Genomic DNA, 57,671 nt, shown 5'->3' on the forward strand with positions numbered 1-57,671 from the left:
ATATTCGGCTGCAATCGCTGTTGTTTAAAGTGTTTAACCGCAATTTTCCGAAGCGGGTTTTTGATACCGGACGTCCTTTTGGAGCGAAGCAGGCCTATATGGACAAGCTGGATGAGGCGGAGAAATTCATTGTGTATAAAGCGTCATATCGCGCCTTCAACATGATCAACAATACGCTGTATGCGCTCGTATTTGTCACCTTTGCCTACTCCGCGTTAAGCAGCTTTCAATTGTTTCCGTTCCTCATCCTGTTAGTTTTGTTTATCGTGAACAATTTGGCGTATTTCAAGGAGACGAAGAAGTACCAGTAGCAAGCTGGCGCTTAGTGGCTGAACGGGCTTTAACCAGTAAAATCACGCCTATTAACATTTGAATACAGCCAATAAGGACGAAAAACCAAGGAAACACATATCCGAGAATGTTAGCGGTAACGGGAACGACGGCTAATTTATAACCCATTTCATAGTAACCGCTTCGTTTGATCAGGGTGATATCCAGATAATTATCTGTATGCTTGTCTATATCAACCGAACTAGCGGTTACTTGCTGGTCGGGGGAGATATAGACAAGATGGAATGATTTTTTCTCAGGCATCGTTTGTACGATAGCTATTTGATCCTGCTTATGTCCACGCTCATCATTGTTATGAAGGCGAAACACATCAATCCAAGCTCCCTCATAAAATTTTCCATTCTCATGGACAGGAACGTTCATCGGCCCAATAAGAGGAGCATCGTTCAGCAGCACCTGCAGCTCGTATCGATTTCCGCGTGGCTTCGTTACAATTTCAACCTCGTTTCCATTCAACTGACCATGGTTTCCGATCATATCGAGCTGATCAATTGTATATTGCCTGGATATTGACTTGGCTATTCTGCCTTCTCTATTCAACAAATAAATCGGGTTCAGCGAGGCGACGGCGACCCAGAGGCCTAATAATAGGAAAAATATACCGAATATTTTTTTCATGGCGAAAGTTCACAACTCATTTCAGTAATGTAGGGTAATGCCTTAATATTTTTATTCCTAAGGAAAAGGAGACGGCTGTCCCCGTGAAAAAGGCATAGAGCAGAATAGCCATCTCAGAAATATAGTAGCCGGGCGTTAGAAAAATAAAGCCGAACCCGCCCATGAAAGGGACGAGCATGGAGGGGATGAACCCGAAAATGGTCAATAATAAGGCGTAAACCGCAGTAGACTGGATATTCACAGACTTTAGGATGAGAACGATTAAAAAATAAGCAGGAACGACACAGAAAATAAAAAATAAGTTGATTCCCGTATAGAGTAGATCATCTTCGCTACGTTCAGAAATTGAAAGCACAGTATAAGCTGCTTTATAAAAAAACACTCCACATAAATAACTGAAGATAACAACTAGAAAATATATACCTAAACGCTTCATAATTTTTATTCCACCTAATTATTCATTCATCTTCAAATGGCTTCTCTAGCGTAAATATAACCTTTATTTAAACATTCCCACAGTTCTAACTTTCGTAGTACTTATTTTTATGATCCATGTTGGTCCGTTCGCTGTCTCCAATTTGTCCGGTAGATGTCCGCTGAAAAAGCTCTAAAATTGTTATAATTATCCTAACAAATGAGATGATTATGGCGATAGAGGAGGCTTAAGCAGATGGATGAGGCGAGGACGGTTATTGATTTTTATAAAAAAGAACTCTACCGCATCGGCTGGCGCATCCAGTACCAGGCGAAAAAGCAGCGCAAGCATGAATGCTCGCTCACCTATGATCCCGTACGGCCATATAGCGGTTCCGACCAGATGGAGCAGAAAATACTTGTGAAGCAGCTGCTTGCTGCGCTCCCCTCACCGCTGGGCCGAACGGTTATTCGTGAGCTGTATTTGCAGGACAAGACGGAAGCGCAGGTAGCCAAGGCGCTGAACATGAGCCAGCAGGCGGTGAATAAATGGAAGCAAAAGACGCTAAAGCAGCTATGTCAGATGATGAGTTCCTGAGGCTGCTCGACTTGGTTCGGCAAAATGACGAGCAGGCCACGCTTGCGCTGATCCGATTTTTCGAGCCGGAAATGAAGCGGATCAGCCGTTTTATCCGCATGCCCCAAGAGGATGCTGTGCAGAGCATGACTGCGGAGCTGCTTGCTTTTTTCAAGGAAGGACAAGAAGCCCCCTAGCCCAAATCGGACAGGGGGTTATAGGCAGCTAGGCATGCGGATAATTGCTCTTTACCGCCTCATCCAAGTAAATGCATAAAGCACCACATAAAAAAATAAAGTGAAAGCAAAGATCAACGACGTGAAGGGGATAAGCAGCACCTCTGCCTTCGCATTCGTTACAATCTCATAAAGCTGGCCGAATATGACATGCGGTCTTGTCCATACATCCCAAGTGTTCCAGCGGACAAACCGGCCGATATAGATGCCGAAGCTGCTGAGCAGCAAAATGCCAACAGTGAACAGCCAGCCAGCAACAGCGCCAAAGGCTTGCCTGACAAGCTGATGCAGCGAATATAACGAGACGACGCTTAGCAGCACGCCAACCGAAGCCGCTGTCAGAAAAATAAAAAGATGCTTCCAAAATTCCATCGTCTGCACAAAATGCCCGCCCCCATCGGCCTGAACCCGCATAAAGGGATGCAGCATGTCCGTAATCAAATAAGCGGAATTTGGGTAGAAGAGCAGCCATACCAGTCCTAGAGGCAGTATGATTAGTGTCTTCAACGCTGTATGCTTCTTTTTCAAATAAAAAGCTGCCAGCTCAATGATTAAGGAGAGCGCCAGTGGAACCCACGCCAGAAACACATCCCAATCCAAAAATAAATAAATTTCGCGGCCTGTTACCGCCCTTAAGTGATCCGCCAAAGTGAGGCTTGCTATAGTAGCCGCCAATAAGACGGCAATAATAACGGCTTTACTGCGCAGCTGCGTATTTTCCCAAAAATTCAGTGTAAACCCTCCCTATTCGTTTGCCTATATATGTATAACGTTTGTTTTGAGATTTTGTTGCTAGGACGTGGATGCTAACGTAAGCGTAATCGTAAGCGTAAGTGAGCCAGATCCTGATCGATGCCCACGTCAACCGTAGTTCCTCTCCTGCTGGGAATGTCACCACTCATGGATGTGAATATTTGTGAATATGAACATACGTATATGTGAACGTACTTACTGAAAAGCAGCCAGCCTCCTGCGCTTTGCTTCATGGGTCTGCTCCTAGCGAAGAAAGCTAGGCTTGGCGGACACAGCAGCAGCTATTTCAACCGAATCAAGGGTTAAGGCATAGGTCGCGGACTCAGGAGCCGCTAATTCGCTGCAAATGGCCATTTTTCAGAGATAATGTGGGCAATAACGGATTTCCTGTCCGCTTACGGCCCGAAATCGATTCAAAAGCCAAAATAGCGGAATCTCAGTCCTTGAAAAGAAGTGGGCGTCCGAACTAAGTGCAAGCTGCTGAAGCCCAACTGCTGAAGCCCAACTGCTGAAGCCCAGCAATCGTGTTCCTTGCAGCATTTTTTGTTTAAGGCAGTTGACAGCGGCACAGCGATGCGTTAATATTGGTTTTATCAAATTAAATTTTATACAATTTATTAGCGATCCCATCTCATATCTACTTGCATTTCCAATTTATTGGGATAGCAATTAGCATTTTGGGTAATAAGAAAGTAGGGTGTCGCAGCACACAGCATGGAGGTAGGCACAGATGATTATTGTACAAGCATTTTTGAAGGTACAAGCAGATGCACGTGAGGCTTTTATCGAGCAGGCGAAGATTCTGATCGCCGCGACGCAGCAGGAGCCGGGCAATATAAGCTACAAGCTGTATGAGGATGCGGAGCAGCGGAGCCATTTTGTCATGCTGGAGGAATGGCGGGATCAGCAGGCGATTGACGAGCATAATGAATCGGCGCATTACACAGCATTTGCTGGCTTTGCCCGCGGCGTATTGGCGGCACCGCCAGAACTTAAGCTTTCTACACCAAAACAATAACGGAGGCTATTGATATGCAAAATTTATACACAGCAACAGTAACAGCAGTAGGCGGAAGAGACGGTCAGCTTAAATCCGAGGACGGCATTTTGGAATTAGCGATTCGCGCACCTAAGGAGCTGGGCGGCCCAGGCGGCGCAACGAATCCAGAGCAGCTTTTTGCTGGCGGCTATGCGGCTTGCTTTGAAAGTGCGTTGAACGTTGTAGCTAGAATGAAAAAGATCAAGGTTGAGAAGACGCAGGTTACAGCGCATGTCACGCTCGGCAAAGAAGACGATGGCGGCTACGGCCTGGAGGCGAAGCTGGACATTTCCGTAGTCGGCGTAGATGCGGATGTGGCGAAGGAGCTTGTTGAAGCAGCGCATCAGGTTTGCCCGTATTCGAGAGCAACAAGAGGCAACATTAGAGTGGAACTGAACATCGTTTAATCGCAAATCGAGCCATCCTTAGCGGGATGGCTTTTTTTCGTAAACAGGCATGTAGTATACTCATCGAACAGCCAGCAGCTAGCAGCCAACAGCAAGCGTTAGAGCAAAACCCTGTTCTCAATTATATTTTTCATACTAATATGGGATTTGGATGCTCCAAGCTGGGCCAGTGTGTCTTGAAATGCGGCAACCTCTCCGATAGAGGCGGTCTGTATTTTAATTAAATAATTATATTCCCCGCTAATTCGAAATAAATCCGTTACTTCGCCAGCGTTGTGGCAAAAATCGACCAGCTCTTGGCATTGCTCTGTTTTCACCAGAATAAAGGTGGTCATTCCGCGATCCAGCTCCTGCAAGCGAAACACGGTTGTGTACGAAGCGATAATATTTTTCTCTTCCAGCTTCATTATTCTTTCTTTAACCGAAGGAGAGGACATGGCGATTTGTTTGCTGATCTGTGAGATGGGCATTCTTGCATTTTGCTGAAGCAGCTGCATAATCTTTTTATCAATTTCATCAAGTTGATGATCCATTATAAGCACCTCCCAAGCTGTACTTTAAAAAATAAGTTCATTTTGCTTAATTAACTGCGATACATAAACCATTTTAACCGAAAATCCTCTTCTATCCTATGTATTTATCGCTATATTCCCCGTAAAATAAACGGCATATTCGAAACGGGAGCGATGGCAGATGACTATAAAAGGACTTGCCCATGTAGCGATTCAAGCTAAAAATTATCAAGAAACGATTGCTTTTTACACGCTCGCTTTAGGTTTTAAGGTGGGGCATCATTGGAGCTTGCCATCCTTTCAGATTGAAGAAGCTTCGATGCTGATCTCGCCTGATGGACGGACTTGTCTGGAAATTTTCGATAATGAGGCCGTCATTCCAGCACAAGGAAAAAAAGCAGCTTCTGACGAGGAAATAGCTCATGGGGCGCTGCTGCATCTGGCCTTTTATGTCGAGCAAGTCGATGTCATCTATGAGAAGTCGCTTGCCCACGGTGCCACGGCGTATATCGAGCCGAGTGAGCTTTCCCTTGGGGAACCGCCGCTGCTCGTACGAAATGCGCTCGTCTATAGTCCAAACGGCGAAGTTATTGAGTTTATTGAGGATGTGGATTTTGATCGTTCGGGCCTTTCGCATAATGAGCGGGCACTGAAAGAAATGAAGTAGGCATAGGCAATTGTAAATTGTAGCGTCTTTATATTTTCAGGGTGCTTATAAAATAACGAAGAAATGCGGCCCATGAGGCCGCATTTTTGATGTGCACGGAAAACAGATTGACAACTTTAGGTACTGGTATTAGTACTAGTAACTGCGTGTACGCTTGAGAAGTCCCAGCAGCTCCCCCAGCACCCAGCCATAAACGGCATGGCCAACGAGCCACCAAGTCCACGCGGCACCGCTTCCGATGGACGGTGTGCGATCCGCCAGAAGCGTAGTCGGAAAAAGCACCAATCCGATCAACAGGCTGATCGCAATTACCGCATAGGTTTGCCGAACCGCAGACCAGCGAACGCTCCTAAAGAAGAGAGCTAGTCCGATGCCGACGAGCGCAGATACGACCAAGTGCAAGGCGAATTCCCCTAGCTCGGATAGCGCCAGCTCGTTCAGCAGCGGAATATAATCGACATTGAGCAGCAGCGTATAGACAGTCTCTCCAGTCAACTGCTGAACCGCCTTCATATACAATCCAAGCAGCACGCCAGCCACAGCGCCGACGGCAGCAGCCAGGGCAAGTGTTCGAGCTAAGCCGCTTTTATCCGACCGGCGTTTATTTCGCAAACCATTGCTCCGCCATCTCGCTATGCGCGTCTGTCACATGCATGCTGATGCTGCGGTAAGCCGCCCAGAAAGCTGCTGCATCATCGGTGTAGCCGATGCCGAGCACGAAATCCGGGATCAAGTCAATCGGCATCAAAATATAAGCGAGCGCGCCAACGGCAATGACTTTAGCCGAAGTAGGCGTATTGGCGTCAATGGCGCAGTAGTACATGGCGACGGCATGCTTCGCAAATGGGATCTTTTTGGCATGCTTTTTAATTTTCCGCAGAAAGCCTTGCTTCACATACTTTTCTTGTTTGGTGGAATCGCCAATTTTGGACGTCCATTCATTGACATTCGGCGTATCCTCGGGTGCTGTCTGCTGCTCCTGTTCATCCTTAAAGCGGTAAGGCTGGCCTGTAATCAAGTTATCCATTATCATTTGCCCCTTTCATCGTTAAAATCCATCTATTGCTTAACAGCTTCATAGCCTCAACCATCCAGACTTTAATCCCGCAAATGCAGGCTGTAATGCTTATACGTAGTTATACCCAAGTTTGATTCGTTTTGAAAATAAATCAAAAAAACCGCCCCTCGCGAATCGGCGCGGGAGGCGGTTTAATGAAAATATAAGAAAGTATAAGATTCCCCCCTTATACTCCGCTTATATTTCTCGGACTGAAACGCGCCGAGCCGCCAAAGGACGGCGACAGCCGTTTCACCTTTAGCGCAGCTAAGCGCGCGGCTTGAAAATGCCGAACGGCTTGCCAATCGGCAGGAAGCTTCGGCCGAAATGAGCGTTCAGCACGGAAGCGCCGCAGCCGTAAAGCGATACGATGCCAATCGCGAGCTCGGAGTAGGCAGCCAGCGTATGAAAAATTTCAGGTGCAACGCCGAAAGCATCGAGCGTAAGTCCTAGGAACAATAGATCAATCAGGCAGAAAATGATCAGCAGCACACGATTCGTTTCCACCGCGCCAATCGTCATAAACAGCGTAAATACGAGATACCCGGCGAATGCGAAGCCGAGCTGCTTGCCATCGACATCGCCTGCGAGTGCGGTGCCGAAGACACCCATTTTAAACATCCAGCTTGTGGCGACTGCGAACCAGAAAAAGGCGTAAGCGCCGAAAGCGGTCGTACCAAATGTATTGTTCCGCTTGGAATCTTGAATGCAAGCGAATAACTGGGCGAATGCGCCCAGGAAGATGGCCCATGGGATGACGAAGCTGTAGCCCGTCGTAATTCCAAGCTTTTGAGATGATGCAACCAAGGTGACAATTGCTAGTCCGAATAAGCCTAGGGCACTCGGATCAGCATTCATAATTTTGACGTTCGATGATTCCTTTTGCATATAAGCCTCCAATAATCCTGCGATTTCCTTTGTTTCATGCGTATTCGCCGACTTCTAACGCACATTGAAACATTCTAACTGAATTCGAAACAAGAAGAAAGGGTATAATTCGTGTCCAAAAGTCGAACTTTGTTGAATTTAGGTGTTTCGGCATGTATTAAGTGGTTTAATAGGTATAGAGAACTAATACATATGATAAAGGGGAGCGCTTTCTTGTGAACATTCGAAAAAAGCTAATTACAGGTTTTGCAGCAGTATTATTGCTTACTTTGGCAGTCGGAATGATTAGCTGGTTTCAGTTTACGGCACTGGATAAGGCTTACCAGAATTTGCTGAGTGATCATGTGCAGAAAATATTGTGGGTCAACGAGCTCAAGCAGCATTCAACGGATCAATCCAATCGTGTAAGGGGTTATATCATTACTAGAAACTCCATGCAATTAGATAAATATGACGAAGATCGAGTGCTGTTTGCTGAAACGATGAAGTTATTGGAAGCCTCCATCGAAAATCCCGTCTCGATAGAGCTGGCAGCGAAGCTCAAGCAGCTGGAGGCGGAATACAAGACGGTATCAGAGGAAATGATTGCGGCCAAGGAACAGGATAATATGGATGAGGTCGTAACGCTGGTAGAGACGAAAGGCTCGCCCATTGCGGAGCAATTGATAGAGGCAGCGGATCAACTGGTGGATTTTCAACAGTCAGAGCTGAGTGAAGGCCAAGCAGCCTTAACGAAGGAAGTAGGGGAAGTGCAATCGATCATTATGACGACAATTGTCGTTGCCATGGTCCTTGGTATCGCCTTGGCGGTGCTCATTGGACAAATGATTGCCCGTCCTGTCCAGAAGGTAGCCCAGGCAGCGCGGCAAATCGCAGATGGCGACCTGACGGGAGCGGATATTGTGCTGCGCCAGAAGGATGAAATCGGGGCGATGGCTCTGGATTTTAATAAAATGAAGCATCATTTGCGGCAGCTGATGCTGACCATCAATCATAACGCGATGGAGGTTGAAGCGGCATCGAAGGAGCTGTCCGGCGGGGCGGAGCAGGCGGTAATGGCTTCCAACCATATAGCAGAGTCCGTGCAGCAGGTATCGGAAGCATCGGATCAGCAGTCAACCAGCATTAATGAGAATAAGCAGGCGATTGAAGAGAGCGCCATCAGCATTCAGCGTATTGCCGATTCGGCTGCGGTTACTTCGGAATCGTCCGAGCTTGCCTTGCAGCAGGCAGAACGCGGCAGTGCGCTGCTCGGCGAGACGATTGGCCAAATGAAGCAGCTCCACCTGACGATTGATCAATCCGCTGCTGTCATTTACGAGCTTGGCGAGCAATCGCGGGCGATCGAGGGAATTACACAGTTTATTCGCGAGATTGCCAATCAGACAAACCTGCTGTCGCTGAATGCTTCCATCGAGGCGGCACGGGCAGGGGAAGGCGGCAGAGGCTTTGCCGTCGTTGCAGGCGAGGTGAAAAAGCTGGCTGAGCAGACAGGCGAAGCATCCGATAAAATCGCGGTTTCTGTTCGTGCTATCGTGGACAAGGTGAACGGCGCAGTTGTTTCCATGCAGAAGGGATCTGGAGAGGTTGAGTCCAGCACTGCTTATATGAATCAGACCGGCGAAGCTTTTGAGCAGGTATATGCGGCTATTCGTACGGTAACCAACCAAGTGCAGGAAGTATCGGCATCGGCGGAGCAACTGGCCGCTTCGACAGAGCAGCAGCTTGCAACCGAGGAGCAACTGGTCGTGCTTGCGAATAACATATCGGACAACTCCCAAAGCGTGGCGGCCGTCTGCGAGGAGCAGCTGGCATCGATGGAGGAAATTTCAGCTTCGGCCGAAGCGCTGAGCCATATGGCGAATGTGCTGCGGGGCGAGATTCAGAAGTTTACTTTTGAGAAGGAGCAGGCTTAAGTTGTGTATCTGCTGAGCATGCTTAGATACGAAGGGGCCATTGTGATACAATGGCATTAGACAGCCCATGAGGAGATGATGACAGATGAGCGAGCAAGAAAATGACCAAATCGACGAGCAGCAGCTGATCGCCTACATAACGAGTAAAGCGAAGGCGTCCGAAGCGGATGTGAAGCTGGTGCTTAAGCATGAAATGACCTTCATTAACAACGCGCAGGAGAACGCTTCTGGCGAGGTCGAAGTTGACAGCGATGAGCTGGTCGATTATATCCTGAAGCAGCGTGATGTGAAGCTGGACGAGCTTGCGGTTGAGACGATTCTTGATCTGGAAATGGAATATTTGATGGATCAAGGCGTAGCCGGTTATGTTGATTAAGCAGTATAAGGAAATGAAGCTTTCGAAGCGCCATTTTGGCGACTTCGGAAGCTTTTTTTATATAAAGCAATGAAATCTCATTTAATATAAATATGCATTTTTTATGAATGAATAAACAAATGAATATCCCCAACCGATACATAATAATGTATTTAAAAGATGATAATGAGGGGATTATTGGAATTATGAAAAAGATAATGGTTTTATTTCTAGGTATTACGCTATTCACATTAACGGCCTGCGGAGTTTCTGTAACCACTGGGGGTAAAGGAAGTGCCGGGCAAGCAGCCGCCGATGCACAGGAGACGAAGAAACATAATGCCTACATCGATCTTGCCAATGAAGTGAATGGCGGTATTTTTGCCTTATCACTCAAGCAATATTTCAACACTTTCGGTACGGGGCAGCAGCTGGATACGAAAAATTATCTCGACGACTACAAAAATATGCCGTATCCCCCTTCCTCTATTGAAGCGAAAAAGGCAACTCTGGAGCTCGCTTCTGCCGAACCCTCCTTTGGAGCGGCGGACGAATCACTCAAGGAGCTGATTCCACATATGATCGAAATGATGAATACGTTGAATGAGATCAGCGATTATTATGATGCTGGAACGTACAAGCAGGACAGCTTTAAGCAGGGGGGAGAGCTGCATGCTCGGCTACTTGAGCAGAATGAGCAGTTTGAGCTGCTTGTGGAAAGCTTTTTAACCGACTTGGAAGAGGTCACGGGTCAGAGCAAGCAGGAAAGCTTGGAGGCGTTGAAAGAGGCGGACAGCCTGATCCGTTATTATGCAATGAGTACCCTGATACGCGCACAGGACATTCAGGATGCTTTTTATAAGCAAAATATAGATATGGATCATATTCTCGATTTTGATTTAAAGGCCTACGAGGAGCTGCATAAGCAGCTGATTGAGGATATGGACCATTTTTACGAATATGCGAAGGATGATGAGCGCCGGAAGAAGGAGGCGTGGACAACGGTTGAGGTGTTTGATTACAGCTTGCAAAATGTCAAAACCGCATCCGCACATATTTTAGAAACGCTCAAGAAGGGCAATACGGAAATCGACAGCTTGAGCAAAGGCTCTGTGAAAGCACGCGGCCAAAACGATATTCTTGCCACTTATGACAGACAAGTCTCTGCTTTGGTGGACAGCTATAATACCAATATTCAATTGAAAATATATAATTAGCTGCATTCTATCTGGGCAGGCGGTGCGGCGGCTTGCTTATGCCGCATTGTAGTCGCAATTGTGCTAGCAAAAAGTCGTCTCATCGGTAGTGAGTGCGCAGGCATACGGGTTATAGTCAAACTAATCTAATGCAGCACTTTCAATGAAGAGAGGATGATAGCGATGAAGGGCGTATGGCATGGGCATGTGAAAATGGGGGAAGCTTCCACGCTGTTTATTTTTACGGTAGAGGAGTGGGCTGGCGACTACAGGCTTGCGGTGCATTCGGTACCGGGCATATACAGCTTTGAGGCTGGCGGCCTGAAAGCGGAGGGAAGCAGCGGTAATGAGCTTAAGGCAGCCGGATATCTGGGGATGTTTGGAGCAGATATGACGGTTCAGCTTATATTTGGAGAAACATTGCTCACAGGCACGGTGACTTTGCCGTTTGGCGGTCCATTTCCGCTTGAAGGCAGGAAGGGACATCCGTCCTTCCGCCATGCATCACTTCTAGCGAAAGCTGCTGAGGTACAGGGCGGGGCAGTCATTGAGCGAACGGATGCGGAAATTCGCGAGCAGGTAGAGCTGCTGCTGGGCCGAATGAGCGTGGAGGAGAAAATCGGGCAAATGAGCCAGGTCGGCGCGTCCAACTTTTCGTTCGGCGGAGATGTGGAGAGCGAGCCGGTTGAGGTGCTGATCGCAAAAGGGAAGATTGGCTCCATTTTGGGCGCATTCGATATGAACCAGGTGCTGGAGCTGCAAAAAATTGCGGTCGAGCAGTCGCCGCTCCGTATTCCGCTGCTGTTTAATGCCGACGTGATCCACGGTTATCAGACGATTTTTCCAGTGCCGCTAGCTTGGTCGTGCAGCTGGGATATGGAGGCGATTCGCAAAGCCTGCGCCATTGCGGCCAAAGAAGCCGCCGCTTCCGGCATTACGTACAATCATGCACCGATGGTCGATGTTACACGCGATGCCAGATGGGGCAGGGTAGTCGAGGGAGCGGGCGAGGACCCGTATCTGGGCGCTGCTATAGCCAAAGCGCAGGTAGAGGGATTTCAGGGCGAAAGCCTGCTGGATCAGGACACGCTGATTGCCTGCTTGAAGCATTTTATTGCTTATGGAGCAGCGGAGGCAGGCCGTGATTACAATACGGTCGATATATCCGAGCGTACGCTGCGTGACGTGTTTTTGCCGCCATTCCGTGCGGGCATTGAGGCGGGAGCCGGATCGGTCATGAATGCTTTTAATTTGTATGACGGCATCCCGATTGCTGGAAATGCTCGCATTTTGCGCGATCTGCTGCGCGAGGAGCTTGGGTTTGAGGGCATGCTGATCTCTGATTATGCGGCCATTGATGAGCTGGTCATTCATGGCGCTGCTGAGGATGGCAAAGAGGCTGCTGCGCAAGCGCTGCATGCGACGATGGATATTGAAATGGTGACCAGACTGTATGAGGAGCATCTTCCAGCGCTGCTGGCAGAAGGGAAAGTGACGGAAGAGCAGCTGAATGCGGCGGTGCGCCGGATTTTGACCTATAAATTTAAAATCGGCATTATGGATGCCCCTTACCGTTATGTGAGGCCGGCAGAAGCTTACGAGCATTATTTGTCGCCCGAGCATCTGGAGGCTAGCCGTGACGTAGCCCGCAAATCCATCGTGCTGCTGAAAAATAACGGCGTGCTGCCGCTTGCCCCAGATCGCAAGCTGGCGGTTATCGGGCCGTTCGCGGCAAGCCGGGATTTGCTCGGGCCGTGGCAGTTTTCCAATTACGCGAGTGAAACGGCGACGCTGCTGCAAGGCTTGGCAGCGAAGGGCTTCGCACCGGAGCAGCTGCTGTATGCAGAAGGCTGCGGCGTGCATGAGCCGCTGGCCGGAGGCATCGAGCGCGCAGTGGAGCAGGCGTGCAAAGCAGATATCGTGCTGCTGGCGCTGGGCGAGAGCAGCGATATGTCTGGCGAGGCGGCATCGCGTATGGATGTGACGCTGCCGGAAGCCCAATTGGAGCTGGCTAAGGCCATAGCGCAGACAGGCAAGCCTGTCGTGCTCCTTTTGACCAATGGCCGTCCATTGGTGCTGGAGTGGTTTGATAACCACATGGCTGCGATAGTGGAAAGCTGGTTCCTCGGCTCACAAGCTGGACATGCTTTAGCGGATATTCTTCTCGGCGATTACAATCCATCGGGCAAGCTGACGATGAGCTTTCCATACAAGACGGGGCAAGTGCCCGTGTATTACAATCATTACCGAACCGGCCGTCCGCTGACGGAGAGCAATAGCGGCCAGAAGTTTATTTCTAAATACATCGATGGCCCGAATGAGCCCTTGTATCCATTTGGCTACGGCCTCAGCTATACGACATTTGCTTATTCAGAGCTTGCGCTTAGCCGTTCTGAGCTGCGGGCGGGAGATACGATGGAGGTCGCCGTCACGGTGACGAATACAGGCAGCAGAGCTGGGGAAGAAATCGTACAGCTGTACGTTCAGGACGTTCACGGCAGCGTCGTTCGTCCGGTGAAGGAGCTGAAAGGGTTCCGGAAGCTGACGCTGGAGGCGGGAGAAAGTCGTAAAGTGTCCTTCACCCTTTCGGAAGAGCATTTGAAATTTACGACCGCCGCTATGCGCCACGAGGTGGAAGCTGGGCAATTTAAGGTGTACGTAGGCGGAAGCTCAAGAGCGGCACTGGCAGCGGGGTTTGAATGGCTGGAATAGCCTCAAGCTCAAGAGCGCTTTAAGCCTAAAGGAAGCGGAAGCATAACATTTAGAGTAAGAGGAACCATCAGCCTAAGATAGCTATGAAATAGACATGGAAAAAGACAAGGAAGAGGGTGAATCCCTCGCCCCTTGTCTTTTTTTGCGTCGTTATACGATTGTTAGCCCACAATTGTGCGAATGGAGCCATGCCGCGGCTGCGAATATCCGCATGAACAAGATATGGGCGTTAAGCCAACGGGCAGGACATTATTATCATTCCACGAATACTTCAAATATGGCGAATTTACGAGGCTTAAATTTGTGTGAGGAGATTTGGATATGGCATTTATTTACGAAGATGAAACGCTGGCAGTAAGTGCTGTTAAAGCGATCCACACTGGCGATACCCCATCGTTGAAACGACTTCTTGAAGAGAACCCGGGCTTGGCTGCGGCAAGAATTATCGGCAGAGACAATAACAACGAAGACAATAGTTGTAGAACATCCCGAACACTTTTGCATGTCGTGACCGACTGGCCCGGTCACTTTCCTCACGGTGCGGATACTGTAAGTACGTTAGTCGAGTTCGGCGCGGAGGTGAACGCTCGGTTCACTGGATCGCACACCGAGACACCGCTTCATTGGGCTGCGAGTTGCGATGACATTAAAGTGCTTGACGCGCTTCTTGATGCTGGTGCCGATATCGAAGCGCCAGGTGCAGTAATCGCAGGCGGTACACCGCTAGACGATGCAGTAGCGTTCGCACAGTGGCGGGCAGCGCATAGGTTGGTTGAACGCGGAGCGAGAATCGCACTTTGGCATGCAGCTGCGCTAGGACAATTGGCTGCAATTGAGGCTTACTTCGCCGGCTCCGCACTTTCAGAGCGATACCCTTGGGGAGCAAGTCGCTCTTCACTACCAGGCAAGGTTACCGTCGCCTTCTGGTGCGCTTGCCACGGCGGACAACAGCGCCCTGCAGAGTACCTTCTCGGCCGAGGTGCTGAACTGAACTGGATTTCGGTTTGGGATGGATTGACCCCGCTGGACGCAGCGCAACGTAGTTCTGCTACTGATCTGGTTCAATGGCTGCATAGTCAAGGCGCCAAATCTGCCAGCGAATTGTGAAGGATCAATATGGTTGCAGAGCCTCAAGCTAGTGTTCCTTAGGATTAAGCTGACGAATATGTTAATTCAATAAAAACAGCGGCAGTCTAAGACTTTATTTTTCAGTCTTAGTCCGCCGCTGTTTCATTTTATGGTCTGGCGATTATTATGCTCATAAATCGCGTTAGATCAGGCATCTCAGTCTAAAGCTTTATTTTCATTGGACAACGCCAACCAATCCTGCTGAAACAACTTTATTGCGGGTTCGTCGTCCAAATACCCGCCGTCTTAATAAAGACGCGTGGCGGAAGCGAAATAGCCGCGAGCGCCAGAGCTGCAACATCCTCGGGCTGCATCATGCGGTCCTCATCACCGATTTTGAGGCCAGCTTTCGTAGCCAGCTCGGTATTGACCGTGCTTGGCGTAAGAGCCGTTACGCGAATATTATGCTTGCGCACCTCTTGCATCAGCGATTCGGTAAAGCCCAGCACCGCAAACTTGGAAGCGCAATAAGCCGAGCCCGTTGCGAAGCCGCGCTCTCCCGCTGTGGAAGCCACATTAATGATTTCGCCGCTGTTTCTGGCAACCATCGCTGGCAGTACAGCGCGAGTCACATTGTAGGTGCCGTATAAATTGACATCCATCATGCTCTTCCATTCTTCCGGGTCCATATCCAGCACGGTGCCGAATTTGGCAATGCCTGCATTATTGATTAGAATATCAATAGGGCCAAGCTGCTCTGTAATCGAGGCAACAGCTGCTTGTACTTCTTGATTAACCGATACATCGGCAGCCGCAAGGCTGACCTGTATAGAATAGCTGGCTTTCAGCGTATCGGCGAGCGTCTCCAAATCGGATACGGTTCGGGAAATAAGTCCAAGGCTTACGCCCTCCTTCGCGAGTGCATGGGCAATAGCAAGCCCGATGCCTTTGCCCGCGCCGGTAATGATCGCTGTTTTTCCGCTTAGTGTCATCATTAATCTCTCCATTCTTTAGGGGAATTGCTTCTCATTTCTCCTCTCCATTATAAAGCTGTCAATAACCGGAATACAAATAAGCCCTAATAAGCGGGCGAATGCAATAAGTCAGGTGGGTACATATGAAAATAGATCGATTGCTCGGCATCGTCGTCCTGCTGCTTGGCAGGAAGCGGTGGAATGCGACCGAGCTTGCTGAGCGTTTTGAGGTATCTGTAAAAACGATTTACCGGGATATGGAGACGCTCGGTTTAGCTGGCATTCCTGTGGCCTCGCATCACGGCGCAGCCGGCGGCTATGAAATTATGGAGCAATACACGCTGAATCGGCAGCTTGCGAGCGCGAAGGAATGGAAGGCGCTGCTTGCTGCAGTGAAGGGAATTGCTTCGGCACTAGATGATCAAGCTTATCATGAGCTGCTCGCCAAGGTGAATGCCCTGCTGCCGCAAGCTGCGCATGAAGAGCATGCCAGACAGGGCGAGGAACTCGTATTCGATTTGCAGTCGTGGGGATCGGGACTGGAATTGAAGCCCAAGCTGGCCTTGCTCCAACAAGCGATTACAGAGAGCAAGGTGGCTCGCCTGCGTTATGCCAGCTCGGCGGGGACAGAAAGCGAGCGGGAGGTTGAGCCGGCAGCCCTTATCATGAAAGGCTCGATTTGGTATTTGCAGGCGTATTGCCGCAGGAAGCAGGGCTTTCGCATGTTTCGTTTGACGCGAATACTGAGCCTGTCGCTCCTGCTGGAGGGCTTTGAGCCGCGGCAGTCGCCGCAGCTGGAAGGGCTGATCTGGCGCAGCGACTGGGGGGCAGACCAGGAGACGCCGATGCTTATGCACTTTCAGCCGCAGGTCAAGCATCGCGTATATGATGCTTTTCCAAACGTGTTTATTACCGAGCTGGCAGATGGCAGCTTGCAGGTGACGGGCTCTTTTTCGCTGGATGAGTGGTTTTACGGCTTGCTGCTAAGCTTCTGTCAGCATGTTAAGGTGCTGGAGCCCTCTTGGGCTGCTGAAGAGATAAAGCGCAGAGCGCAGCTTATAGTTGAATTATATTAATTTATAATCCGGACATATAGCTGTCTGATAAGATGCGATAAGCTTTGGGTAAATCTAGGTAAGCATGGTGAACGGCGCACGCCTTAGCCGCCTTGCTTACGGAAAAGAGGAAATGACATGATGAAATCGATATTGGAGCAGCAAGAGGCCTTGAAGCTGACGGGCATTGGCGTTCGGACGACGAATCAGGAGGAAGCGGGGCCGAATGGGCGCATTCCTGCGCTCTGGACACAATATTTTCAGTTGGAAGGCGCATACGCCAATAAGGCCCAAGCTCAGGACGAATTCATTTATGGGGTATATACGGATTATGAAACGGATGCAAGCGGCGCTTACACGGCTTTCATCGGACATACCTATGATTTAGACCTGCCAATAGCAACAGAAACAACAGGGGCATCTGCCGCTGCAAACATGCAGCAAATCGTTGTTCCGAGCTCCCTGTACCGGGTTTTCGAGACGAGAAGAGGGCCTATGCCGCAGGTTGTCATTGAAGCTTGGCAGGAAATTTGGGCTTATTATGAGACAGCTGCCGAGCAGCGGGCGTATACGGGCGATTTTGAGCGGTATGATCAAAACGATTATCAGGACGGGGAAGCAGTCGTTCGTATTTATATCGCCATCAAAAGCTGAATGCTGTGAAGCGTTACGTTAGACGCGAATGCGTCATGTAATTGCCGTATGCCCCGCCACTGGATGAATCGCCTTTCCTTGTTGCTCGGCAAGCTTGGCTGTGTGCAGGTGTGCCTATGCAGGATGAGAGGATAACGGATAGATTGGAAGGGGAAGGCGAATGGTCAACAGAAGCGAGCTGGAACAAATAAAAAAATGGAACAGGACCGGTGAATTTCATCGGTCCATTCAAGCGCTGCAGGAGGCCGCAGCCATTCCCGCTGATATTAGAAGTGAAGCGGGCTGCCAGGAAGGCTTTGATACGCTTTACTTATATGTGGAAGCGCAGCTTTACAGCGGGCATGCGGAGGAAGCAGAGGCGCATTACCCAGCGCTTCAATCACTGCTGTATACGTGGAATGGCATTTATAGTCACAGCTATACCGCCAATTATCAGCTGAATTTCATCCGTTCAGCGCTGGATTATGCGCTGGGCAGCAGGCTGGCAGCCGTGCGCGGCTTCGCTAGGCTAATGGAATATGGCGCACAGCTTGATGCGCAGCTGCGGGCGGCGATTTATTATTATTTTTCACTGATGGATTATGAGGATTACAACGTGGTGGATGCGGGAGAGAAGCTGCACTTAGCCAAGCGCGAGGAAGGCTGTACGCCTTTCATTGCAAAGCGGTTAGACGAATTGGAGCAGTGGATTGCCATTCGCGAAGCCCGGATGGAGTGGGAGCAGCTTGATCGCAGCAGCTCAACCTTCCAGCAATTCGGGGAGCTTGCAGGCGGGCAAGAAAGCGGCATCTGCGAGCTGGCGCTGAATGCCGAGGGCAGCTTGGCAGCCGTCCTCTATGAAGACGGCATCGTCCGCGTGTGGCATACAGCGGATGGTCAGCTTCAAGCCGTAATCAATAGGGAAAATGGCGAAGCTGTAGGCGAGCGTCCAGAAAGCAAAGTGGGAGTAGCTAGAGCGGCATTGTGCTTTAGTCCAGACTCCAGCCTGCTGGCGGTGGGCAGTGGAATTGGTGTCGTAGATCTTTTTCATGTGCATAGCGGTGAGCTGGAGCAGCACTGGGAGCTCTGTACGGACATTCAATCCCCGCATGTTGACGGGCATGTTCATGGCTTGTATTCGCATGTCAGCTTTAGCAGCAATGGACGTTATGCCGTCGTTATCCCGGTAGCAGAGGGCGATGTGACTCCGTATGCAGATGGGGCGGATATGTCGTGCTTCCATACTATATTTGTAATAGAGATAAACGGCGGACGATGTGTGCTGCAGCACACGTTTCGCGAAGGGCGAATCGGTGCGGTTGCCTTCAGCGAGGATGAGCGGATGCTGGCGGTCGGCGTTATTGGCCAGGAGGTTGCTGTATGGGAGCTGAATAGCGGCAGTATCGTCTATTTCGATCATGATTTTGTAACGGTGCAAGACCATGGGCGCATGGCTTTGGCGAATACGATTGCTTTTGCCCATGGAAGCTCCATGCTTGCTTATCCGGCAAGCGATCATACGATTAAATTAATCAGCATGAGTGAATGGGGCGGCGTCTATACGATTCAGCGGCGGGCGATTGTGCTGGAGGAGGGCGTTACGGTCAGTGCCATAACGTTCAGTGAAGATGGAGGAACGCTCATTTCGGCAGAGGATCATAGCCGCTGGAAACAGGGCCTGCTCAGCGTTTGGGATGTGGAGCGGGCACAGCAGCTGCATACGGCCGCTATTGAGCGCTCTGTCGCTTCCAAGCTTGCTATTCACGAACAAAACGATGAGCTATGGGTGCTTACCGGCCCGGTCTTGGAAATCCGCAGGCTGAGTACGCTGGAGCAGCTAAAAAGGCTGGACCCTTACCAATGGCACAATTCCACAGCTATTTTGCAAAATCCGAGCGCGTTAGCTGACGATAGGGCCGCTGGCGCCATCGCTTTTAAAGGCAAGGTGCGGTTTTTCGGCTAATTGCTGAGAGAGGCCCTATTTTTGACTTAATAGCAGCTGGCATAGCTCGGGATAAACGCCCTGATTGTTCAGAGCCATCAGCAAATAATCGGGGTTTACATCCTGGGGCACAACAGCCGAAGCGTAGGCAGCAAACTCACGATAGGATGGTGGGGCGTCGGAAAATAAAGGATGGTTTGGACTGGAAAATAACGAGTTACGCAGCTTTATGTCGGCAACCTTTGCGTTATAAAAGCTGATGCTATGCTCATCCCTAGCGGCGGCAGTTCCCTTCATGCGATGATTCAATATATACAGCACATCATGCAGGGCTCTTGTCTGCTGCTCCGTAAAATCATGATCCAATAGAAAAAGGTAGAAGGGAAACTCATCTTTGGAAATAATCGTCCTCATGAGCTTCATTTGATATTTCAACCGTTCTATTTCTTCATGCACATTCATCGAATTCTCCGTTCCTTATTTTTTTCACAGTCTGGTCTTTTCTCCAGTATACTCCAAAAATGATTGCGTCGGTTTTAATGGCGGTGAAAAAGTCGCAGCGAAGTGAAAAGGGGTAGTTGTAAAAGCGTGAGCACTCGCTTATATCTCTGCGTTTCAACGGCTTATCCGTTTAGGCTCGAGGAAACGCAGCGATAATGGCGATTGGAAGCAATCCCTTTTCGCGCAGCGAAGACTCTTTCTCCCCGCAAAGGGCAGTTCTAGCCTTTGACCGATCCAGCAAGGCCGGATACGAAGTATTTCTGAAACGCGACATAGACGATGAGTACGGGCACGACCGAAATGAGCACGCCTGCGTTCATCAGCGGGTAGTTCGCCGAATATTGGCCGCGGAATGCCAGCAGCCCTGTCGTAATGGTGCGCATTGAATCCTTTGTAATAAAAATTTGGGCCAGCAAAAATTCATTCCACGTTGCCATAAAATCAAAGATAAACAGCGTTGCAATGGCGGGCATTGATAGTGGAATAATGATTTTGAAAAATTTTCCCATGACCCCGCAGCCGTCAATCAGGGCAGCCTCGTCAATTTCCTTGGGGATCGTGCGGAAAAATCCGCGCAAAATCAAAATGCCAAACGGGATGCCGAAGCCCAAATAAATAAGAATGATGCCGGGATACGTATCGACAAGCCCAAGCTTGTTGAGAATCATATTGAGCGGCACGAGGGTAGCCTGCATCGGAACCATCATGCCGATGAGAAACAAGGCGAAGAGCCACTCGCTCCCCTTGAAAGCCAGCCGCGTCAGAGCAAAGGCGGCGAGCGCTTCGATTAAAATGCCAAGGGGAACCTTTATTAAGGCGATAAACGCTGTATTTTTCATATACATGCTCATGCGCCCTTGCTCCCAAGCTTGTACAAAATTGTGCCACTGCAGCTTTTCGGGGAACATATAAAAAGGACGTGTCAGCAAGTCGCTGCTCGACTTTAGCGCCGTAAAGGCAATGAATAAAACGGGCAGCAGAAAGATGGCTGCTAATACTGCGATCAGGGCATATTTAAGTGCCTTACTGACGGGATGAACGCGCTGTTCCATCGGTTGGACACCATCCTTCCTCTATATTACAAATGCGATTTTTTAGTCGTGTAATAAACATACGGAATAATAATGATCAGCGAAATGAGAACTAAAAACATGGAAATGGCTGAGCCTGTGCCGATATTGGCAAATTTGAACGTCTGAATATACATCCACGAAGCCAGCACATGGGTGCTTTCCGCCGGGCCTCCGCCCGTCATCGCATAAATCAAATCGTATACCTTCATGGACGATACCATCGTGATGGCGATGACAATAACAAACGTTTCCCGCAGCAGGGGAACGGTAATAAACCAGAACATTTGCCGCGGCTTGGCACCATCAATCGTCGCCGCTTCATAGGGGTCCTGGGGAATCGTCTGCAGTCCAGCGAGAAACAGCACCATCGGCTGCCCAACGCCATTCCAGACAGCAGCAACGAACACGGCATAGAGGGCGAATTTCGGCTCCGCCAGCCAAGCCTGCGCCCAGCTGCCGAGCCCGATCAGCTCCAGCGCTTTATTGAATAATCCCTGCATGGGATTGTACATCCAGGTCCAGATCGTCGCGACGATGACCCCGGATAATACGTAAGGGAAATAAAAAATGCCCCGAAACACAATGCGTCCCTTCAGCTTCTGATTCAATAAAATCGCCAGCATCAGGCCGATGCCCATAATGATTGTCAAAGAGCCGAGCGTCCATAACAGATTGTTGGCGACCGCTCTTGGAAAGACGGAATCGTGCAGCAAAAGATCAGTATAATTGCTTAAGCCGACAAAGGTTTTCACTGGCGCAACGCCGTTCCAGTTAAAGAAGCTGAGATACAGCGTGTAGAGCGTCGGGATAAAGATAATAGCTATATAAATGAAAAGAGCGGGAAACACGAACAGCCAGGGCTTTAATACGCCGATTTTCAAGCTTCATTCCTCCTTGCGAATCAAGATGGAGCGGACCGGGCAAAGCGGCCGCGCCCCATCTCTCTTCTCTTTTGCAGCGCTTCATGGATGCTTCTTAGCTTGTTTTATTTTTAGCCTTATAGTCAGCAGCGGCCTTCTCCATTCCTTCCGCAGCCTGCTCAGGCGTCCATTCTTTTAGAGCGACCTTATCCTGCGCCTCAAACAGCTTCTGTACCACTTCCTGCGGTAGCGCTTGGTCGGTAATGAGGAAGCTGCCTTTCGTCGCCATATCGAGCAGCGGCTTCAGGTGGGGCGTGTTTTCCGAATAAGTGACATTAAGAGCAGCAGGGGTGCCGTAAGAATCGATATATTTATTGACCACTTCAGCGCTAGTCAAATATTCCCCTACTTTAATGGTAGCCTCAAGCGTTGCTTGATCAAGATCGGCGCTTACTTGGAACATTTCGGCAAATACGGATGAACGGCCGGTCGGGAACTTGAATACGCCAAAATCATTGACATTAAATCCGGCTGCTGCAATATTGCCATCCAGCCATGTTCCATCAATATCTAATCCCGACGTTCCCGGATAGAAGAGATTGACGGCCTCTGTCGGATCAAGGGCGACATAACCTTTAGGGAAATAGCCTTTATCGTTGTATTCCTTAAGCTTTGCGAACGTTTGAACAACGGCTGGGTCGTTCCACGAGGCAGTCAGGCTGTTCAGCTTGTCATGCAGCTCGGGTCCTGCGAAATGCTCCAGCAGCTGCTCCGTCAGACGCATGACGTGCCAGCCGTTTTTGCCGCCGAGCGATAGCGGTGTAATACCGCCATCCTTCATCGCCTGCAGCTGTGCTTCAAACTCTTCAAAGGAAGTAGGAGCGGTAAGCTTGAGCTTGTCATAGGCTATTTTGGAGTACCACGTATCGACGGCGTTTAAGTGATAGGGTATGCCGGATACTTTCCCGTTGTAGGTTCCCATATCAATGGCCGCTTGATTGTAAAGCGAAGGCCAATTATGATCCTTGGCAATCTGGGTCAGATCAGCTGTAAGCCCATTATCGGCATAAAAGGAACCTAGGGAACCGCCCCATGTAGACCACATATTAGGCAGCGTTCCTGAATTTGCGGCTACCTTTAACGCTTCTTTCATCGGATCAACGGCATATTTGCTAACCTCGATTTGAATATCGGGGTTAGCTGCATTAAAGTCAGCAGCAGCTCCGTCAATCCATGTATGCTCCTGCAAAGCCCACACGGAAACGACGGTTTTCTTTGTGCTGCCTGTACTGCTTGTACCGCTCGTACTGCCAGCCTCTGAATTTGTGCCGCTGCTGGATGAGCAGCCGGCAGCAATAAGTGCGATTATCAATAAGCCAACAAAGGCTTGCCATCTTTTTGTCATGAGAATCCCCCTCTAGTGGTCAATCAAATAATTATCAATCAACTAATGTTCATTCAAACAGTGGTTAGTCAAATTTTGGCCCATCAAAATAGCTGCTAAGCTTAAATTTTGCTGATCCGCAGCGCTTGATAAGGAATGCCTGGAAGCGGGACTTTGCATTCTCCTGTAAATTCTCCATCTAGCGGCGATATCGACATCGCCCAAGTATCAATTAAATCGATGCGGAATGCTGCGCCTTCCGGAAGCGATAGGCTGCGGAAGGCAGGGCGGCTGGCGCCAAAATAAATCAAATAATATTCGCCCTCCACGCCTCCGGCAGAACCATCCCATTTGAAATTAATGGCGCTCGTATCGAGTCTTGGCCCTTCTTCCATGATGCTGCGCAGAAACGCAATCCGCTCCGCGCTGCTGCCATGCAGCTCGCCTCCGTGCGACCACCAAATGATATCGTCGGGGTGTACATACGTCTCTCCATGCGTGACATAGCCGCCTTGGGCCATCCCTTCCCAGAAGCATTCTACCATTCGCTCTGTGGTAAGATTGCCCCAGCCATGATTCAGGTTGCCTTCATAGCGGCATTCATCTACGACGATCGGCTTGCGGTAAAGCTCGCGCCATTCTGTTACGAAATTCAAGTCAGCATGCTGGATGCTGGCATGTGTCACCCAAGGCTTACCATGATCATACCAATGCAGATTGCTTCTATAATGGATCTCGGGATTATGCCAATTATGAATGGAGCGAAGATGCTGGTAAGGGTCATGCTCCTGAATGATGCGGAAAAACCGATCCCAGTCCGTCATCTTCTTCTCGAACATCAGATCATATTCATTGGCAAGCGACCACCATAGGTTTCGGAAGGAGGCCAGCCTTGCCAGCGCGTACCGCAAATAATAATCGTCCGATTCAGCAGTCATGCGCGAGAAGCCCCAGCGGTCATAGGGATGGAATAAAATCAGATCTGCTTCAATGCCGAGAAGCTGCAATTGCTCCAGCTGCGATTCCAGGCGGCGCCAAAAATCAGGATTGAACGCCTCCCAATTAAAGCCTTGCTGCAAGGAGCCTGCGAAAGCAAAATGTTCCGGCTCGGCGGCGTTATAATCATAATGCTTGGGAAACACGCACATTCTAATTTTGTTGAACGGTGCTTTGCTCAGCGAGCGCAGCGTTTGCTGTTCAAGCTGCTCCCCCTGATGGTTCCAGACATAAGCCGTTGTTCCAACCGGATAGAAGGGTGTTCCATCGGCATAGCTGAAATGAAAAATTTGATCAACCTTCACAGGTCCATGATTTTCGGCCGACGTGGGGGCGATGCAGATGAGCGTTCCTTGCAGGCCATCCAACTGCGCCGTGCTGCTGCTCGTAGTGAAGGACCATGTGCCCGTGCAATCCGGCATGAAGCGAATGACGTATTGTCCATCGCCATCATAGAAGCCGTCAACCTTAATGCTCCGATGCCCGAATTGAAATTCGGCGCCGAGTACAACTTCCTTATAGGGATTTCCTTCCTGCGGCCCTTCTATGCGAAGCTCAAAACGATTCCACTGCTCAGCCTCGAAAGGCTCTGACCATATGCGAGTCATGCTGTTCCTCCTTCTCTGATCATAAAAGTACATGGTATTTGGTGAATGGCTTCATTTTATAGGATGCTGTCCCCCATTCGTAGCTGTCCCAAGTATCCTTTTGTGCATTAATATGACTCTTTGCATGTGCTAAGCTTGCCAATACGTATCTGTAAGTAGACGAACGATGCTTTTTCCTATGCTTTTATGCCCATATGCTGCAATAGGGACAAACGGAGAGCCGAATGCAAGGCAAAAAAGCCCCCTGTGTTCTTCTCTTGGAGGGAAGAGTCAGGAGGCGAAAAGCAGAAGGCAGAAGGCAGAAGGCTTTAGAAAAAGCTTATTGATTGCGATATTCTAATGGAGAAACGCCGGTGCGCTCTTTGAACAGCTTGCTAAAATAATGCGGGTTCATATAACCGATAGCAGCGGATATTTCATAAACTTTGCAATTTGTCGTGCGCAGAAGCTGCTGCGCATGCTCGATTTTGTGGCGAATGACATATTCGCTGAAGCTTTCCCCAATCTCCTTTTGAAAAATGCGGCTTAAATAGCTTGGGCTGACATGGATAGAAGCCGCTACTTTTACGAGTGATAAGTCCTCCAGCAAATGCTGGTCGATAAAAGCCTTCGACTTTCGAACGATAAAATTATCGCTTTGTTCGTTTAAAGGCAGCTGCAGCAGCGTTTCCATATATGCTTTTGGCAGCTCTTGAAGGGAGCTGTAGCTCGAGCTGACCGAGCAGATAATGGCAACGTTCAGCAGCTCCAGCGTTTTCTGCCGTACCATATCGAGCAGCTTATTTAATTCGGCGGGGCTTTTTATGCCCTCTTTGCCAGTATCGCCGTGTTCACCATGCCCCCGAGCCTGGGCAGCATCGGTTGAGCCCGCATATTGCGGACAAAGCCAGATCACTTCGCGGTAATTGCGATGAAAGACAAGCCCGCCCCATTCCTTCGTAACAAATTCGGCAATGAGATGCTGGAGGGAACGGAAGCGCAAATGCCGGGCATCCTGCATAGGTGCGGCATCATCACGTTTACGGAAGACGGTTAGCCGAAAGCCTGTCTCAAAAGCAGACTGCTCCAGCTCTGCCAGCAGCGGCTGCTCAGGAAACGTATGCTCATCGAGCAGCGACAGCAGATATTGATTTTTCTCCTCCTCTGTATAGGAGGGCTGGGGAGCGGAAGTGAGCGCAAGCTTCGCCGCAGCTTTAAGCAGGGAAGCGCCAATTTCCTCTTCATCCATCGTGGGCTTGTGCAAATAGTTGACGGCACCGAGGCGAATCGCCTCTTTGGCATAGGTGAAATTATCATAGCTGCTGATGAAAATGATTTGTACGCCCGGATAGCGCTCCAGCGCCTTCTTGGCAAAAGCGAGCCCGTCCATGCCGGGCATTCGGATATCCGTAAGGATAATATGGATAGGCTGCTGGGTGTCCATAGCAAGCAGCGCTTCTTCCCCATTTGAGGCTTCGGCTTTCCAATGAACGCCGTATTTTTCCCAATCTACCATATGGCGCAGTCCTAGTCTTGCAATCGATTCATCTTCAACGACGAGCAGATTCCACATCCGCATTCTCCTCCTTCTCTAATACCTTATAAGGCATTCTAACCGTCACGATCGTATGTGTCGCTGAACGCTCAAAGGATAAGCCGTATTCCTCGCCAAAACGCAGCCGGATGCGGTCCTGCACATTGCGCAGTCCAATATTTTGGGTGCCGGTATCGCTTTGCGGCCGCTTCAGCAGCTCCAAGGCTTGCTGGTCGAAGCCGCTTCCATCATCCCGCAGCTCAATGACCAGCAGACGGTTATCCTTCCCTTCGAGCCGGGCTTCCAGCGTAATATGCAGCTTTCTTTCCAGCCCCTTGGCCCCGTGAAAAATCGCATTTTCCAGCAGCGGCTGCAGCAGCATGGGCGGTATGGACGCTTGATTCAGCTCGGGCGGAATATGCCACTCCATATCAAATACATTCGTATAGCGTAAATCCATTAACGTCGCATAGTCGCGCAGCAGCCGAATTTCTTCCTCAAACGTAACGAGCTCGCTGTCGAGCTTCATATTCGCATGGAGCAGCTTATTCAGCGATTGAATCAGCTTGGCGATTTGCCCAGCTTGCTGGAGCACAGCCAGCATGCGAATAGAATTGAGCGTATTGTATAAAAAATGGGGTTGAATACGGGCCCGCAGCGCGTAAAGCTCGGCATGCCGTTTTTGCCGCTCCTTCTCTTCGATCGATTGAATGAGCTCTTGCAGTCGAATGACCATTCGGCCGTAGCTGCTTTCCAGCTGGCCGATTTCGTCGGCGCGGCCATGCGCCTCGGGCGTGAAAAACTGCCCTTTTTCTACTTTGCGCATCGAGCGTATAAGTCTGGAGATGGGCTGGGAAAATCCGCGCGCGATTAAGAGGGAGGCAACGGCCGCCAGCACAGCAACGCAAATAATAATCACGATCGTAAAGCTCTGAATGGAACGGCTGCTTTGCAGTATAGCGTCCTTATCTACGCCCATGTAAATTTGCCACTCCAGATAATCGCTTTTCAAGGAAACACCGCTAAAGGTTTTGCTTCCGGCCTGTTCTTCAATGGCAACTTCCCACTCGTCATGCGGTAAATTCTGGCTTGCGTGTTTCTGGAGTTCAGCTGCCAGCGCTGCATTCGAGGCATAAATCAAATGGCCGTCCCGGTCGACGACGATGACCTGCGCATTTGGCAGCTCGAGCGAATCGACAAGATTCGAAATAAAGCGCGGGGAGATAAACATCGTCGTGACGGCCAGCGGCTTATAGTCCTCGTCCATCAATAGCCGGGCACCAATAATAGCGTCAAAGGAATTGGTTTTGAACTGCTGAATGTTCTGAATGCCCGTCACGGAAAAATGGCCCTTGCCCGCCATTACCTCTTGATACCAATCCTCGTCCTTGGCGTCATAATTCCCATTAATGGTGCTGTCCCCATCTAGCCGATAACCATTAATCGACCCGTTCATGCCATAAACCATGAGCCCTTTAATGGACGAATTAATGGATGGATAGGCGCTCATGAGCCGGGCCATCGTTTTTTGGGCGTTAATTTCTTCGGTCCCCCACCGTTCAGGCGAGAGTGCAGGCTTGTTCAGAAAGGAAAACACCTCCGGCATAAAATAAGGCAGCATGCTAAAGCGGTCAAAGTCGCTAATTTGCCGTTCGATCGAAGCATTGAACTGTGCCAAAATGACCTTCAAGTCCTGCGTCGTCTGCGCTTCCAATGTACCCGATGACTTCGTCGAGCCGATAGCTCCTATAATGAAAGCGGGAATACTGCTGAGCAGAAAAAATAAAATGAGCAGCTTTGTCTGATAGCGTGCGTTTCTCCAGCGTCCCAATTTGCCCACCCTTTCCTGAATGCTAGGGAGTAGTTGCCGATTATAGCGCTTTCATTCCGCGCAGTGTTCAAGCATTTTAACATGATTGCTTCCGGAAGACAAAACTAAATCACTAAACAGAAAAATAAGGAAAAAGCCCATCCTCCGTAAAGGACAGGCTTTCTCCCTATGCTTATTCTAGCCTTTCACCGCTCCGGCAACGACGCCTTTGACGATGTATTTTTGCAGGAAGATAAATACGATAATCGAAGGCAGCACCGCCATGACCATGGCCGTCATTGCATATTGCCAGTCGGATGTATATTGGCCGACGAATGTATACGCGGCAAGCGTCAGCGTCTTCGTATCCGGCGAGCCGTTCACCATGAGCAGCGGCAGCAGGAAGTCATTCCAGATCCACATCACATCGATAATAATGATAGTGGTCGTGACCGATTGCAGCAGCGGAAAAATAACGAGGAAAAACAGCCGAAAGCCAGATGCGCCATCCATCGTCGCGCTTTCGTCGATTTCCTGCGGGATGCCTTTCACGAAGCCGTGATAAATAAAGACGGCAAGCGGAGCGCCAAAGCCCCAATACAGCACGCCAAGTCCCCAGGTGCTCTCCGACAAATGCAGCTGTTTGGCGAACTGGAGCACCGTCAGCATAATCGACTGGAACGGTATGAGCATCGGCATAATGCAGAGCAGATAGATCAGGCCGCTCATCCGCGTTTTTGTACGCGCCAGCTTATAGGCAGCGATAGATGAGACGAGAATAATGCCCGCGAGGCCGACGACCGTAATGACCAGATTATTCATGAACAGCTTCGGATAATTGATAAACTGCCACACATAAGCGTAGTTTTCAAAAATTATTTTCTCAGGCAGCGCGATCACATCGCTCATCACTTCTCCAAAGCTTTTGAACGAGTTGTTAATAGCCAGAAACAGCGGGTATAGAAACAGCAGCGAGAACAAAAGCATGACGGCTTCCAGCGCGTAGCGTCCGACTGGGCGATTTTTTCTCATTAGGCCTCAACCTCCCGGCGCTTGAACAGCGTTAATTGAATGATCGTAATGAACAGCACGGCAACGAACAAAATGAGCGCTTTCGCCGTACCGTAGCCATACAGATTGTTCTGGAACGTATCGCGGTAAATGTCATAGGCGATGCTGTAGGTCGAGCCGCCCGGCCCGCCTCCGGTCAGCGACAAAATCACATCAAACACTTTAATCGAATTCGTCAGTGCCATAAAGACGGCAATCGTAATCGATGGGGCAAGCAGGGGCAGCGTAATGTTGAAAAAGGTGCGCAACGGCCCCGCGCCGTCTACCGTTGCCGCCTCCTTCAAATCTCCCGGTACCGATTGCAGTCCCGCGATATAGATAACGAGGTAGAAGCCAATCGATTGCCAGATCGATACGAGCAAAATCGAAACAAAGGCAAGCCCGGGCGTGCCAAGCCAGCTTAAGTCGAAAATTGCCCAGCCCGTACTTTCGCCCAGCGATTCAAAGCCCTGCATGAAAATAAACTTCCAGATAAAGCCGACGATGACGAGGCTCAAAATGTACGGAATAAAGAAGGCAGCCCGCAGCCAAGTCGTCGTGCGCAGCTTCATATCGAGCAGAACCGCAAGCCCTATCGCCAGCACATTGACTAGCACGATGTACAGCACCGCGTATTTGATCGTAAACCATGCCGAGCTGGTGAAATTCGCATCATTCATAAAAATCTGCTTGAAATTATCGAGCCCAATAAATTTCGGGTGCTTGGAAATGCCGTTCCATTTGGTCAAGGAATAACGGATGGTCATGGCAAATGGAATATAAAAGGCAACGGCAATACAAATCAGAACAGGCAGGCTGAACAAGGTGAATTCCAGCTTCCCGCCCCATTTTTTACCTAATGCTTTGAACATATGATGCACCCCAATTCGTCTATTGTATCCACGCCCGCGAGCTTTGCAGCCAGAGAATGGCGCGAGCCGCTTACGCTGGAAAAAGCATTTTCCAATTTAGCTTTAATGTGTATTATAGAGCAGACGGTTGCCCGTCAAAATGGATTATAGAAAACAGTTAGGGGTAAAAAGGTGAACTGTATGCGGAGCGTGAAACGATGATGAAAGCGATTGCGGGCAAGGTGTGGGAGCTGCTTTCGTTTTGGCGGGAGCTGGTTGCCCGGAGGCTGGTCAATAAGCTGATTTTGCTGTTTACGGGCGTCATTGTGCTCGTTGTGGCTTCGCTGAACTTTATCTCCTACCAGATGCTTGAGAAGGAGTCGGTCGGCAACAGCATTGATAGTACGACGAACAACTTGCTGCTTGTTGGCCGCAATTTGGAGGATTATTTGAAGGGCATCGAGCAAATATCCTTGCCGCAGATCGGATACGATGAAATTACCTATGCCATTATGCATGAATCGGAGGACTATTCTTCCAAGATGTATGTTGAAAATTATTTGCGCAATTTGTTTTATTCCCGCAGCGACTTGGAGGCTATCTACTTGTATGTCGTTGAGAAGCAGAAGTATTATGCGATTACGAGAGAAAATTACAATATAACGGTGCGGACGGGGACGAACACCATCATTGCAGAGCAGCCCTGGTACGCCAAGGCGATGGCAGACCCGAGCAATCAAGCTTATCAATCGCTGTCGGGACCTGATGTGGAGGCAGATTCCGGTTATTCGGCTGAAATCCAGCGGGCCAGTTTTATGGCGTACCACCGGGTGCTGCGTTCAATTAAGACGCGCAAGCCGCAGGCGATGCTCTCTTTTTATTACAACGCTTCAGTCAAGGACGAGATTGTGAAGGATATTCCGTTTAGCGAAGGCCAGCATTTGCTGTATGTCAGCCCGGACAATGAGCCGTTCGAGCTGGATGATGAAGCGTTCTACACCGAGCTTCAAGGCGCGGGCGTGCTGCAAAAGCTGGGCGGAGGAGCAGGGCTGGCTGGACCATCCGGACAAGCTGGACAAAACAAGCAGGCGGAGCAGGCTGGGGCCTCCAGTGGGCCGTTTACTTGGGTGCAGGGGGAGCAGAAATATTTAATTATTTACAATGTGGCGGAGAAAAGCGGCTGGAAGCTGATTAAGCCGATTCCTTATTCGCAAATTTACGAGGCCGCGACGAAGACGCGCAATCTGAACTATGCTATCGGCGTGCTGTTCTTGCTGCTCGCCGTCATTCTCGTCAGCTTGATGTCGAGTGCGATCACGAAGCCGCTCAAGAAGCTGTCCCGCCAAATGAGCCGGTTCAGCGCAGGCAGCTTTGATGCGGAGGCGGAGGTGAAGGGCCGCGACGAAATTGCTTATTTATCGCGTCATTTCAATTTGATGGTCAGGCGGACAAATGAGCTGATTAATGAGCGCTACAAAATGAAGCTGGCGGAAAATCATGCGATTTTAAAGGCGCTGGAGGCGGAGATCAATCCGCATTTTCTGTACAATGCGCTGCAAGCGATTTCCACGAAAGCGCTCAAGCATCAAACGTACGACGTCGCGGATATGATCGATGCGCTGGCGCTGACGTTCCGCTATTGCATCAGCGGGAAGGATATTGTGTTTGCGCGCGAGGAGCTGAAGCATATCGAGCGTTATATGGCGCTGCAAACGGCGCGGTTCGGCGCCAGATTGCAGGTCGTCTATGAGTGGGAGGAAGCGCTAATGGAGCTTGAGATTCCGAAGCTGTCGGTGCAGACGCTGGTTGAGAATGCGATTAAGCATGGACTGGAGAAGGTGACGAGCACCGTCACCATCGGCATTAAGGCATGCCTGCAGGAGGATGGAACAGCGCTAATCTCGGTGCAGGATGACGGGCCGGGCTTTACGCAAGAAAGGCTTGGGCAGGTGGAGGCTTCGCTGCGGCGCGAATGGGGCCAGCGGGAAAGCGACAACATTGGGCTCGTCAACCTGTACACGAGGCTGAAGCTGTTGTACGGAGAAGAGGCGCAGCTGCTTATCAAGAGCGATCATGCGGGGACGGAGCTGGCGATGCGGCTGCCCCGCCGAGGAGGAAACGGTTCATGAAGCATACGGTGCTGATCATTGACGATGAAGAGCCGCTGCGCGAGGCCATTCGGCTGCTTGGCGACTGGGAGGGACTTGGCGTAGGGCAGGTGCTGGAGGCGGCAGATGGGTTAAGCGGACTTCGCATGCTAGCGGAGCAGAAGGTAGATCTCGCTATCGTCGATATGAAAATGCCTGGCCTAAACGGGACTGAGCTGCTGCAAACTGTCCAGCAGCAGTATCCCGGGCTGCTGACCATTGTCGTCAGCGGCTACAATGACTTTGAATATACGCGGCAGGCGATTCGCTCCAAAGTCGTCGATTATTTGCTTAAGCCTGTCAATCGAATCGAGCTGAATCAGGCGCTGCGCAAGGCGATGGACGTGCTGGAGGCGAAGCGCAGGCAGGAGAGCGATTTTATTGCGCAAAATATTACCCTCAACCTTTCGCTGCCCGGGCTTAAGGAGAAGATGTATTTGTCCATTCTCGAACGCAGCTTTAAGCAGCAGGCGAATGAAGCGTTTCTGCCGCTGATTGGCGCCGACGACAAGTCCAATCGCTTCGTCGTTGTGCTGCTGCGCATTCTCAATCTGGACCAGATCAGGCGCAGCCGCTTCCACGGCGATACGGAGCTGCTGCATTTCGCCGCCAGCAACGTCGTCAATGAGGTGGCGGGCGCGCACTTCCAAGCGTTCAGCTTCGCAAATCCGAAGCAGGAGCGCGAGCTGTTCGCCATTCTGACGATGAATGGCGGGGGCGCTGCCGATGCAGCCTATCGGGCGCTGCATCAGGTGAATGCCATAGCCGCTACGCTTCAGCGGCTATTCGGCATTAGGGTCGCCGCAGGCATCGGCGGCCCGGTGAAGGCGGCGCTGGACATGGCCGCCTCCTTCGAAGAAGCGCGCTCAGCGCTGGGCGAGATGGACCTGCTGCGTTTGAATGGAGCAGCAGCCGTTAGAGCCGCCGCAGCCGCAGAGAAGAGGCAGCAGAAGGAAGGGCTGTCGCTGCCTGGGCGGATGGCGGCCATTCGCCAGGCGCTGGCGGGCGACAACCTCCAGCAGGCGAGCAGCATCATCAGCGAGCTGGCCCGCAGCTGGCAGGAGGCGGACAGGCTGAGCTTGGGCGAGGCCGATCGCATCATTCGCGAGGGCATCGTGCTGCTCGGCGACCTTGCGCTTGAGCTTGGCGTTCCGCAGGAGCGGCTGCCGGCCGGCAGCGAGGAAAGCTTGCGCAGCTGGGGGCTTTCGCTCGATTTTGCCACTTTCGAGCAGTTCGCCGCCCTGCTTCAGCGGCTGCTGGGCTTTTACCATGAGCAGCTGCGGGCAGCGCAGGCTGTGCAGAAGCCGTTCGATATTGCCGATATTAAAGCCCATATCGACCGTTATTATTTTGAGGATATTAAAATCTCGCTGTATACCGATAAATATTTTCTTAGCCGCGAGTATTTGATGAAGCTGTTCAAGCAGCAGTTTGGCTGCGGCATTCATGAATATGTACAGAAGGTGCGGATGGATAAAGCGCGGGAGCTGCTGGACGATTCGGCGCTCAAAATTCAAGATATTTCCGAGCTGCTAGGCTACAAGGACAAAAACTATTTCAGCAAGGCGTTCCGCAATTATTACAGCCTGTCGCCTTCCGAATATCGAAGCAGCAAGGGGAGTGGTTAGGGGAGCCCCATCGTCATACACCACTTTTTTACCCTTAATACACCACTTATCTGCATTTTTATCTCCTATCCTTTTCTTTAGAATAAGCAGCGAAGACTTGTATTCCAAGCGAAAAGAAATGGGGGCCCTACCATGTTCAAAAAAATCATGTCCATGTCCACCAGTATCGTTCTGGCTTCGGTCATGCTGGCTGCTTGCGGCAGCGGCAATGGCAGCACTACCAGCACTAACAGCACTACGCCAGAAGCGAGCAGCACAGCTGATGCTGGCGGCGCTGCGAATGAGGCTAAACCGGTTACGATCAACATGTTCACCGCTTCTCCCGAATATACCGATGCGTTTAATGCTTACATTGCCGAATACAAAAAAGTGAAGCCGAACGTCACAATCAATCTGGAAATTATGCAAGCCGACTACAATACGGTGCTGAAGTCGAAAATCGCTGCCGGCAGCACGCCGGATGTATTCCAGACGACGGCGGGCGGCGACATTGACACCTTTGCCGAATACAGCGCTGATTTGACGAATGAGCCGCTTGCGGCAGCCATGATGGATGCGGTCCGTGTGAATATGACGTCGAGCGATGGCAAGGTGCTTGGGCTTCCGGTCAAGGGCAACTTAATGATGATGATTTATAATAAAAAGCTTTTGGCGGATGCCGGCATTGCTGCCGCTCCGAAGACGACTGCGGAGCTTGAGGATACAATTGCCAAGCTGGAAGCGAAGGGCATCACGCCATTTGCCAATGCCTACAAAGAGTGGTGGGTATGGAAGCATATTTTCCAAAACTTCGTCAACGCTGCGGCGGAAGATGCAGGCACAACGCCGAAAGCGCTGGTTGACCAGTTCATCGCGGGTGAAACGACATTTAAAGACCATCCCGTGCTCAGCGACAATTTCTTTAATTTCATCGATCTGACTGTGAAGCATGGAACAGACAAGCCGCTGGAGCGTGACAGCAACGCCGAAGTAAGTGACTTTGCTTCAGGCAAAGCGGCCTTCATGACCGGCAAGGGCGCATGGGACGAGGAAGCGATCAAGAAAATTACGCCTGACATCGAGATTGGCATTGCAGGCTACCCGGTAAGCGATAAGCCGGAGCAAGCGCTGCTTGTAACGGGAGCAGACCAAGCGCTGCGCATTAACAAGGATTCCGCTGTTGCGGCAGAAACCATTGAATTTTTCAACTGGCTGTACACGTCCGACTACGGTAAAAAATGGTTCTCGGAAGTCGCGAAGGTCATTCCGCCGATTAAAGATGCAGCGCTGCCGGATCTGGATATGCCGAAGCAGATGGAAGAGATTTTAAAGACGGAGAAATCAGGTGACCTTTCGGTCAACTATTCCCTCGACACATTCCATCAAAAATTTGGCGAGCTGATGCAGAGCTACATTAGTGGCGGGAAAACGAAGGAGCAGACGATTACCGAAATCCAGCAAGCGTGGATTCAATTCGGCTCCTCAATGTAGAAGGGGAAAAGCTCTAAAGATGCTGCCTAGCAGCAGTTGATAAACAAGGCATGGGGACGAGAAAAGTCCTTGTGCCTTGTTTTTCCATGTTCGATATTCTCAATTAAGGGTAAATATCCCAGAACTATTCTACAATAAAATTTGCAAAACCTATATACTTGCTACTTATAAACTTGATTCCGTTAACCGATATAACAAGTAATATAGGTTAACTTTAAAAGTAAGAGGGGTATGACGAGATAAATCGAGCCAATCCAAAGAAATTTTTTAAAAAAATGTCTTTTCGAATTAAGCTTCCCGTCATGATCTGTTTACTAGTCAGCATTGTACTCGCGGGCACATGTATATTATGCTATCGCATTGCTGCAATTATGACTTTGGAAAACAGCAAGCATGAAATCCGTTCGACCTCGGATCGAATTGGAGAAGAGCTGTATTCAAATATGGAGTTGGCTCAGCAGTCGGTATACTTGCTCTCAGTCCAAAAAACGATTTTAGATGTCGTTAATTTGCATAATGGCCATTCCATGACAGAGGAACAGTTTTTCTCAGCTGACAATGAATGGATGAATAGCGTTAATGAGCAATTAACAACGAGCATCACGGGGATGCAGGGTGCAGAAACGTTACTCGTCATGGTTCAATCGCGGCAGGCATCTTGATTTCCATGCTCGTTACGCGGCCAATCGGCCGTCTGACGAGGCTGTTCAAAACGATGGCTACGGGCGATTTGACGGTAACAGCTACAGGGAAATACAGCGGTGAATTCAAGGTGCTGGCGGACAGCTTCGACGTCATGGCCTTGCGCAATAAACAGCTGATCACGAGCATAAATAGCTCGATTGCCGTACTGAAGACCAGCATGTCAGAGCTGGATGAAACGTCGAAGAAAACGAATCTTTCAATCGCTGAAACTTCCACAACGACGCAGGAAATTGCCAAGGCGATGGAATTGCAGGCCAATGATACGGAATCGATTGTAGACAAGTTTCTGGAGGTCGGCGACAAAATTGCTGACGTAAGCAGCAAGTCGCAGGAAATTAGAACGAAGGCAGACTCCGTTGCGCAGGTATTCAAAGCCAACTATGAGGTTATCGAGGCTTTTGTGGAAATCAATCATCGCAGCGAGTCGGAGGTGCGCAACATTTCCGAGGTCACCGCGCAGCTAGCGGAAAGCTCATCGGGCATCCGCCAAATTACTGGAGCAATTTCCGATATTGCGGCTCAGACGCAGCTGCTTGCATTAAATGCCTCGATTGAAGCAGCAAGAGCTGGAGAGCAGGGCCGCGGCTTTGCAGTCGTCGCCTCGGAAATTCGCAAGCTGGCGGAGCAGACTTCGCTGCAATCCCAAGATATTAATAAAATCGTCGCTCAGACGATTGAATACGTAGAGCGAAGCGATCGCAGCGTGAAGGCGATAGAGTCCATCTCGGAGCAGCACAACAGCAGTGTGCAGCAGACGCAGCAGACCTTTGGCTACATTACCGATAATATTCGCGAAATTATTGAGCAGGTATCCGCTTCCGTGGAGGAAGTAACAGCAACGGTACAGGAGCAATCGGCAATGGTACAGAACCTTGCAGAGATGGTTGAAACGATCGAAAGCTTGAGCAATGAGCTGGCGCAAGCAGCTGGCGAATTTAAAGTAGAATAACGATACAGCACCCTAAACACCCCTGTTCTATTAGTAGAACAGGGGTGTTTAGTTCGCCTAAATAAAGGAACTCATAGAGCGTGAAAATAAGCTATAATATAACAATAATCGATAAATATCGGGTTGAAGCGTGTGCGCTAGTTGCCTGCCAGGCAGGAAAACAGTTTGTTGCGAAAAGGAGATTGCGGCGGTGGATCACTTCAAAAATTTATTTGAGCTATCTTTTGACATGCTTGTGGTCATGGACTGCAACGGCCGCGTTGTGCACTATAACAGTGGCTTGCAGAAGATGCTGGGCTATCCTGTCTTATTGAATAGTATGAAAGATTTTTATTCGTATATGCATCCCGACGATATAGCTTCAATGGATGCTTTGGTCCCACAATTAATACAGGGTAGAGAGCTGAGCGGATACTTGAATCGATTCCGCTGCGCAGACGGCTCTTATAAATGGCTGCAATGGAATGTCTCGCTGGATCAAATCAATATGTATTTTTATGTCATAGGTCGCGATGTGCATCATCAGAAAAGCTTCGAGCAGCATCTGGCGGCACAGGAGCTTTGGTATCGTTCCTGCCTCGACAATTTGCTGGATGGCTTCAGCTATTACAAGACAATCCGGGATGAATACGGCGATATTATTGATTATCGGTCGGAGTACATGAATGATACCTTTTGCCGCATGATGAATTATTCGAAAGATGAAGCTGTGGGCCGGCTGTGGTCGCAGCTTTTTCCTGATTTTACAGAAGAGATCAGGGCGGTTCTGAAGCAGGTGACGAGCAGCGGCAAACCCGTTTTAAGGCAGGAGCGGGTATACAATAAGTGGCTGACGGATGAGGAAAGCTATGATGTGCTCTATTATAAAATGGGGGATGGCTTCGCCTGCAGCTGGCGCAATGTGACGGAATACCGCCGGGCGCAGGAGCATCTGGAGCTTTCGAACCTAAAATTTACGAGTGCCTTTCACACGAATGCAACAATGAACTTTCTAATAGATTTGGAAACAGCGACGATTATAGAGATGAATCAGAAGTTCTCGCAGACGATTCGGCGGGGGCATTATTCCCATTTTGTAAGCAGTATTATGCAAGCGATTCCAGCTCAGGGGTTATTAGAGAATATTGAGCTTCCCTTCCTGCGGCAGTCTGGAGATACGGGCTATGGCGTTATATCGGGCGAGGTGCTGGAGCTGAAGGATAAGCGTTATTTTCTCGCCTTTGCTATCGATATTACGGAGCTGCGCAAAGCCAAAAAGCATCTTCTACTCATGGACAAGCTGAATTTGCTGAGCTCTATGGCGGCAAGCATTGCCCATGAGGTACGCAACCCGATGACGACGATTAAAGGATTTTTACAGCTGATGCAGAAAAATACGACGCTCGCCTCTTACCGCGATACGTTGAATTTAATGATTAGCGAGCTCGATCGCGCTAACGGCATTATTTCAGAATATTTATCGCTGGCGAATACCCGTTTTGTGCAAAAAGAACAGAAGCAGCTGGATGTTCTCGTTTCGAATATACTGCCGCTGCTGGAAGCGGATGCGGCCTACTCCAACATTTTAATTGTGCTTGATCTGCATGCTACGTCTCCGGTTAACGTGGAAGAAAAGGAAATTCGCCAGCTGCTGCTGAATTTGACGCGTAATGCGATAGAGGCGATGGAAAGCGGCGGCGAGCTTACCATTCGGACGAGAATGAATCAAGGCAGCGTTATACTGGAAGTGGCCGATCAAGGCCATGGCATCCCGAAGGAGCATATTGAAGCGATTTTCACTCCCTTTTATACGACGAAAGAAACGGGAACCGGGCTTGGACTTGCGGTGTGCCGCAGCATTGCGGAGCATCATGGCGCCGATATCGAGATTGAATCAAGCGAGGAGGGGACGACATTCCGGGTCGTATTCTAGCGGCCCCGCCAAGCAGCGTACAATCTCATGATAAGCAGCCAATCGTTTGGGTGGATTAGGATATTTTCCCACACTAACGTTTTTTTGCTGATGAATGGTTTCGTCTTAGCCTATATATAGAAGAAATCCCCCTGATTACGCGAAAGCGTCCAGGGGGATTTCTTGATTTGACGTAATACGGGCTATAGAGACGAATCAGCCTTAACCCTCTTTCATAATCTCAGCAATTAATTCAAAAGAGCGAAGACGCGCTTGATGCTCATAAGCAGAGCCAGTTATCATCAACTCATCAGCGCCTGTTTTTTCAATAATGTCGGCGATTCTACTGCGAACCGTTTCCTTGCTTCCGGCTGCGCCGAAGCTGAATTTGCTGCGGACGACAACCTTCTCCTGCTCATTCCACAGCTCATCCATATTCGCAACGGGCGGTTTCAGCTTGCTCGTCTGGCCGCGGATGAGGTGCAGGAACTGCTGCTCCTGCGAGGAAGCGAGGAAGCGAGCTTCTTCATCTGTATCGGCGGCGAGAATATTTACGCCAATCATGACATGAGGCTGCTCCAGCGCCGCCGAAGGGCGGAAGCTGCTGCGGTACAAATGCAACGCCTGCATTAAATAGTCTGGCGCAAAATGGCTGGCGAAAGCAAACGGCAATCCCAGCTGCCCCGCTAGCTGAGCGCTAAAACCGCTGGAGCCTAGCAGCCAGATCGGAATATCGAGCCCTTCGCCGGGGAACGCGCGAACCGCAGGAACTCCTTCTTCTATAGAAGGGTTTAGAAAATGGCGAAGCTCGCCAAGCAGCTCAGGGAAGTCTTGGCCGTTATTGCTATTAAGTCCACGGCGCAGCGCGCGGGCAGTGGCCTGGTCTGAGCCTGGCGCACGCCCGAGTCCAAGATCAATGCGTCCCGGATACATTGAGGCGAGTGTGCCGAATTGCTCGGCTATCATAAGCGGCGCATGGTTGGGCAGCATAATACCACCGGAGCCGACGCGGATCGTGCTCGTGCCTTCGGCCACATAGCCGATGAGTACAGAGGTAGCAGCGCTGGCAATGCCTTGCATATTGTGATGCTCAGCCAGCCAATAGCGCTGATAGCCCCAACGCTCAGCATGCTGGGCGAGATCGCGTGTATTTTTGAAAGCGTCGGTTGCATTGCCGCCTTCAACAACGGGAGCGAGATCAAGGATAGAAAGAGGAACGGTATGTGAATGGGTCATAATAACAACAACCTCCTATACTGTAAATTGACTTGTAGGTCATACTCTCCATTATATCATAATGAACGCCAAGGATAGAGCAGACAGGCTGGTGTGAAAAAGGGGATGAAAAAAGTTACGACAAAAGCTTGCAATTTATCTTTAATTGTAGTATCTTAAATTTAAGATAATAAATGCAAGGAGGTGAGGGCAATGAAAGAGGCAGCCAGCAAGATGAAAGTGTCACAGCAGGAAGCCGAAGACAGTGCTTTGAAGCTCTACATTGCGCTCAACCGGGCCAGCCAATGGATTAACGCCCACGGCGACCGGGACATTCGCAAGCATGGCTTGAATCGTACGGAATTCGGCGTACTGGAAATGCTGTATCACAAAGGTCCACAGCCTTTGCAGCAAATTGGCGGCAAGGTGCTGATGAGCAGCGGCAACATTACCTACGTCATAGATAAGCTTGAGAAGAAGCAGCTTGTGCAGCGTAGAGCTTCAGCTGATGATCGCCGGCTCATCTTCGCAGAAATAACGAGCCAAGGGACGCAATTTATTGAGGAAGTATTCCCGGCACATGCAACCATTATTACAGAAGCGGTTAGCGGCTTGACGACAGAGGAACAGAAGCTGGCAAGCGAGCTGCTCAAGAAGCTCGGCAGACACGCGCAGGATGCTTTTAAGTAGAAGAGGCTTGGTATCCTGTATCGTCACTTCTTTCTATCACTCAGCCCCAATATCTTAATTTAAAGATTCTCAAATCCATGATATAATAGAGGAGTGTTTATAATGACACAACAAACAGCAGGCATTCACCACATTACAGCTTTCGTATCGAACGCACAGGCAACGGTTACTTTCTATGCGGGCGTACTTGCCCAACGGCTCGTGAAAAAAACAATCAACTTCGATGCTCCAGAAGTGTATCATCTGTATTTCGGAGATCAAGCCGGCAGCCCAGGCACGATCATGACCTTCTTCCCTTTTGCACACGGTCGTAAAGGTGTGATTGGCGGAGGACAGGTTGGGGTAACCACTTATGTTGTTCCTGCGGGGGCGCTTGATTTTTGGAAAGAGCGTTTGGCAAAATATGAGGTTCCGTTCACCGAAACGGAGCGGTTCGGCGAGTCGTATGTACAGTTCGTTGACCCAGATGGCTTGCAGCTTGAGCTTGTAGCCCGGGAGGAAGGCCCGCTAAGCGATTGGTCTTACGCAGGAGTGCCGACAGATAAAGCCATTAAAGGCTTTGGCGGAGCGATTTTGTACAGCTCGGCTCCAGAGAAAACGTTCCGTTTGCTGGAACAGGTGATGGGACTAAGCAAAATCGGTGAGGATGCTGGTTATGCGCGTTTCAGATCATCCGCAGATATCGGCAATATCATTGATCTTCCGATTGAGCGTGTGGAGCCCGGACACGGCGGTTCCGGTACGGTCCATCATATTGCATGGCGTGCGAAAGACGATGTAGAGCATGCGCTGTGGAGAAGCCATGTGGAGACTAATGGCTACCATCCTACACCAATAATCGACAGACAATATTTCCATGCGATTTATTTCCGCGAAGAAGGCGGCATATTATTCGAGATTGCAACTGATCCTCCAGGCTTTGCACGTGACGAGGAGCCGGAACATCTCGGTGAAAAACTGATGCTGCCAGAATGGTTTGAACAGCATCGCGAGGATATTGTGCGGCTGCTTCCGCCTATCCAAGTACCGTGAATGAGAGGAGAATGGACAATGAAACATATTTATCAGCAAGGCACGAACGCAGCAGCGCCAGTTTTGGTGCTGCTGCACGGTACCGGAGGAACGGAGCGCGATTTGCTGCCGCTGGCTGGCCGAATTGACCCTACAGCATCGGTGCTAAGCATTAGAGGCAATGTACTGGAAAATGGGTTGTCCCGTTATTTCCGCAGACTGGCCGAAGGAGTTTTTGACGAGGAGGATTTGGTGCTCCGCACGAAGGAGCTCCATGATTTTCTGGACCAGGCGGCAGTCGACTATGGCTTCGATCGTGAAAATCTCGTTGCTATCGGCTACTCCAATGGAGCCAACATTGCGGGCAGCCTGATGTTCCATTACAAGGATGCTTTCCGCGGAGCGATTTTGCATCATCCGATGGTTCCGCTTCGCAGCGTAGAGCTTCCCGATATGACCGGCATTTCCTGCTTCATCGGAGCTGGCCGCAATGACCAGATGTGCCCGCCGCAAGAGACGGAAGAGCTGCAAGCGATGCTGTCCGGCGCGGGAGCTGCGGTTAGCGTACATTGGGAAAACTACGGCCATCAGTTGACGGGCAGCGAAGTCGAAGCAGCCGCAGCTTGGTATGCCGAGGTCATTTGCCCATGATGGTAACGATTGATCCGTCTGAACGCTCGGCCCGTGACAATTATAAGCTGCTTTCGGGCAGCATTATACCACGGCCTATTGCTTTCGTGACGACGCTGTCTTCAGGCGGCGTACTCAATGCTGCGCCATACAGCTATTTCAATGTCGTATCGTCCAATCCGCCGCTGCTATCGGTTTCGGTACAGCGGAAGCAGGGGGGACAGCAGAAGGATACTGCCCGCAATGCAATAGAGGCAGGGGCGTTCGTCGTGCATATTGCCGACCAATCGTATATTGAACAGCTGAATGTAACGGCGGCTAATTTGCCGCCAGAGGAAAGCGAGGTTGCAGCAGCAGGGCTTACGCCGGTTCCGAGCGTGAGGATTGCCGTGCCTGGTGTAGCTGAAGCGAAAATCCGGATGGAATGCGTCTTGGAGAAGGCCATTCCGCTCGGCGGAACGGACGATGCGCCTGCCTGCGATTTATTGATCGGCAAGGTCGTATTTTATCATCTCGACGAGACGGTTTACGATGAGCGCGGTTATATTGATGCCGACCAGCTTGCGCCTATTGCCAGACTTGCAGGCAGCGATTATGCAGGGCTCGGCGCACGTTTTTCCATTGACCGTCCAACCTCATGATGGAATACACATATGCAGATATTCGTTGTATCTGTTTGACCAAAAATGGCAGCAGATGAGAGCTGCAAGCTTGACACTTGAAACTGCAAAGTAAAAGAACCCTCGACTACACCGTATCGGTGTAGAGCGAAGGTTCTTTTACTTTTGAAATTGTAAGCTAATGCTGCAGGAGCTCTATTAAGCTTCTGCTTCCGCAAGCTTAGCAATTTCCACGATGACCTGAACGGCTTTCAGCATATTGTCGACCGAAGCGTATTCGTAGCGGCCATGATAATTTTCCCCACCGGTGAACACATTAGGCGTAGGAAGCCCCATGTAGGAAAGCTGCGAGCCATCGGTGCCGCCGCGAATCGGCTTAATATCCGGCTTAATGCCGAGATTCTCCATGGCCAGCTTCGCTTGATTTACGATGCCGATAACCGGTTCAATTTTATCGCGCATATTAAAATATTGATCCCGAATGTTCAGTTCTATGCTCGACTCGCCATATTTAAGCTTTAGCCCGCTGACGATGTCCGCCAGCTTCTGCTTGCGTCCCGCAAAGCCTTCTTGGTCAAAATCGCGGATAATATAGCGCAGCTCGGACTTCTCCACATCGCCGCTCATTTGAATCAAATGATAGAAGCCTTCGTAGCCTTCGGTGAACTCCGGCGCTTCATCGGCAGGAAGCTGACCGTGCAATTCCATGGCGATTTTCGCCGAATGGACCATTTTGCCCTTGGCCGTGCCAGGGTGCACGTTCGTGCCTTTGCAAATAATGTGGGCGGCAGCTGCATTAAAGCTCTCGTATTGCAGCTCGCCAAGCGGCCCGCCATCCATCGTATAGGCATAATCGGCACCGAATGCGGCAACGTCGAAACGATGCGGCCCACGGCCGATTTCCTCATCCGGGGTAAAGGCGACGCGGATTTTTCCATGCTTCACTTCAGGATGCTGAATCAAATACACCATCGCTGTCATAATTTCGGCAATGCCCGCTTTATTGTCTGCGCCCAGCAGCGTCGTGCCATCAGTCGTAATTAGCGTATGTCCCACATATTGACTCAGCTCAGGCGAAGCGGACGGAGACAATACGATAGACAACGCTTCGTTCAGTACAATGTCGCCGCCGTCGTAATTATCGACCACTTGCGGCTTTACATTTTCACCGGTGAAATCCAGCGCAGTATCGATATGGGCGAGAAAGCCAATCGTCGGCACCGTTTTGTCCGTATTGGCAGGCAGTGTAGCCATCACATACCCGTTCTCATCCACAGTTACCTCCTCCATGCCGATCTTCATCAGCTCTTCCACCAACTGGTCGGCAAGTACCAGCTGACCCGGGGTCGTCGGACAAGTCTCGCTGCGGTCATCCGATTGCGTGTTCACTTTAACATAAGAAATAAAGCGTTCCATCAGTTCCTGTTTCATGCTTCCATGCTCCTTTTTCCTCTATTTCAAAATATAAGAATTTATAAGTTTACACGTATAAATAGGCTTATATTTCACCCGCGAAACGGAAGCTTTGCCGCCAAAGGACGGCTTCAGCCGTTTACGCTTGAAATATAAGAAAGTATAAGTTTTCTCTTTATACTTAGCTTATATTTCTCGGACTGAAACGCGCCGCGCCGCCAGAGGACGGCGACAGCCGTTTCACCTTGTCTGTATGTATCTCTAGGTTTATTTCTATTTTATCACAATTACAGCAGCGTTCGCGCGCGGGGCCGTACATGCTATACTTAGGATTATTGAGAAGAGGGCAGGTGCTGTTGGATGGCCATTTATATAGCGTTGCTTCGTGGCATTAATGTCGGCGGGCATAAAATGATCAAAATGCAGGATTTGCAGCGGATGTTCGAGCAGCTTGGCTTGCAGCAGGTCAAAACGTATATTCAAAGCGGCAATGTGCTGTTCGAATCAGATGCTCCAGCAGCTCAGCTGCGCCTGCAAATCCAGCAGGAAATTACGGCTGTATTCGGATTTGACGTTCCAGTCGTCCTACGTACCAATATGGAGCTGGCTACGATTGTCGCAAGCAGCCCTTTTGATGCCGATCAGCTTCAGAAGGGTGAAAATATTTATGTCGCGCTGCTCGCGGACGCGCCTACGGAAGAAGGAAAGCAGCGGCTGCTCGCATGCAGCAGCGAGGTGGACGACTATCGCCTGCACGATAGCGAAGTGTATATTTATTGCCGCCAAAGCGTGCGCAAGTCGATGTTTTCGAATAATTTATTGGAAAAAAAACTCGGCGTAGCTGCCACTTCGCGGAACTGGCAGACGATGAACAAGCTGCTCAGCCTCGCTGCAGGCATGGAGGAACTGCTCAAAGGCGAATAAGCCTGGATAGCGTTACGATAGACTTTCCTATATTTCAAGGTGAAACGGCTGTCGCCGTCCTTTGGCAGCGCGGCGCGTTTCATTCCGAGAAATATAGAGAAAGGATGGCGTTAGAATATCCTTTCCTATATTTCAATAAGAAACCGCCAGCTTGGCAGCAAGGAAGCATAAAGCTTCCCTGTCCAAGCTGGCGGTTCGTTGTATGAGTTGAATAATAAGTGCTAAGCGTGCTGTTTCAGCCATTTGGCGATATCGGAAATGACGGGTTCAGCAAAGCTGCCTGGATGGTTGTATTCGGCTAACGTGCCTTCTCCTTCACCGCTGTAATCGACGAAAAAGTGGTTAAGGCCTGGGTACAGCTTGAAGGAAGCATTCGATTTCCCTTTGAACAGCTCCTCCCACAGCACATAGTCTTTATTCGCAAATACTTGGAAATCATCCTTGCCCTGCAGGACAAGCACTGGTTTCGTCAGTTTTGCGGCATATCCGCTCGCGGGATGATTGTCCATTTCCTTAAAGTAATAGGCGGGCAGGGAGAAAACCGTCGTCGCCTGCGCCTGCGCATCGGTCAACGTACCTAGCGCTTGCGCCTTCTTGTATTCGGCTTCTATAAGCTGAGCATTTGCCGCTTTGGCGGGATCTTTATCATCCATGGCAGCAATAAAAGCCTGGTTCTGGTCATAGACGATTTCCCATAGCGAGCGTGGCGAGCCAGCAAGCAGCACAAGCCCGGCAAAGTCGCCGCCTTCTGCATCAATGCGCGGGGCAAGCATGCCGCCAAGGCTATGTCCAATTACATACACTTTGGAGGCGTCAATCCGTTTATCCGCCTTTAGCAGCTTGGCTGCGACAATGGCGTCATCAATGGTTTCTTCCTTCACCGTCATTTTCATAAAAGCTTCTGTCGTCATGCTGCTGCCGTAAACAAATGTGCGTTTATCATAGCGCAGCACCGCAATTCCTTGCTCAGCTAGTCCCCAAGCGATGTCGCGAAATGGCGTATAGCCGCTTACCGTCTCATCGCGATCGGATGCGCCCGAGCCTTGGACCAATACGACCGCTGTCAGCGGGCCAGTGGCATTTTTCGGAAGAGTCAACGTTCCGCCGAGCGCATAAGGAGTACCCTCGCCAACGGTAACCTCTTCTTCAACAATCGTAGCTGGAGCTTCTTTGTCGATGGGCTTTGGCGTAATCAGCATGCCTTCGAGCAGCCCGCTCTTTGTATTAACGTAAAGGGTGAAATTAAAGCTGGTTTTTTTGAAAACGGCGGTTGCCGTAATAATCGTCATGCCGCTATCGTCACTGGCTGCGGCAATTTCCTCCGCACGAACGAAGCTGTCAGCCTGTGCAGTCGTGCTTTTCCACACGCTGCCTAGCGCCTCGACAGAAACTTGTGCTTTTAGGTTATTCGAGAAATAGTCGTCAGACAGCTTCTGATAATCTCCTTTGTTCAGCAGCGAGATGACGCGATTAATCCAGCTTTCAGCTTCGTACAAGGGGCTTGCGATTGCGATCTCCTTCTTCGTGCTGTCATAGCCGGCCTGATATCCTAGTGCCTTGCTGAAAAAAGCGAGCGGGACATAAAGGCGTCCTTGCCGCTGAACCGAAGCGGTGTCGAAGGTGCGCTTCTCCCCGTTCACTAGTGCTTCGGAGCTGCCGGAGCTGAACGTGACCTTGAGGTCTTGTCCTTCAAGCAGAACGTTGCTGCTCGCTTTATTGTAGCTGACCTTTAAGCCAAGTCCTTCGGCTGCACCTCGGAGTGGAATCATGACGGCGTTTTTGCTCGTGTAAGGCTGGTTGTCGTTAGACGTCGTGATGACTTTGCCATTAACGAGCAGCTTGAGAGTTTCTGCGGCAGCTGTCATAGCGGGAAATGCAGCCATGAGCAGCAAGGAAAATACGATCGTAGATGCCAAATGCTTTTTCAAAATAAATTCAGTCCTCCTTTAGAGTGTGCCTGTCCCATCGAGGGAATCAGGCATAAGATGCTGTAGAAAAATAGCTGGATGCATGGGGTGAATTATGTAGGGCGGTTAAATAACCGCAGCTCTATTTCATACGAATGGAGCTTGTTCATGGTTTCCTAATTGTTGGACATCTTAGTTTGGGGGCTTAATCGGATTCAAGCACAGTTTCCGTGCGATTATGGAAAAAAGAGAGCGCCAGCCGATCGCCGCCGCATTCCGCCGAAGCTGACACGACGCCAGACGGCTGTTCATGGCGGAATGCTGGCTGACATTAAATCGTGTGCGCGGCTTTATTTCGCGAGCAGTTTCCGCGTAATGGCGTCCGCTGCCGCCGCTGGCGGAAGCGTGCTGGATAGCGCATAAATATGAGCCAGCCTGTCGCTGATGCGCTCCACCTGGCTGCGGGCATAGGTAGCGGAGCTGCCGTCAAGCTCAGCCGCCGTAACAATAATGCCGCCCGCATTGATGGCATAGTCCGGCGCATACAAAATGCCAGCCTGCTGCAAGGCGGCATCATGCTTGGCATTCGCCAGCTGATTGTTGGCGGCGCCCGCAATGATGGGGCACTTCAGCTCCGGAAGAGTCACGTCGGTCAATATGCCGCCGAGTGCGCAAGGCGAAAAAATATCGCAGCTTTGTTTATGAATGCTGTTGACGGAAACAGCTGTGGCCCCGAACTGTGCGGCCGCCTGCTTGACTAGCCCGTCGTTCAAATCAGCGACAATAAGCCGAGCTCCTGCTTGATGCAAATAGCGGCATAAGGCGTAGCCAACCTTGCCAAGGCCTTGTACAGCGACCGTTCGCTGCTGCAGCTGCTCAGAGCCATATTTTTGCTTAAGCGATATACGGATTGCGATATATACGCCATAGGCGGTCATTTCCGCTGTGAAATTTCCCGTTGCTCCCAGCGAGCCGGTAACATCGGTCACATAACCTGTTTCTTTTGCGATCTCATCCATGTCGCCCGGAGTTGTGCCCAGATCCATGCCGGTAATATAGCGTCCGTTAAGCCGCTCAATAAAACGCCCGAGCGAGCGGAACAGCTTGCTGCTTTTGTCTGTGGCAGAATTGCCGATAATGACGGCTTTGCCTCCCCCGTAGGGGATATCGGCAAGCGCCGCTTTGTACGTCATGCCGCGCGCCAGCCGAAGAGCGTCGCTGATCGCCGCCTCTTCAGAGGCGTATGTCCACATTCTGCAGCCGCCCAGTGCCGGACCAAGCTTGGTCTGATCAATGGCAATAATCGCTTTGAGCCCGCTAGATGCATCCTCCATCACGTCCAACTGCTCGAATCCTTCGAAGCTTGCGCTCACGCTATGCCCGTCCATAGATAGCAGCCTCCCTTTTGCTGAAGTGCATAGCCGTTATGCCGTTTACTATTGATGTATTCAACAGCAGCATAACTTGATACCGATACCGCATATGCACGAGTCGGGGGAAATACATAGCTTAGAAGGGCGCAGCGTGAACAAGAAAAAAGCCGCTTGCACCAGCTGTCTGGAGTGATGAAGCGGCCCCTTTCAAGTAAGCTTTTATATCGTTGATCTTCTAAGCAAAAGGAAGGATAGCAGAGCATTCAGCAGGATGAAAGGAAGGAGCCACAGGGAGAGGCCAAGTGCGGTATGCTTGGTGAGCCACGCCCAAATATCGAGCCATCCATGATTTTGAGTAATGATATAGGAGCTAAGGGTGAGTACGACACCGGATGCAAGAAACAAAATCAGCATGCCGGTTTTCTTGAATTTGCGATAGAAGCTGCCTAAGGCAAAGCCCCACAAAAACAAATGCAGAGCGATCAGGAAAAGGGTAAGCAGCTGTACGAGCAAATTTCCGTCACTCAAATACGGCAGGTAGAAAAAATACAAGCCCGACCACCAGTGGTTCGTAAGCTGATTTTCAATAATAGACATAAGCAGCAGCAGGAGTGCCGAGCCGAAGCTGATTATTAGAGCCATTACGATGGTACCTGCAAAATAATTGAAGCGGCTAATGCTGAAGCTAATCGCAAATGGAAAGGTCTGTGCGACGACGATAATGCCCAGCACGAATATATAGACCAATACAGATGAGATTCCGCCTGTATACATGTTCTCCGTATCGGAGATCAACCAACTAATGAGCAAATTCACAACAAAACTGGAGCCGAGAATGAGGAGGGGAATGAAAAACCAGCTAAATCGATCGCGTCGATGCAGCTTGATCACGCTTAATGTGCGATTCATAACCAATCAGCCGCCTTTCGTTCGGTTTTGCCATTCGTCAGATGAATAATCAGCTGCTGTAGAGATACGGAGCCAAACTCCAGCCCTCTCGCCGTCGCCTGCTTGCGATCACCTGAGCTGAGCGTGCCGTCTACTGTGGCAGAGAGCAAGGCGCCAAAGGGCTCGCGGGAAATAACGGTTTTGCCGATGAGAAACGATTCAACCTCAGATGCAGAGCCAGCCACTGTGTAGGCGCGACCCCGCAGCAGCTCGGCGTCCTCGTTAATCAGAATGCTGCCCTTGTCGATGACGATTACATGCTCCAGCAGCTGGCTGACCTCATCAATGAGATGGGAGGACAGCACGACCGTGCGGGGATGCTCGGCATAATCGGTGAGCAGATGATCGTAAAATAAATTTCGGGCCACGGCGTCGAGTCCCAAATAGGGCTCGTCAAAAATCGTCAGCGGGGCGCGGCTCGCGAGTCCGACAATGATGCCGACAGAGGAGTGCATGCCGCGCGACATTTTTTTGATTTTACGCTTCAAGGGCAGCTGGAATTCCTCGACTAATGTATTAGCGAAGGTGCGGTCCCAGTTTGGAAACAAAGAGGCGGATAGCTCTAATACATCGAGCAGGCTGTAATTGTCCGGGTATTTCTGGCTCTCCTTAATGAAGCAAATTTGGCTCAGTACACGGTTGTTTTCATAAGGGGCTTCGCCGAAGACCGTCAGCTCGCCGCTCGTCGCGAACAACTGGGCAGTCAGCATATGCATAATCGTCGTTTTCCCGGCGCCGTTGCGTCCGAGCAAACCGTATATTTTATCCGGCTCCAGCACGAAGCTCACTTCGTTTACGGCATTGAAATTTCCATAAGCTTTCGTTACCCGCTTCAGCTCGACAATTGGACTCATGGCTTGGTTCCTCCTCTTCTGATCATATCTGACAGCTGCTCCGGCGTAATGCCCAGCTTCTCGGCCTCATGCATCATCGTCACCACATACTGCTCGAAAAACTGCTCACGCCGCTTTTCCATCAATAGCGCTCTGGAACCTGTTGCGACAAACATGCCAATCCCTCGTTTCTTATAAAGAATGCCTTGATCCGCTAATTGATTGACGCCTTTCGCTGCGGTGGCGGGGTTGATCTGGTAAAAGGCTGCAAATTGATTTTTCGAAGGCACCTGCGACTCTTCCGGCAGCAGGCCTTGAATAATATCGTCTTCGATGCGCTCGGCAATTTGCATGAAAATGGGTCTGCTATCGTCGATGCTTATGCTCACATTGTCCACCACCAAACTGGTTAGTTACTCATGTAACCAACTATACATGCGATCAACCAATGCGTCAATAGGCAGCCGATATGAAAAAACACAAAAAAGGATAGAAGAGGCAGTAGGGTATCTGCTCTTCTATCCTTTTTGGGGTGAAATGGGCCGACTGCCCTCTGTTAAATCGGCTGCTGTGCAGCTTCTATTTTGCCAAGCAGGTCTCGTACCTGCTTATGAATAGCATGAAGCTCCTCGGGTGTAATGTCCAGGCCGCCATAAACGCGTTTCGGAACGTCGGCAACCCGTTTTTTAAGCTCGCGGCCATCGTCCGTCAACTGAATAACGAGATTGCGCTCGTCGGCTTTATCGCGGATGCGGGTAATAAGGTTCATGCCTTCCAGCTTCTTAAGCAGCGGGGTCAGCGTACCAGAGTCGAGCAGCAGTCTCGCGCCCAGCTCTTTCATCGTCACCTTGTCCTGTTCCCATAAGGACAGCAGGGTGACATATTGCGTATACGTTAAGCCAAGCTCCGTTAGTACAGGACGGTAAAGCTTTGTAATTTCCCGCGAGCAGGCATATAAGGAAAAGCAAACTTGATTATCGAGCTTCATCCATTCATCTTCATTCATGTTAGTTGTCTCTCCCTCCGGACCAAGGTTATGCGCAGCAATCAGTTGTGTACAATTAATTAAGCTATTGTAGCATTGCCTGCGGAACCTGTCAAAAGAAGAAGCGGTATGCGCAGCAGCAAATTTCAGCAAAGCGATTTGACAATTGAAATTAAATTGTATAAAATTAAATTTATCAAAATCAATCGCTGTATTTTCAGCCTGACCGTTGTTTTTTTAAATTTGAAGGAGGTTATTATGATGTCCATTTATGATATCGAAGTGAAGAAGATTACAGGTGCGCAGGAGACGCTGGCTCCCTATAAAGGCAAAGTGATGCTAATCGTAAATACAGCTACCAAATGCGGCTTTGCACCGCAATTCAAAGGCTTGCAGCAATTGCAGGATACGTATGGCGAGCAAGGGCTTGCAGTTCTAGGATTTCCAAGCGGGCAGTTTATGAATCAGGAGCTGGAGGGCGATGCGGAAATTGCGCAGGCTTGCGAGCTTAACCACGGGGTATCCTTTCCGCTGTTTGGCAAAATCGATGTAAACGGCAGCAGCGCACACCCGCTGTTCCAGCACCTGACGAATGAGGCTCGCGGGGTGCTGGGCTCGAAGGCGATCAAGTGGAATTTTACGAAGTTTCTAGTGGATCGGGATGGTAAAGTGGTCAAGCGGTTTGGGCCGAATGATAAGCCGGAAGATCTCGTAGAAGATATCAAAAAACTACTCGGCTAAGCCAACTCTGCAGCGGGCGAAGGCTCCGCTAATCGCTTCATTATAAGTGAAGTCGGCGGTATCGCCTACCGTAATTTGCAGCCCGCCTTCAGGCAAATAGTCCTGCTCGCTGCGATAAACGCCAGTATAAGGCCCATCCGGCAAATAAGTTGGGCATACGAGCGTCCAATTTAATGGCTCGGCAGATGCCTCCAGCAGGCGCAGTACAGCATGATGCTCCTCGGCAGCCCGTGTAGACCGGCGTTTCGATTCGCTGGATTGATAGCGCAGCAGGCCAGGCTCGGTGCGGCTCTCCAGAATACCCGCCGTTCCGACCGTCACCAGACGATGGATGGCTTGCTGCTCCATAACGGCAAGAAGGCCCGGAAAGCAGGAGGAGAGCGTATCTCCTCCGTCCGTGCCCAGTGCGCTAATAACTACGCTGCTGCCTGCAACAGCTTGCTTGAGCATAGCTTCTTCGCGGGCATCGCCAACGATGGCTTTCAATTGCGGATGCGAAAGCTCAAGCTTCTCTATCGAACGCACCAAGGCATGGACGCTATGTCCATCTGCAAGGGCGCGCAGCATGACTTCGCGCCCGACGCGCCCTGTGGCGCCTAATATCGTAATTTGCATGTGATGTCCCTCATTTGCTAAAAATATGAACGGCATTGCGTCCCATATGCTTGGATTGGTACAACGCCTTATCAGCCTCGCGAATCATCTCGTCCAGTTCAGCATGCTCTGCAATTGTTATGCCAGCTGCGCCGAAGCTTGCTGACAATGGAACGGTGCCGGCTTGTGTCTGCAACGGGCTGCCAGCAAGGGCCCGGCGCAGCTTCTCGGCGAGCTCCCCTGCTTCTTCGGGCGCAGCAGATGGAAGGCAAATAATAAATTCCTCTCCACCGTACCGCCCGAATAAATCGCTATCGCTAAGCTGTTCCTGACAGACCGCTACGACATGACAAAGGGCTAAATCGCCAATGTCATGGCCGAAGCGGTCATTTATCGTTTTAAAATGGTCAATATCAAACAAAATAAGTGAAAACGGCTGTTGATTCAGCAGCGATTGATGAAGCAGCAAGCGGGCTTGCTCTAAAAAGTAAGCGCGGTTGTATATGCCAGTCAGTCCATCTATAGTAGCCATTTGCTTCAGCTTCTCTTGCAGAATCGCCTTCTCCGTAATATCCATCAAGACAATCGTCCTCCCGATCAGCTCGCCTTTGCGGCTGTGGACAGGGGATGAGCGCACAAGGTAGAACGACGGCAGGCTCGTATGCAGCTGAATCCACCTTACTTCCCGCTCATGATGCTTGAATTCCTCATCATAATGAATAAAATCAGCAGCTTGTCCCGTATGGAACAGCCATATATCCTTGAATGCCGTCCCAATCGCCGTAGGCCTCAGCGATGCGATCATCTGCGACGCCGACCGATTATAATCTACAATCCGCCCGCTCATATCCAGCACAATAACGCCGTCGCGCATGCTTTCGAAAATACGTTCTCTGGCAATTGGCGCAGCCTTCAAAATATTTGACGTCAAAATCGCCCAAATGTTCAAAATCGACGTGATAAACATAAGCGGAGGCACGATGTCCATGCCGTGTGGCGTAAGGTCAAGCAAATACATAAAGGAGGCAGTCATGGGAATAAAAATGCCGGCTGCCATCATTAAAAGCTGCTTGCGGTAAATCATCTTGGCGTGATTCCATTGACGCAGCAGCAGGTAAGCACTTACGACCAGACAGCCGAACGTAAAGCTGCCATTAATAATATACCATTCTCCAAAGACGATATCGGCGACAATAACCGATTCATTGGGACGGAGAAATATCGAACGGTAAAACATATGATGCCATTCATTTGTGACGACCAGCAATAAAGTAATAAAGGGAATCGTAAAGAGCCAGATTAGCATCTTACGGGTAACGAAGCGATCCATTCCAGTAAAGTACAGAATGAGCACTAGCGTAGCGGGGGAGATGAATGGCAGTCCCAAATATTCTATGCCAATCCAGAAGCGAATTTCGGCTAACGAATCGCTTGCCAATTCAAAAGCAAAGCCGAAGGTGTAGATAGCTGAGCAAATCGAGGTCCAGATATAGGCTCTCATTCCGGCAAAGCTGGATTTTATTAAATATCCGTAAATGGCAAGCAAGGCGCTGAGCACGCTGGAAATCGTTACAATAACAATATAATTGGAGATAGTCATATTCATCAGTTGTATGGCTCCAGTTGGTTAGAGACTGCGACGAAATAAAGTACCGCTAATTTCCTCACAGCTCCTTAGTAATTAGGTATTGCTGCAATGAAGCGCTCTCAGGTTGCTAAACAATCTATTTAGAATGGTATCACATTTTTTGCCTTTAAGGATACGCGATTTGAATGGTAATGTTAAGCATAAACCGCTTTCATCCTTCTTGGGTGGCAAAAGGCCGATAAAACCCGCTTTAGAGACTGCGACGAAATAAGGTACCGCTAATTTATTGACAAAACTCCTAAAACCGTGGAGATTTTGTCAATAAAAGCGGATACTAATTTCCACGCAGCTCCTTAGTTCGTGCATTTGCCAGTCAAGTATGCTAAGATACCTTGAGTTTCTTAGAAATATAGGAAAGTATATGATTTTTTCATCCTTTCTCTATATTTCATCGCGAAACGTTAGCTTTGCCGCCAGAGGATGGCGACAGCCGTTTACGCTTGAAATATAGGAAAGTATATGATTTTTTTTCATCCTTTCTCTATATTTCTCGGAATGAAACGCGCCACGCCGTCAAGGACGGCGACAGCCGTTTCACCTTAGGATTATGAGCTGGAGAAGGTGACATCTTGGGATTTAAGCTGGGGGTTAAGCGGGATCGGGACAATAGTCTCTTTTTCTTGACTTGGCCGATATTTTTGGAATTATTTTTGTTTATGATGATGGGAACAGCGGACACATTCATGCTCAGCAAGCTGTCCGACAATGCCGTTTCCGGCGTAGGCGCATCCAATCAATATTTGCACATTATGCTGCTTGTTATGGAGGTTATCGGCAACGGCGCTTCGATTGTTGTGGCGCAATATATAGGCTCGCGGAAGCTGGTTGAGGCTGCACAGCTGTCAGCGCTGGCGATTTCGCTTAATCTGTTGGCGGGCTTGCTGATGAGCTTATCTTGTTTGTTGTTCGGCAATGTTATTCTGCAAGGCTTGCATCTGCAAGGGGAAGTATTGGCCTATGCGCAAAGCTATTTGCGAATTGTAGGCGGCTTTATTTTTTTACAGGCGATTATTAATTCACTTTCTGCAATTATTCGGGTATACGGCTTCACGAAGGAAGCCATGCTGGTATCATTGGGAATGAACATTATACATTTGGTCGGCAACTACGTGCTGATCTTTGGCAAGTTCGGCTTTCCCGAGCTTGGGGTGGAAGGAGCAGCTATTTCGACGGTTGTCAGCCGCTTGCTGGCGATGCTGGTGTTTTTCTGGCTGATGAATCGGGTTATGGTATTTAAGGTGAAGCTGCAATATTTTTTCAAGATGTCGAAGGAATTTATTCGCAAAATATTAAAGATCGGCATTCCGTCGGCTTTTGAACAGGTGATGTACCAGAGCTGCCAAATGGTCTTTCTGTATTATGTGACGTTTCTCGGTGATGCGTCCTTGTCGGCCCGGCAGTACGCCTCGAATATATCGGTGCTAATCTATTTATTCGCGATGGCGGTCGGCATGGGTACGGCAATAATGGTAGGCCGCTACGTCGGCGGCGGACGCAGCGACGCTGCGTACAAACAGGTATTGGCAAGCGTGCTGTGGGCCAGCGGAGCGACGATGGTGATGCTGGTGTTCGTGCTGCTGTTCCGCGAGCGGCTAATGGGCTTGTTCACGGATGATGCCGACATTATTCGGCTGGGGGCGAACGTCCTGCTGTACAGCATTGTGCTGGAGACGGGGCGAACGATCAATATTATATTGGTCAATTCGCTGCGGGCCTCCGGGGATGCGAAGTTTCCGCTCTGGATCGGGATGGTTACGATGGTTGGCATAAGCGTGCCGCTCGGTTATTATCTTGTTTTTCATCTGGATATGGGACTGGCGGGCATTTGGCTGGCTATTGCGACGGATGAGTGGTTGCGCGCGGTCATTATGTATTTCCGGTGGAAGAGCCGGAAGTGGGAACGGCATGCGCTGGTGAAACCGGACTTTGTAGAGCATACGGCCTCGCATTAATGGCAGAATGGGTCTTGCGGGCGGACATACGCTTGCCGCTCATCCTGTTATGAAGTGTTGAGGCTGCGAAGCTAGGGAGGCTGGCTACGTATGGATTACGCTAACAATGATGGTCAGGATATTGCGAGCATTTGCTTGCTGGCGGGCAAGATTATTTTGCAAAATGGCGGGGAAACGTACCGGGTTGAGGATACGATGGTTCGGATCGCCGGGGCTTACGGCGTGGCTAATGCTTATAGCTATGTGACGCCCACGGGCATTATTTTTGCGCTGGATGGCGCTGCGCAGTCGACGAGGCTTGTCCGGATTTCGGAACGCTCGACGAATTTGAAGAAGGTGACGCTCGTCAATGATATTTCCAGGCGCATCTGCCAAGGGAACCTTCAGCGTCATGAAGCTTATAAGCAATTGCAGGATATTGAGCAGGCGGCGGATGATTATCCGGCGTGGCTCAAGGTGCTGGTTGCCGCTATCGCAAGCGGCTGCTTCCTAATTATGTTCCGCGGCAGCTGGAACGACTTTCTTCCGGTGGCGCTTGCGAGCGGCATCGGCTTCTTGTGCTTGCTGACGCTGCACCGCATTATGCCGATTACTTTTTTCGCGAGCTTCTTGTCGGCGGTTATTAGCGGTTCGCTGGCTGTCCTGATGGTATGGCTTGGCTTTGGGCACAATTTGGATAAAATCATTATCGGCTCAATTATGCCGCTTGTGCCCGGCCTTCATATTACGAATGCGGTAAGGGACTTAATGGCGGGGCATCTGGTTTCCGGCTTGTCCAAGGGAGCGGAGGCTTTTCTCATTGCTTTTGCCATCGGTGCTGGCATTGCTTTCGTGCTGTCCGTTTATTCGTAGCTTGAAAAGGAGGGAGAAACGATGGTTGTACAGCTGCTTGAACAGCTTGCCGTCAGCTTCGTGGCCTGCGCGGCCTTCAGCCTGATCTTCGGTGTGCAGAAGCATCGCCTGGTGCAGTGCGGTCTGGTTGGCGCATCGGGGTGGCTTGCATATACCGTGTGCAGCATGCTGGATATGAGGACGATTCCCGCGACACTGCTGGCTGTTTGTGTAGTGACGATTATTAGCCAAATAATGGCGAAGCATTATCGCACGCCAATCATCGTTTTCAGTGCGGCGGGCATTATTCCCCTTGTGCCGGGTAAAATCGCCTATGATGCGATGCGTCACATTGTGCAGGAGGAATACGTCATAGCTGTCGAGCTAGCTATGCAGGCTTTCATGATTTCTGGCTCCATCGCTATCGGGCTTGTATTCTCCGAGGTTGTTTATCTTATATTTCGCAGATCGCCGCGATCATCCTGACAATAATAATGCCTCTTGCTTATGCTGCTTCGCAGCAGGGCAAGAGGCATTTTGTATATTTGGA

General features: G+C 50.1%; 56 protein-coding genes (1 of these 56 cut by a window edge). 29 read left to right on the plus strand and 27 right to left on the minus strand.

The annotated features are described in order from the left end of the window. Positions 1-311, plus strand: partial view of a DUF3169 family protein gene (locus ASF12_RS15745; protein ID WP_056036422.1) — the final stretch only. The gene continues 403 nt to the left of window position 1, outside the view; 311 of the gene's 714 nt are visible here — the last part of the coding sequence; the start codon falls outside the window, past its left edge; it ends in the stop codon at positions 309-311. On the opposite strand, the gene ASF12_RS15750 is transcribed toward ASF12_RS15745, so the two are convergent. Next, positions 286-969 carry a hypothetical protein gene (locus tag ASF12_RS15750; protein WP_056036424.1) on the minus strand — a complete coding sequence of 228 codons (684 nt, stop codon included), beginning with the start codon at positions 967-969 and terminating at the stop codon, positions 286-288. The two genes, ASF12_RS15745 and ASF12_RS15750, sit on opposite strands and share 26 nt — an antisense overlap. 16 nt (positions 970-985) lie before the next feature. Beyond that, entirely contained in the window at positions 986-1,405 is a 420-nt protein-coding gene (locus ASF12_RS15755; protein ID WP_056036426.1) for a hypothetical protein, read from the minus strand. A gap of 234 nt (positions 1,406-1,639) precedes the next feature. Between ASF12_RS15755 and ASF12_RS15760 the strand changes: the two genes are divergently transcribed. Next, positions 1,640-1,981 (plus strand): hypothetical protein, encoded by a 342-nt coding sequence (locus tag ASF12_RS15760; protein ID WP_056036428.1) that lies wholly within the window; start codon positions 1,640-1,642, stop codon positions 1,979-1,981. Further along, the gene (locus ASF12_RS15765; protein WP_235533179.1) at positions 1,933-2,157 is read left to right on the plus strand and encodes a hypothetical protein; all 225 of its coding nucleotides are present in this window, start codon (positions 1,933-1,935) and stop codon (positions 2,155-2,157) included. The genes ASF12_RS15760 and ASF12_RS15765 overlap by 49 nt, the downstream gene beginning before the upstream one ends. 51 nt (positions 2,158-2,208) lie before the next feature. Here the strand turns inward: ASF12_RS15765 and ASF12_RS15770 are convergent, their stop codons facing one another. Beyond that, on the minus strand, positions 2,209-2,844 hold the full coding sequence (locus tag ASF12_RS15770; RefSeq protein ID WP_056036433.1) for a DUF1361 domain-containing protein: 636 nt from the start codon (positions 2,842-2,844) through the stop codon (positions 2,209-2,211). Between the two features lie 835 nt (positions 2,845-3,679). Here ASF12_RS15770 and ASF12_RS15775 point away from each other — a divergent pair. Further along, entirely contained in the window at positions 3,680-3,967 is a 288-nt protein-coding gene (locus ASF12_RS15775; RefSeq protein WP_056036435.1) for a putative quinol monooxygenase, read from the plus strand. A 14-nt stretch (positions 3,968-3,981) separates the two neighbouring features. Then, complete coding sequence (locus ASF12_RS15780) at positions 3,982-4,395, plus strand: organic hydroperoxide resistance protein (protein WP_056036437.1); 414 nt, start codon at positions 3,982-3,984, stop codon at positions 4,393-4,395. A gap of 98 nt (positions 4,396-4,493) precedes the next feature. Here ASF12_RS15780 and ASF12_RS15785 read toward each other — a convergent pair whose 3' ends face one another. Next, positions 4,494-4,928, minus strand: coding sequence for an Lrp/AsnC family transcriptional regulator (locus ASF12_RS15785; protein ID WP_056036439.1), 435 nt, complete (start codon positions 4,926-4,928; stop codon positions 4,494-4,496). Between the two features lie 160 nt (positions 4,929-5,088). Between ASF12_RS15785 and ASF12_RS15790 the strand changes: the two genes are divergently transcribed. Then, positions 5,089-5,574 (plus strand): VOC family protein, encoded by a 486-nt coding sequence (locus tag ASF12_RS15790; RefSeq protein ID WP_056036440.1) that lies wholly within the window; start codon positions 5,089-5,091, stop codon positions 5,572-5,574. 135 nt (positions 5,575-5,709) lie between these two features. On the opposite strand, the gene ASF12_RS15795 is transcribed toward ASF12_RS15790, so the two are convergent. The 3 genes from ASF12_RS15795 to ASF12_RS15805 all read right to left on the minus strand — a co-directional run bounded on the left by ASF12_RS15795 (position 5,710) and on the right by ASF12_RS15805 (position 7,519). Next, positions 5,710-6,186, minus strand: a complete 477-nt coding sequence (locus ASF12_RS15795; protein WP_235533180.1) for a hypothetical protein — start codon at positions 6,184-6,186, stop codon at positions 5,710-5,712. Further along, complete coding sequence (locus ASF12_RS15800; RefSeq protein WP_081418841.1) at positions 6,176-6,601, minus strand: YkvA family protein; 426 nt, start codon at positions 6,599-6,601, stop codon at positions 6,176-6,178. Before ASF12_RS15800 ends, ASF12_RS15795 begins: the two co-directional genes overlap by 11 nt. Before the next feature lie 297 nt (positions 6,602-6,898). After that, positions 6,899-7,519, minus strand: a complete 621-nt coding sequence (locus ASF12_RS15805) for an acetate uptake transporter (RefSeq protein WP_056036441.1) — start codon at positions 7,517-7,519, stop codon at positions 6,899-6,901. 215 nt (positions 7,520-7,734) lie between these two features. On the opposite strand from ASF12_RS15805, the gene ASF12_RS15810 reads away from it, so the two are divergent. From ASF12_RS15810 to ASF12_RS15830, 5 genes are all read left to right on the plus strand, one after another. Beyond that, the gene (locus ASF12_RS15810; protein ID WP_056036442.1) at positions 7,735-9,435 is read left to right on the plus strand and encodes a methyl-accepting chemotaxis protein; all 1,701 of its coding nucleotides are present in this window, start codon (positions 7,735-7,737) and stop codon (positions 9,433-9,435) included. Positions 9,436-9,520: 85 nt separating this feature from the next. Next, a complete protein-coding gene (locus ASF12_RS15815; protein WP_056036444.1) occupies positions 9,521-9,811 on the plus strand; it encodes a hypothetical protein in 291 nt (96 codons plus the stop codon). Between the two features lie 185 nt (positions 9,812-9,996). Further along, positions 9,997-11,007: a DUF3829 domain-containing protein gene (locus ASF12_RS15820; RefSeq protein ID WP_056036446.1), complete on the plus strand. Its 1,011-nt coding sequence runs from the start codon at positions 9,997-9,999 to the stop codon at positions 11,005-11,007. A 162-nt stretch (positions 11,008-11,169) separates the two neighbouring features. Continuing rightward, positions 11,170-13,698: a glycoside hydrolase family 3 N-terminal domain-containing protein gene (locus tag ASF12_RS15825; RefSeq protein ID WP_081418843.1), complete on the plus strand. Its 2,529-nt coding sequence runs from the start codon at positions 11,170-11,172 to the stop codon at positions 13,696-13,698. Between the two features lie 321 nt (positions 13,699-14,019). Continuing rightward, positions 14,020-14,805 (plus strand): ankyrin repeat domain-containing protein, encoded by a 786-nt coding sequence (locus ASF12_RS15830; protein ID WP_056036448.1) that lies wholly within the window; start codon positions 14,020-14,022, stop codon positions 14,803-14,805. A 233-nt stretch (positions 14,806-15,038) separates the two neighbouring features. Here ASF12_RS15830 and ASF12_RS15835 read toward each other — a convergent pair whose 3' ends face one another. Continuing rightward, a complete protein-coding gene (locus ASF12_RS15835) occupies positions 15,039-15,758 on the minus strand; it encodes a 3-ketoacyl-ACP reductase (RefSeq protein ID WP_056036450.1) in 720 nt (239 codons plus the stop codon). Between the two features lie 125 nt (positions 15,759-15,883). On the opposite strand from ASF12_RS15835, the gene ASF12_RS15840 reads away from it, so the two are divergent. The 3 genes from ASF12_RS15840 to ASF12_RS15850 all read left to right on the plus strand — a co-directional run bounded on the left by ASF12_RS15840 (position 15,884) and on the right by ASF12_RS15850 (position 19,391). Then, the gene (locus ASF12_RS15840; protein ID WP_056036452.1) at positions 15,884-16,816 is read left to right on the plus strand and encodes a helix-turn-helix transcriptional regulator; all 933 of its coding nucleotides are present in this window, start codon (positions 15,884-15,886) and stop codon (positions 16,814-16,816) included. A gap of 117 nt (positions 16,817-16,933) precedes the next feature. Beyond that, a complete protein-coding gene (locus tag ASF12_RS15845) occupies positions 16,934-17,449 on the plus strand; it encodes a GyrI-like domain-containing protein (RefSeq protein ID WP_056036454.1) in 516 nt (171 codons plus the stop codon). Between the two features lie 160 nt (positions 17,450-17,609). Continuing rightward, positions 17,610-19,391, plus strand: coding sequence for a WD40 repeat domain-containing protein (locus ASF12_RS15850; protein WP_056036457.1), 1,782 nt, complete (start codon positions 17,610-17,612; stop codon positions 19,389-19,391). 15 nt (positions 19,392-19,406) lie between these two features. Here the strand turns inward: ASF12_RS15850 and ASF12_RS15855 are convergent, their stop codons facing one another. The 9 genes from ASF12_RS15855 to ASF12_RS15895 form a co-directional block, all read right to left on the minus strand. Next, the gene (locus ASF12_RS15855) at positions 19,407-19,832 is read right to left on the minus strand and encodes a DUF1878 family protein (protein WP_056036459.1); all 426 of its coding nucleotides are present in this window, start codon (positions 19,830-19,832) and stop codon (positions 19,407-19,409) included. 257 nt (positions 19,833-20,089) lie between these two features. After that, positions 20,090-20,923 carry a carbohydrate ABC transporter permease gene (locus ASF12_RS15860; RefSeq protein ID WP_056036461.1) on the minus strand — a complete coding sequence of 278 codons (834 nt, stop codon included), beginning with the start codon at positions 20,921-20,923 and terminating at the stop codon, positions 20,090-20,092. Between the two features lie 26 nt (positions 20,924-20,949). After that, on the minus strand, positions 20,950-21,825 hold the full coding sequence (locus ASF12_RS15865; RefSeq protein WP_056036462.1) for a carbohydrate ABC transporter permease: 876 nt from the start codon (positions 21,823-21,825) through the stop codon (positions 20,950-20,952). A 94-nt stretch (positions 21,826-21,919) separates the two neighbouring features. Further along, on the minus strand, positions 21,920-23,209 hold the full coding sequence (locus tag ASF12_RS15870) for an ABC transporter substrate-binding protein (RefSeq protein ID WP_056036464.1): 1,290 nt from the start codon (positions 23,207-23,209) through the stop codon (positions 21,920-21,922). A 101-nt stretch (positions 23,210-23,310) separates the two neighbouring features. Continuing rightward, a complete protein-coding gene (locus ASF12_RS15875) occupies positions 23,311-24,792 on the minus strand; it encodes a DUF5605 domain-containing protein (RefSeq protein ID WP_056036466.1) in 1,482 nt (493 codons plus the stop codon). A gap of 319 nt (positions 24,793-25,111) precedes the next feature. Further along, on the minus strand, positions 25,112-26,344 hold the full coding sequence (locus tag ASF12_RS15880) for an AraC family transcriptional regulator (protein WP_056036468.1): 1,233 nt from the start codon (positions 26,342-26,344) through the stop codon (positions 25,112-25,114). Beyond that, positions 26,322-28,145: a cache domain-containing sensor histidine kinase gene (locus ASF12_RS15885; protein ID WP_442952532.1), complete on the minus strand. Its 1,824-nt coding sequence runs from the start codon at positions 28,143-28,145 to the stop codon at positions 26,322-26,324. Before ASF12_RS15885 ends, ASF12_RS15880 begins: the two co-directional genes overlap by 23 nt. A 168-nt stretch (positions 28,146-28,313) precedes the next feature. Then, positions 28,314-29,147 carry a carbohydrate ABC transporter permease gene (locus ASF12_RS15890; RefSeq protein ID WP_056036472.1) on the minus strand — a complete coding sequence of 278 codons (834 nt, stop codon included), beginning with the start codon at positions 29,145-29,147 and terminating at the stop codon, positions 28,314-28,316. Continuing rightward, a complete protein-coding gene (locus ASF12_RS15895) occupies positions 29,147-30,037 on the minus strand; it encodes a carbohydrate ABC transporter permease (RefSeq protein WP_056036473.1) in 891 nt (296 codons plus the stop codon). The genes ASF12_RS15890 and ASF12_RS15895 overlap by 1 nt, the downstream gene beginning before the upstream one ends. Before the next feature lie 197 nt (positions 30,038-30,234). On the opposite strand from ASF12_RS15895, the gene ASF12_RS15900 reads away from it, so the two are divergent. From ASF12_RS15900 to ASF12_RS15925, 6 genes are all read left to right on the plus strand, one after another. After that, on the plus strand, positions 30,235-32,145 hold the full coding sequence (locus tag ASF12_RS15900; RefSeq protein WP_056036475.1) for a sensor histidine kinase: 1,911 nt from the start codon (positions 30,235-30,237) through the stop codon (positions 32,143-32,145). Beyond that, on the plus strand, positions 32,142-33,791 hold the full coding sequence (locus tag ASF12_RS15905) for a response regulator (protein WP_056036477.1): 1,650 nt from the start codon (positions 32,142-32,144) through the stop codon (positions 33,789-33,791). Before ASF12_RS15900 ends, ASF12_RS15905 begins: the two co-directional genes overlap by 4 nt. 132 nt (positions 33,792-33,923) lie before the next feature. Beyond that, a complete protein-coding gene (locus tag ASF12_RS15910; RefSeq protein WP_056036479.1) occupies positions 33,924-35,261 on the plus strand; it encodes an extracellular solute-binding protein in 1,338 nt (445 codons plus the stop codon). A gap of 275 nt (positions 35,262-35,536) precedes the next feature. Further along, complete coding sequence (locus tag ASF12_RS35680; protein ID WP_056036480.1) at positions 35,537-35,923, plus strand: hypothetical protein; 387 nt, start codon at positions 35,537-35,539, stop codon at positions 35,921-35,923. Positions 35,924-35,928: 5 nt separating this feature from the next. Continuing rightward, the gene (locus ASF12_RS15920; RefSeq protein ID WP_235533182.1) at positions 35,929-36,915 is read left to right on the plus strand and encodes a methyl-accepting chemotaxis protein; all 987 of its coding nucleotides are present in this window, start codon (positions 35,929-35,931) and stop codon (positions 36,913-36,915) included. Between the two features lie 190 nt (positions 36,916-37,105). Then, positions 37,106-38,827 carry a PAS domain S-box protein gene (locus tag ASF12_RS15925; protein ID WP_056036484.1) on the plus strand — a complete coding sequence of 574 codons (1,722 nt, stop codon included), beginning with the start codon at positions 37,106-37,108 and terminating at the stop codon, positions 38,825-38,827. Positions 38,828-39,028: 201 nt separating this feature from the next. Here the strand turns inward: ASF12_RS15925 and ASF12_RS15930 are convergent, their stop codons facing one another. Beyond that, a complete protein-coding gene (locus ASF12_RS15930) occupies positions 39,029-40,042 on the minus strand; it encodes an LLM class flavin-dependent oxidoreductase (protein WP_056036486.1) in 1,014 nt (337 codons plus the stop codon). 192 nt (positions 40,043-40,234) lie between these two features. On the opposite strand from ASF12_RS15930, the gene ASF12_RS15935 reads away from it, so the two are divergent. The 4 genes from ASF12_RS15935 to ASF12_RS15950 all read left to right on the plus strand — a co-directional run bounded on the left by ASF12_RS15935 (position 40,235) and on the right by ASF12_RS15950 (position 42,993). After that, on the plus strand, positions 40,235-40,711 hold the full coding sequence (locus ASF12_RS15935; RefSeq protein ID WP_235533183.1) for a MarR family winged helix-turn-helix transcriptional regulator: 477 nt from the start codon (positions 40,235-40,237) through the stop codon (positions 40,709-40,711). 102 nt (positions 40,712-40,813) lie between these two features. Next, complete coding sequence (locus ASF12_RS15940; RefSeq protein WP_056036488.1) at positions 40,814-41,743, plus strand: ring-cleaving dioxygenase; 930 nt, start codon at positions 40,814-40,816, stop codon at positions 41,741-41,743. Positions 41,744-41,761: 18 nt separating this feature from the next. After that, positions 41,762-42,373, plus strand: coding sequence for an alpha/beta hydrolase (locus ASF12_RS15945; protein WP_056036490.1), 612 nt, complete (start codon positions 41,762-41,764; stop codon positions 42,371-42,373). After that, positions 42,373-42,993 carry a flavin reductase family protein gene (locus ASF12_RS15950; protein ID WP_056037046.1) on the plus strand — a complete coding sequence of 207 codons (621 nt, stop codon included), beginning with the start codon at positions 42,373-42,375 and terminating at the stop codon, positions 42,991-42,993. Before ASF12_RS15945 ends, ASF12_RS15950 begins: the two co-directional genes overlap by 1 nt. A gap of 177 nt (positions 42,994-43,170) precedes the next feature. Here the strand turns inward: ASF12_RS15950 and pepT are convergent, their stop codons facing one another. Continuing rightward, positions 43,171-44,403, minus strand: a complete 1,233-nt coding sequence (pepT, locus tag ASF12_RS15955) for a peptidase T (RefSeq protein ID WP_056036492.1) — start codon at positions 44,401-44,403, stop codon at positions 43,171-43,173. Positions 44,404-44,745: 342 nt separating this feature from the next. Here pepT and ASF12_RS15960 point away from each other — a divergent pair, with 342 nt between their 5' ends. After that, positions 44,746-45,309 (plus strand): DUF1697 domain-containing protein, encoded by a 564-nt coding sequence (locus tag ASF12_RS15960; protein ID WP_056036494.1) that lies wholly within the window; start codon positions 44,746-44,748, stop codon positions 45,307-45,309. 221 nt (positions 45,310-45,530) lie between these two features. Here ASF12_RS15960 and ASF12_RS33760 read toward each other — a convergent pair whose 3' ends face one another. The 6 genes from ASF12_RS33760 to ASF12_RS15990 form a co-directional block, all read right to left on the minus strand. Further along, complete coding sequence (locus ASF12_RS33760) at positions 45,531-47,237, minus strand: alpha/beta fold hydrolase (RefSeq protein WP_081418844.1); 1,707 nt, start codon at positions 47,235-47,237, stop codon at positions 45,531-45,533. Positions 47,238-47,566: 329 nt separating this feature from the next. Continuing rightward, entirely contained in the window at positions 47,567-48,604 is a 1,038-nt protein-coding gene (locus ASF12_RS15970; RefSeq protein WP_056036495.1) for a Leu/Phe/Val dehydrogenase, read from the minus strand. 204 nt (positions 48,605-48,808) lie between these two features. Then, positions 48,809-49,498 carry a hypothetical protein gene (locus tag ASF12_RS15975; RefSeq protein ID WP_056036498.1) on the minus strand — a complete coding sequence of 230 codons (690 nt, stop codon included), beginning with the start codon at positions 49,496-49,498 and terminating at the stop codon, positions 48,809-48,811. Then, entirely contained in the window at positions 49,495-50,391 is an 897-nt protein-coding gene (locus ASF12_RS15980) for an ABC transporter ATP-binding protein (protein WP_056036500.1), read from the minus strand. The genes ASF12_RS15975 and ASF12_RS15980 overlap by 4 nt, the downstream gene beginning before the upstream one ends. Continuing rightward, the gene (locus ASF12_RS15985) at positions 50,388-50,759 is read right to left on the minus strand and encodes a GntR family transcriptional regulator (RefSeq protein ID WP_056036502.1); all 372 of its coding nucleotides are present in this window, start codon (positions 50,757-50,759) and stop codon (positions 50,388-50,390) included. Before ASF12_RS15985 ends, ASF12_RS15980 begins: the two co-directional genes overlap by 4 nt. Positions 50,760-50,926: 167 nt before the next feature. Then, complete coding sequence (locus ASF12_RS15990) at positions 50,927-51,376, minus strand: MarR family winged helix-turn-helix transcriptional regulator (protein WP_056036504.1); 450 nt, start codon at positions 51,374-51,376, stop codon at positions 50,927-50,929. Between the two features lie 240 nt (positions 51,377-51,616). On the opposite strand from ASF12_RS15990, the gene ASF12_RS15995 reads away from it, so the two are divergent. Further along, positions 51,617-52,096 (plus strand): glutathione peroxidase, encoded by a 480-nt coding sequence (locus ASF12_RS15995; RefSeq protein ID WP_056037050.1) that lies wholly within the window; start codon positions 51,617-51,619, stop codon positions 52,094-52,096. On the opposite strand, the gene ASF12_RS16000 is transcribed toward ASF12_RS15995, so the two are convergent. Beyond that, the gene (locus tag ASF12_RS16000; protein ID WP_056036505.1) at positions 52,085-52,711 is read right to left on the minus strand and encodes an NAD(P)-dependent oxidoreductase; all 627 of its coding nucleotides are present in this window, start codon (positions 52,709-52,711) and stop codon (positions 52,085-52,087) included. The two genes, ASF12_RS15995 and ASF12_RS16000, sit on opposite strands and share 12 nt — an antisense overlap. Positions 52,712-52,721: 10 nt before the next feature. Beyond that, entirely contained in the window at positions 52,722-54,296 is a 1,575-nt protein-coding gene (locus ASF12_RS16005) for a histidine kinase N-terminal 7TM domain-containing diguanylate cyclase (protein ID WP_056036507.1), read from the minus strand. Between the two features lie 611 nt (positions 54,297-54,907). Here ASF12_RS16005 and ASF12_RS16010 point away from each other — a divergent pair. From ASF12_RS16010 to ASF12_RS16020, 3 genes are all read left to right on the plus strand, one after another. Further along, positions 54,908-56,290, plus strand: a complete 1,383-nt coding sequence (locus ASF12_RS16010; protein WP_235533184.1) for an MATE family efflux transporter — start codon at positions 54,908-54,910, stop codon at positions 56,288-56,290. Between the two features lie 90 nt (positions 56,291-56,380). Further along, positions 56,381-57,142, plus strand: coding sequence for a threonine/serine exporter family protein (locus ASF12_RS16015; protein WP_056036511.1), 762 nt, complete (start codon positions 56,381-56,383; stop codon positions 57,140-57,142). 21 nt (positions 57,143-57,163) lie between these two features. Next, entirely contained in the window at positions 57,164-57,607 is a 444-nt protein-coding gene (locus tag ASF12_RS16020) for a threonine/serine exporter family protein (RefSeq protein ID WP_056036513.1), read from the plus strand. Positions 57,608-57,671 lie beyond the last annotated feature (64 nt).

It is taken from the genome of Paenibacillus sp. Leaf72 (assembly GCF_001422685.1).
Taxonomy (GTDB): Bacteria; Bacillota; Bacilli; order Paenibacillales; family Paenibacillaceae; genus Pristimantibacillus.

Bases quoted from the DNA above. Each gene is read 5' to 3' on its own strand.
- ASF12_RS15750 (WP_056036424.1), bottom strand. From the start codon at position 969: ATGAAAAAAATATTCGGTATATTTTTCCTATTATTAGGCCTCTGGGTC.
- ASF12_RS15755 (WP_056036426.1), bottom strand. From the start codon at position 1,405: ATGAAGCGTTTAGGTATATATTTTCTAGTTGTTATCTTCAGTTATTTA.
- ASF12_RS15760 (WP_056036428.1), top strand. From the start codon at position 1,640: ATGGATGAGGCGAGGACGGTTATTGATTTTTATAAAAAAGAACTCTAC.
- ASF12_RS15765 (WP_235533179.1), top strand. From the start codon at position 1,933: ATGGAAGCAAAAGACGCTAAAGCAGCTATGTCAGATGATGAGTTCCTG.
- ASF12_RS15775 (WP_056036435.1), top strand. From the start codon at position 3,680: ATGATTATTGTACAAGCATTTTTGAAGGTACAAGCAGATGCACGTGAG.
- ASF12_RS15780 (WP_056036437.1), top strand. From the start codon at position 3,982: ATGCAAAATTTATACACAGCAACAGTAACAGCAGTAGGCGGAAGAGAC.
- ASF12_RS15785 (WP_056036439.1), bottom strand. From the start codon at position 4,928: ATGGATCATCAACTTGATGAAATTGATAAAAAGATTATGCAGCTGCTT.
- ASF12_RS15790 (WP_056036440.1), top strand. From the start codon at position 5,089: ATGACTATAAAAGGACTTGCCCATGTAGCGATTCAAGCTAAAAATTAT.
- ASF12_RS15800 (WP_081418841.1), bottom strand. From the start codon at position 6,601: ATGGATAACTTGATTACAGGCCAGCCTTACCGCTTTAAGGATGAACAG.
- ASF12_RS15805 (WP_056036441.1), bottom strand. From the start codon at position 7,519: ATGCAAAAGGAATCATCGAACGTCAAAATTATGAATGCTGATCCGAGT.
- ASF12_RS15815 (WP_056036444.1), top strand. From the start codon at position 9,521: ATGAGCGAGCAAGAAAATGACCAAATCGACGAGCAGCAGCTGATCGCC.
- ASF12_RS15820 (WP_056036446.1), top strand. From the start codon at position 9,997: ATGAAAAAGATAATGGTTTTATTTCTAGGTATTACGCTATTCACATTA.
- ASF12_RS15825 (WP_081418843.1), top strand. From the start codon at position 11,170: ATGAAGGGCGTATGGCATGGGCATGTGAAAATGGGGGAAGCTTCCACG.
- ASF12_RS15830 (WP_056036448.1), top strand. From the start codon at position 14,020: ATGGCATTTATTTACGAAGATGAAACGCTGGCAGTAAGTGCTGTTAAA.
- ASF12_RS15835 (WP_056036450.1), bottom strand. From the start codon at position 15,758: ATGACACTAAGCGGAAAAACAGCGATCATTACCGGCGCGGGCAAAGGC.
- ASF12_RS15840 (WP_056036452.1), top strand. From the start codon at position 15,884: ATGAAAATAGATCGATTGCTCGGCATCGTCGTCCTGCTGCTTGGCAGG.
- ASF12_RS15845 (WP_056036454.1), top strand. From the start codon at position 16,934: ATGATGAAATCGATATTGGAGCAGCAAGAGGCCTTGAAGCTGACGGGC.
- ASF12_RS15850 (WP_056036457.1), top strand. From the start codon at position 17,610: ATGGTCAACAGAAGCGAGCTGGAACAAATAAAAAAATGGAACAGGACC.
- ASF12_RS15855 (WP_056036459.1), bottom strand. From the start codon at position 19,832: ATGAATGTGCATGAAGAAATAGAACGGTTGAAATATCAAATGAAGCTC.
- ASF12_RS15860 (WP_056036461.1), bottom strand. From the start codon at position 20,923: ATGGAACAGCGCGTTCATCCCGTCAGTAAGGCACTTAAATATGCCCTG.
- ASF12_RS15870 (WP_056036464.1), bottom strand. From the start codon at position 23,209: ATGACAAAAAGATGGCAAGCCTTTGTTGGCTTATTGATAATCGCACTT.
- ASF12_RS15875 (WP_056036466.1), bottom strand. From the start codon at position 24,792: ATGACTCGCATATGGTCAGAGCCTTTCGAGGCTGAGCAGTGGAATCGT.
- ASF12_RS15880 (WP_056036468.1), bottom strand. From the start codon at position 26,344: ATGTGGAATCTGCTCGTCGTTGAAGATGAATCGATTGCAAGACTAGGA.
- ASF12_RS15890 (WP_056036472.1), bottom strand. From the start codon at position 29,147: ATGAGAAAAAATCGCCCAGTCGGACGCTACGCGCTGGAAGCCGTCATG.
- ASF12_RS15895 (WP_056036473.1), bottom strand. From the start codon at position 30,037: ATGTTCAAAGCATTAGGTAAAAAATGGGGCGGGAAGCTGGAATTCACC.
- ASF12_RS15900 (WP_056036475.1), top strand. From the start codon at position 30,235: ATGATGAAAGCGATTGCGGGCAAGGTGTGGGAGCTGCTTTCGTTTTGG.
- ASF12_RS15905 (WP_056036477.1), top strand. From the start codon at position 32,142: ATGAAGCATACGGTGCTGATCATTGACGATGAAGAGCCGCTGCGCGAG.
- ASF12_RS15910 (WP_056036479.1), top strand. From the start codon at position 33,924: ATGTTCAAAAAAATCATGTCCATGTCCACCAGTATCGTTCTGGCTTCG.
- ASF12_RS35680 (WP_056036480.1), top strand. From the start codon at position 35,537: ATGTCTTTTCGAATTAAGCTTCCCGTCATGATCTGTTTACTAGTCAGC.
- ASF12_RS15920 (WP_235533182.1), top strand. From the start codon at position 35,929: ATGCTCGTTACGCGGCCAATCGGCCGTCTGACGAGGCTGTTCAAAACG.
- ASF12_RS15930 (WP_056036486.1), bottom strand. From the start codon at position 40,042: ATGACCCATTCACATACCGTTCCTCTTTCTATCCTTGATCTCGCTCCC.
- ASF12_RS15935 (WP_235533183.1), top strand. From the start codon at position 40,235: ATGAAAGAGGCAGCCAGCAAGATGAAAGTGTCACAGCAGGAAGCCGAA.
- ASF12_RS15940 (WP_056036488.1), top strand. From the start codon at position 40,814: ATGACACAACAAACAGCAGGCATTCACCACATTACAGCTTTCGTATCG.
- ASF12_RS15945 (WP_056036490.1), top strand. From the start codon at position 41,762: ATGAAACATATTTATCAGCAAGGCACGAACGCAGCAGCGCCAGTTTTG.
- ASF12_RS15950 (WP_056037046.1), top strand. From the start codon at position 42,373: ATGGTAACGATTGATCCGTCTGAACGCTCGGCCCGTGACAATTATAAG.
- pepT (WP_056036492.1), bottom strand. From the start codon at position 44,403: ATGAAACAGGAACTGATGGAACGCTTTATTTCTTATGTTAAAGTGAAC.
- ASF12_RS15960 (WP_056036494.1), top strand. From the start codon at position 44,746: ATGGCCATTTATATAGCGTTGCTTCGTGGCATTAATGTCGGCGGGCAT.
- ASF12_RS15970 (WP_056036495.1), bottom strand. From the start codon at position 48,604: ATGGACGGGCATAGCGTGAGCGCAAGCTTCGAAGGATTCGAGCAGTTG.
- ASF12_RS15975 (WP_056036498.1), bottom strand. From the start codon at position 49,498: ATGAATCGCACATTAAGCGTGATCAAGCTGCATCGACGCGATCGATTT.
- ASF12_RS15980 (WP_056036500.1), bottom strand. From the start codon at position 50,391: ATGAGTCCAATTGTCGAGCTGAAGCGGGTAACGAAAGCTTATGGAAAT.
- ASF12_RS15990 (WP_056036504.1), bottom strand. From the start codon at position 51,376: ATGAATGAAGATGAATGGATGAAGCTCGATAATCAAGTTTGCTTTTCC.
- ASF12_RS15995 (WP_056037050.1), top strand. From the start codon at position 51,617: ATGTCCATTTATGATATCGAAGTGAAGAAGATTACAGGTGCGCAGGAG.
- ASF12_RS16000 (WP_056036505.1), bottom strand. From the start codon at position 52,711: ATGCAAATTACGATATTAGGCGCCACAGGGCGCGTCGGGCGCGAAGTC.
- ASF12_RS16005 (WP_056036507.1), bottom strand. From the start codon at position 54,296: ATGAATATGACTATCTCCAATTATATTGTTATTGTAACGATTTCCAGC.
- ASF12_RS16015 (WP_056036511.1), top strand. From the start codon at position 56,381: ATGGATTACGCTAACAATGATGGTCAGGATATTGCGAGCATTTGCTTG.
- ASF12_RS16020 (WP_056036513.1), top strand. From the start codon at position 57,164: ATGGTTGTACAGCTGCTTGAACAGCTTGCCGTCAGCTTCGTGGCCTGC.